This is a genomic window from Pseudomonas sp. S2_H10, assembly GCF_054668285.1.
On sequence record NZ_CP162754.1, the window covers coordinates 2,265,021 to 2,322,691 of the forward strand.

At 60.8% G+C, this 57,671-nt stretch carries 50 protein-coding genes and 1 pseudogene (1 of these 51 only partly in view); 29 read left to right on the forward strand and 22 right to left on the reverse strand.

Annotated elements, in window-relative coordinates:
• The first annotated feature begins 329 nt into the window (after positions 1 to 329).
• A complete protein-coding gene (locus tag AB4O16_RS09965) occupies positions 330 to 749 on the forward strand; it encodes a GNAT family N-acetyltransferase (protein ID WP_460157632.1) in 420 nt (139 codons plus the stop codon).
• A 28-nt stretch (positions 750 to 777) separates the two neighbouring features.
• On the opposite strand, the gene def is transcribed toward AB4O16_RS09965, so the two are convergent.
• The 3 genes from def to AB4O16_RS09980 all read right to left on the reverse strand — a co-directional run bounded on the left by def (position 778) and on the right by AB4O16_RS09980 (position 2,645).
• Positions 778 to 1,317 carry a peptide deformylase gene (def, locus tag AB4O16_RS09970; protein ID WP_460157633.1) on the reverse strand — a complete coding sequence of 180 codons (540 nt, stop codon included), beginning with the start codon at positions 1,315 to 1,317 and terminating at the stop codon, positions 778 to 780.
• A gap of 2 nt (positions 1,318 to 1,319) precedes the next feature.
• A complete protein-coding gene (locus AB4O16_RS09975; RefSeq protein WP_160389767.1) occupies positions 1,320 to 2,279 on the reverse strand; it encodes a YihY/virulence factor BrkB family protein in 960 nt (319 codons plus the stop codon).
• Positions 2,280 to 2,453: 174 nt separating this feature from the next.
• Positions 2,454 to 2,645 carry a CsbD family protein gene (locus AB4O16_RS09980; RefSeq protein ID WP_253559147.1) on the reverse strand — a complete coding sequence of 64 codons (192 nt, stop codon included), beginning with the start codon at positions 2,643 to 2,645 and terminating at the stop codon, positions 2,454 to 2,456.
• Positions 2,646 to 2,847: 202 nt separating this feature from the next.
• On the opposite strand from AB4O16_RS09980, the gene AB4O16_RS09985 reads away from it, so the two are divergent.
• A complete protein-coding gene (locus AB4O16_RS09985) occupies positions 2,848 to 3,225 on the forward strand; it encodes a hypothetical protein (protein WP_160389769.1) in 378 nt (125 codons plus the stop codon).
• 143 nt (positions 3,226 to 3,368) lie between these two features.
• On the opposite strand, the gene fadD1 is transcribed toward AB4O16_RS09985, so the two are convergent.
• Both fadD1 and fadD2 read right to left on the reverse strand, forming a co-directional pair.
• On the reverse strand, positions 3,369 to 5,069 hold the full coding sequence (gene fadD1, locus AB4O16_RS09990) for a long-chain-fatty-acid--CoA ligase FadD1 (protein WP_160389770.1): 1,701 nt from the start codon (positions 5,067 to 5,069) through the stop codon (positions 3,369 to 3,371).
• A 395-nt stretch (positions 5,070 to 5,464) separates the two neighbouring features.
• Positions 5,465 to 7,153 (reverse strand): long-chain-fatty-acid--CoA ligase FadD2, encoded by a 1,689-nt coding sequence (gene fadD2, locus AB4O16_RS09995; RefSeq protein WP_460157634.1) that lies wholly within the window; start codon positions 7,151 to 7,153, stop codon positions 5,465 to 5,467.
• A 245-nt stretch (positions 7,154 to 7,398) separates the two neighbouring features.
• Here fadD2 and AB4O16_RS10000 point away from each other — a divergent pair, with 245 nt between their 5' ends.
• Positions 7,399 to 8,343 carry an alpha/beta hydrolase gene (locus tag AB4O16_RS10000; protein WP_160389772.1) on the forward strand — a complete coding sequence of 315 codons (945 nt, stop codon included), beginning with the start codon at positions 7,399 to 7,401 and terminating at the stop codon, positions 8,341 to 8,343.
• A gap of 41 nt (positions 8,344 to 8,384) precedes the next feature.
• On the forward strand, positions 8,385 to 8,855 hold the full coding sequence (locus AB4O16_RS10005) for a MaoC family dehydratase (protein ID WP_096509380.1): 471 nt from the start codon (positions 8,385 to 8,387) through the stop codon (positions 8,853 to 8,855).
• A 126-nt stretch (positions 8,856 to 8,981) separates the two neighbouring features.
• On the opposite strand, the gene AB4O16_RS10010 is transcribed toward AB4O16_RS10005, so the two are convergent.
• Entirely contained in the window at positions 8,982 to 9,449 is a 468-nt protein-coding gene (locus AB4O16_RS10010; protein ID WP_160389773.1) for a ferritin-like domain-containing protein, read from the reverse strand.
• Positions 9,450 to 9,651: 202 nt separating this feature from the next.
• On the opposite strand from AB4O16_RS10010, the gene AB4O16_RS10015 reads away from it, so the two are divergent.
• Positions 9,652 to 9,888, forward strand: a complete 237-nt coding sequence (locus AB4O16_RS10015; protein ID WP_003227425.1) for a DUF3820 family protein — start codon at positions 9,652 to 9,654, stop codon at positions 9,886 to 9,888.
• An 18-nt stretch (positions 9,889 to 9,906) separates the two neighbouring features.
• On the forward strand, positions 9,907 to 11,106 hold the full coding sequence (locus tag AB4O16_RS10020) for an aminotransferase class V-fold PLP-dependent enzyme (RefSeq protein WP_460157635.1): 1,200 nt from the start codon (positions 9,907 to 9,909) through the stop codon (positions 11,104 to 11,106).
• A 726-nt stretch (positions 11,107 to 11,832) separates the two neighbouring features.
• Here AB4O16_RS10020 and AB4O16_RS10025 read toward each other — a convergent pair.
• From AB4O16_RS10025 to zwf, 3 genes are read right to left on the reverse strand one after another with little or no spacing between them, the layout of a single operon-like run.
• The gene (locus tag AB4O16_RS10025; protein ID WP_160389173.1) at positions 11,833 to 12,498 is read right to left on the reverse strand and encodes a bifunctional 4-hydroxy-2-oxoglutarate aldolase/2-dehydro-3-deoxy-phosphogluconate aldolase; all 666 of its coding nucleotides are present in this window, start codon (positions 12,496 to 12,498) and stop codon (positions 11,833 to 11,835) included.
• 17 nt (positions 12,499 to 12,515) lie between these two features.
• Entirely contained in the window at positions 12,516 to 13,229 is a 714-nt protein-coding gene (gene pgl, locus AB4O16_RS10030; protein WP_160389174.1) for a 6-phosphogluconolactonase, read from the reverse strand.
• Positions 13,216 to 14,685 (reverse strand): glucose-6-phosphate dehydrogenase, encoded by a 1,470-nt coding sequence (zwf, locus tag AB4O16_RS10035; RefSeq protein ID WP_110661931.1) that lies wholly within the window; start codon positions 14,683 to 14,685, stop codon positions 13,216 to 13,218. Before zwf ends, pgl begins: the two co-directional genes overlap by 14 nt.
• 228 nt (positions 14,686 to 14,913) lie before the next feature.
• On the opposite strand from zwf, the gene AB4O16_RS10040 reads away from it, so the two are divergent.
• On the forward strand, positions 14,914 to 15,774 hold the full coding sequence (locus AB4O16_RS10040; RefSeq protein ID WP_460158049.1) for a MurR/RpiR family transcriptional regulator: 861 nt from the start codon (positions 14,914 to 14,916) through the stop codon (positions 15,772 to 15,774).
• A gap of 144 nt (positions 15,775 to 15,918) precedes the next feature.
• Here the strand turns inward: AB4O16_RS10040 and AB4O16_RS10045 are convergent, their stop codons facing one another.
• From AB4O16_RS10045 to edd, 11 genes are all read right to left on the reverse strand, one after another.
• Positions 15,919 to 16,773, reverse strand: a complete 855-nt coding sequence (locus AB4O16_RS10045) for a D-hexose-6-phosphate mutarotase (protein WP_460157636.1) — start codon at positions 16,771 to 16,773, stop codon at positions 15,919 to 15,921.
• Positions 16,774 to 16,924: 151 nt separating this feature from the next.
• Positions 16,925 to 18,271, reverse strand: coding sequence for a carbohydrate porin (locus AB4O16_RS10050; protein ID WP_160389176.1), 1,347 nt, complete (start codon positions 18,269 to 18,271; stop codon positions 16,925 to 16,927).
• A 204-nt stretch (positions 18,272 to 18,475) separates the two neighbouring features.
• The gene (locus AB4O16_RS10055; RefSeq protein ID WP_160389177.1) at positions 18,476 to 19,636 is read right to left on the reverse strand and encodes an ABC transporter ATP-binding protein; all 1,161 of its coding nucleotides are present in this window, start codon (positions 19,634 to 19,636) and stop codon (positions 18,476 to 18,478) included.
• A gap of 4 nt (positions 19,637 to 19,640) precedes the next feature.
• A complete protein-coding gene (locus AB4O16_RS10060) occupies positions 19,641 to 20,486 on the reverse strand; it encodes a carbohydrate ABC transporter permease (RefSeq protein ID WP_460157637.1) in 846 nt (281 codons plus the stop codon).
• On the reverse strand, positions 20,479 to 21,387 hold the full coding sequence (locus AB4O16_RS10065; RefSeq protein WP_008032969.1) for a carbohydrate ABC transporter permease: 909 nt from the start codon (positions 21,385 to 21,387) through the stop codon (positions 20,479 to 20,481). Before AB4O16_RS10065 ends, AB4O16_RS10060 begins: the two co-directional genes overlap by 8 nt.
• 166 nt (positions 21,388 to 21,553) lie before the next feature.
• Positions 21,554 to 22,852 carry an ABC transporter substrate-binding protein gene (locus AB4O16_RS10070; RefSeq protein ID WP_160389179.1) on the reverse strand — a complete coding sequence of 433 codons (1,299 nt, stop codon included), beginning with the start codon at positions 22,850 to 22,852 and terminating at the stop codon, positions 21,554 to 21,556.
• A gap of 117 nt (positions 22,853 to 22,969) precedes the next feature.
• The gene (locus AB4O16_RS10075) at positions 22,970 to 24,229 is read right to left on the reverse strand and encodes a D-mannose isomerase (protein WP_460157638.1); all 1,260 of its coding nucleotides are present in this window, start codon (positions 24,227 to 24,229) and stop codon (positions 22,970 to 22,972) included.
• Between the two features lie 242 nt (positions 24,230 to 24,471).
• Complete coding sequence (locus tag AB4O16_RS10080; RefSeq protein ID WP_218575240.1) at positions 24,472 to 25,899, reverse strand: ATP-binding protein; 1,428 nt, start codon at positions 25,897 to 25,899, stop codon at positions 24,472 to 24,474.
• A gap of 31 nt (positions 25,900 to 25,930) precedes the next feature.
• A complete protein-coding gene (locus tag AB4O16_RS10085) occupies positions 25,931 to 26,662 on the reverse strand; it encodes a response regulator (RefSeq protein ID WP_460157639.1) in 732 nt (243 codons plus the stop codon).
• Between the two features lie 157 nt (positions 26,663 to 26,819).
• Positions 26,820 to 27,770 carry a glucokinase gene (locus tag AB4O16_RS10090; RefSeq protein ID WP_460157640.1) on the reverse strand — a complete coding sequence of 317 codons (951 nt, stop codon included), beginning with the start codon at positions 27,768 to 27,770 and terminating at the stop codon, positions 26,820 to 26,822.
• Entirely contained in the window at positions 27,767 to 29,593 is a 1,827-nt protein-coding gene (gene edd / locus AB4O16_RS10095; RefSeq protein WP_160389184.1) for a phosphogluconate dehydratase, read from the reverse strand. The genes AB4O16_RS10090 and edd overlap by 4 nt, the downstream gene beginning before the upstream one ends.
• Positions 29,594 to 29,813: 220 nt before the next feature.
• Between edd and gap the strand changes: the two genes are divergently transcribed.
• The 10 genes and pseudogenes from gap to AB4O16_RS10145 all read left to right on the forward strand — a co-directional run bounded on the left by gap (position 29,814) and on the right by AB4O16_RS10145 (position 40,881).
• Positions 29,814 to 30,815 carry a type I glyceraldehyde-3-phosphate dehydrogenase gene (gap, locus tag AB4O16_RS10100; protein ID WP_160389185.1) on the forward strand — a complete coding sequence of 334 codons (1,002 nt, stop codon included), beginning with the start codon at positions 29,814 to 29,816 and terminating at the stop codon, positions 30,813 to 30,815.
• A gap of 127 nt (positions 30,816 to 30,942) precedes the next feature.
• Complete coding sequence (locus AB4O16_RS10105; RefSeq protein ID WP_160389186.1) at positions 30,943 to 31,407, forward strand: methylglyoxal synthase; 465 nt, start codon at positions 30,943 to 30,945, stop codon at positions 31,405 to 31,407.
• Between the two features lie 77 nt (positions 31,408 to 31,484).
• Complete coding sequence (locus AB4O16_RS10110) at positions 31,485 to 32,003, forward strand: RNA polymerase sigma factor (RefSeq protein WP_460157641.1); 519 nt, start codon at positions 31,485 to 31,487, stop codon at positions 32,001 to 32,003.
• A gap of 122 nt (positions 32,004 to 32,125) precedes the next feature.
• Complete coding sequence (locus AB4O16_RS10115) at positions 32,126 to 33,091, forward strand: FecR family protein (protein ID WP_460157642.1); 966 nt, start codon at positions 32,126 to 32,128, stop codon at positions 33,089 to 33,091.
• Positions 33,092 to 33,213: 122 nt separating this feature from the next.
• Positions 33,214 to 35,781: a TonB-dependent receptor gene (locus AB4O16_RS10120; RefSeq protein WP_460157643.1), complete on the forward strand. Its 2,568-nt coding sequence runs from the start codon at positions 33,214 to 33,216 to the stop codon at positions 35,779 to 35,781.
• A gap of 115 nt (positions 35,782 to 35,896) precedes the next feature.
• Positions 35,897 to 36,499 carry a biliverdin-producing heme oxygenase gene (locus AB4O16_RS10125; RefSeq protein WP_460157644.1) on the forward strand — a complete coding sequence of 201 codons (603 nt, stop codon included), beginning with the start codon at positions 35,897 to 35,899 and terminating at the stop codon, positions 36,497 to 36,499.
• Between the two features lie 157 nt (positions 36,500 to 36,656).
• The gene (locus AB4O16_RS10130) at positions 36,657 to 37,046 is read left to right on the forward strand and encodes a YbaN family protein (RefSeq protein WP_460157645.1); all 390 of its coding nucleotides are present in this window, start codon (positions 36,657 to 36,659) and stop codon (positions 37,044 to 37,046) included.
• A 491-nt stretch (positions 37,047 to 37,537) separates the two neighbouring features.
• Positions 37,538 to 38,527 (forward strand): annotated as a pseudogene (locus AB4O16_RS10135) (methyl-accepting chemotaxis protein); the annotation flags it as partial.
• A 102-nt stretch (positions 38,528 to 38,629) separates the two neighbouring features.
• Positions 38,630 to 39,385 carry a methyl-accepting chemotaxis protein gene (locus tag AB4O16_RS10140; protein ID WP_371926002.1) on the forward strand — a complete coding sequence of 252 codons (756 nt, stop codon included), beginning with the start codon at positions 38,630 to 38,632 and terminating at the stop codon, positions 39,383 to 39,385.
• Positions 39,386 to 39,534: 149 nt separating this feature from the next.
• Positions 39,535 to 40,881, forward strand: a complete 1,347-nt coding sequence (locus AB4O16_RS10145) for a CoA transferase (RefSeq protein ID WP_460157646.1) — start codon at positions 39,535 to 39,537, stop codon at positions 40,879 to 40,881.
• 113 nt (positions 40,882 to 40,994) lie between these two features.
• Here the strand turns inward: AB4O16_RS10145 and AB4O16_RS10150 are convergent, their stop codons facing one another.
• The gene (locus tag AB4O16_RS10150) at positions 40,995 to 41,858 is read right to left on the reverse strand and encodes a DNA-3-methyladenine glycosylase family protein (protein ID WP_460157647.1); all 864 of its coding nucleotides are present in this window, start codon (positions 41,856 to 41,858) and stop codon (positions 40,995 to 40,997) included.
• On the reverse strand, positions 41,855 to 43,282 hold the full coding sequence (arcD, locus tag AB4O16_RS10155) for an arginine-ornithine antiporter (RefSeq protein WP_160389201.1): 1,428 nt from the start codon (positions 43,280 to 43,282) through the stop codon (positions 41,855 to 41,857). Before arcD (AB4O16_RS10155) ends, AB4O16_RS10150 begins: the two co-directional genes overlap by 4 nt.
• A 437-nt stretch (positions 43,283 to 43,719) precedes the next feature.
• On the opposite strand from arcD (AB4O16_RS10155), the gene arcD (AB4O16_RS10160) reads away from it, so the two are divergent.
• The 12 genes from arcD (AB4O16_RS10160) to AB4O16_RS10215 all read left to right on the forward strand — a co-directional run.
• Entirely contained in the window at positions 43,720 to 45,147 is a 1,428-nt protein-coding gene (arcD, locus tag AB4O16_RS10160; RefSeq protein WP_160389195.1) for an arginine-ornithine antiporter, read from the forward strand.
• Positions 45,148 to 45,178: 31 nt separating this feature from the next.
• Positions 45,179 to 46,435: an arginine deiminase gene (arcA, locus tag AB4O16_RS10165; protein WP_160389196.1), complete on the forward strand. Its 1,257-nt coding sequence runs from the start codon at positions 45,179 to 45,181 to the stop codon at positions 46,433 to 46,435.
• A gap of 24 nt (positions 46,436 to 46,459) precedes the next feature.
• A complete protein-coding gene (locus AB4O16_RS10170; protein WP_160389197.1) occupies positions 46,460 to 47,470 on the forward strand; it encodes an ornithine carbamoyltransferase in 1,011 nt (336 codons plus the stop codon).
• A 150-nt stretch (positions 47,471 to 47,620) separates the two neighbouring features.
• Positions 47,621 to 48,550, forward strand: a complete 930-nt coding sequence (gene arcC / locus AB4O16_RS10175) for a carbamate kinase (protein WP_460157648.1) — start codon at positions 47,621 to 47,623, stop codon at positions 48,548 to 48,550.
• A gap of 12 nt (positions 48,551 to 48,562) precedes the next feature.
• A complete protein-coding gene (locus AB4O16_RS10180; RefSeq protein WP_460157649.1) occupies positions 48,563 to 48,925 on the forward strand; it encodes a DUF5064 family protein in 363 nt (120 codons plus the stop codon).
• A gap of 177 nt (positions 48,926 to 49,102) precedes the next feature.
• On the forward strand, positions 49,103 to 50,611 hold the full coding sequence (locus tag AB4O16_RS10185) for a sigma-54-dependent transcriptional regulator (protein WP_150717247.1): 1,509 nt from the start codon (positions 49,103 to 49,105) through the stop codon (positions 50,609 to 50,611).
• 415 nt (positions 50,612 to 51,026) lie between these two features.
• Positions 51,027 to 51,410, forward strand: coding sequence for a glycine cleavage system protein GcvH (gcvH, locus tag AB4O16_RS10190; protein WP_008047373.1), 384 nt, complete (start codon positions 51,027 to 51,029; stop codon positions 51,408 to 51,410).
• An 11-nt stretch (positions 51,411 to 51,421) separates the two neighbouring features.
• Complete coding sequence (gcvP, locus tag AB4O16_RS10195; RefSeq protein ID WP_460157650.1) at positions 51,422 to 54,274, forward strand: aminomethyl-transferring glycine dehydrogenase; 2,853 nt, start codon at positions 51,422 to 51,424, stop codon at positions 54,272 to 54,274.
• A 142-nt stretch (positions 54,275 to 54,416) separates the two neighbouring features.
• A complete protein-coding gene (locus tag AB4O16_RS10200) occupies positions 54,417 to 55,793 on the forward strand; it encodes an L-serine ammonia-lyase (protein WP_460157651.1) in 1,377 nt (458 codons plus the stop codon).
• Between the two features lie 36 nt (positions 55,794 to 55,829).
• Positions 55,830 to 56,954 carry a glycine cleavage system aminomethyltransferase GcvT gene (gene gcvT, locus AB4O16_RS10205; protein WP_460157652.1) on the forward strand — a complete coding sequence of 375 codons (1,125 nt, stop codon included), beginning with the start codon at positions 55,830 to 55,832 and terminating at the stop codon, positions 56,952 to 56,954.
• Between the two features lie 403 nt (positions 56,955 to 57,357).
• Positions 57,358 to 57,570: a cold-shock protein gene (locus AB4O16_RS10210; RefSeq protein ID WP_007977299.1), complete on the forward strand. Its 213-nt coding sequence runs from the start codon at positions 57,358 to 57,360 to the stop codon at positions 57,568 to 57,570.
• Positions 57,571 to 57,664: 94 nt separating this feature from the next.
• Positions 57,665 to 57,671, forward strand: partial view of an RDD family protein gene (locus AB4O16_RS10215; RefSeq protein WP_160389300.1) — the 5' portion only. It continues 482 nt past the right edge of the window; the window shows 7 of its 489 coding nt (coding positions 1-7); it begins with the start codon at positions 57,665 to 57,667; the stop codon falls past the right edge of the window.

Genomic DNA, 57,671 nt, shown 5'->3' on the forward strand with positions numbered 1-57,671 from the left:
GGCGTTGCTCAGATCGGGGACCAATCCCCTTCTGTGCAATGGCCGTGGGAAATCTTGCAGATTATTTTCAGGAGGATCGCTCCCATGTTGCATGGGAGCGATCGATCATCGCGGGATCAGTGACCGAACACGCCGACCTTCTTGGCCTTCTTGTCCGCACGTTTTTCAATGGCGGTTTTCGTCGGTTTCTTTTTCGCCGCTTTCTTTGAATCCATACCTTTGGACATGATGCGTACTCCTCTCAGGGGGATGTGAGATCAGGTATACACCTATCCCGGCGCGCGCGTTCTTTTATAATCGCCGGCTTTGCACACCGACAGTCCGAGACCATGCCCGACATCCAGTACACCCTGCTCGACGAGCCGTTATGGCCCTTGATGAACAAGTTCTACCGCGCTCACCAATCGTCGATGAAAGCCGTGCGCGACGCGCAGCTGTGGGTGGCCCGGCGTGACGGGATTGTTGCCGCTTTGTGTTTGCGCCCGGTGTCCGGCGGGCATTGGCTGACCGGGTTGTTTGTCGATCCGCAGTGCCGGGAGCAAGGAATCGCCGCCGGGTTGATTGCGGCCGCGGTGAAGGATTGCGAACTGCCGGTGTGGTTGTTCTGTCATCCGAACCTGCGCGGGTTTTATGAGCGACACGGGTTTACGTTCGATCCGCCGATGCCTTACGCGATGGTTGAGCGATTGAGCCGGTATGCGCGCAGCAAGCCGATGATTGCGATGGGGTTGGAGCCTGCTCAAGCCTGATGAAGATCTAATGTGGTTTGTGGTGTGCTTAATCGTCCGCGTTGGGATCCAGGTCCGGAAACATCACCTCGGTGAAGCCGAACTTGCTGAAGTCGGTGATGCGCGATGGGTACAGGCGGCCGATCAGGTGATCGCACTCGTGCTGCACCACCCGTGCGTGGAACCCTGAAGCAAAACGCACGATCGGCTCGCCCTTGGGGTCGAGGCCTTCGTAGCGAATCTGTTGGTAACGCTGCACCGCGCCGCGCAGGCCCGGTACGGACAAACAGCCTTCGAAGCCCTCTTCCAGCACCGGGCTCATCGGTGTGATCAACGGGTTGATCAGGATCGTCTGCGGCACGGCGTCGGCATCCGGATAACGCTCGCTGTGCTCGAAACCGAAGATCACCAGTTGCAGGTCGACGCCAATCTGCGGAGCCGCCAGGCCCACGCCTCCCACACTTTCCATGGTCTGGAACATGTCATCGATCAGTTGCCACAGCTCGGGGCTGTCGAACATTTCGGCCGGCACCGGCGGGGCAATGCGCAGCAGGCGCTCATCGCCCATTTTCAGAATTTCACGAATCATGATCAGGTTTCATCAATGGTTGGTTTGGGTTGTGAATGATCACGGCCCAGTCCCGAAACGTGGTGTTTTTCCTCATGGACGGGACCATGCTCGCCGGCAACTTTTTCGCCCGGGTCCTTACCCTCCCGCGACATGTGCTCGATCACCGCATTCATCTCCGCGCCCAGCAACAGCACCGCGGCGGAAATGTAGAAGTACAGCAACAGCACGATGATCGCGCCGATACTGCCATACATGGCGTTGTAGTTGGCGAACTCCTTGACGTACAAACCGAAGCCCAGGGAGGCGATGATCCACACCACCACCGCCAGCACCGAGCCCGGGGTGATGAAGCGGAATTCCTGTTTGACGTCGGGCATGACGTAGTAGATCAACGCCACCGCGACCATCAGCAGAATCACGATCACCGGCCAGCGCACGATGGTCCATAGGGTCACGATGAAATCCTCAAGCCCGACCTGCGCGGCGATCCAGCCCATCACTTGCGGACCGAGCACCATCAGCGCCGCCGCAATCAGCAACATGCCGGCAATGCCCACGGTGTAGATGACCGACAACGGAAAGCGTTTCCACAGCGGGCGCCCTTCAACCACGTCGTAGGCCGCGTTCATCGCGCTCATCATCAGCCGCACACCCGCCGAGGCGGTGTACAGCGCAATCACGATACCCACCGAGAGCAAACCACCCTTGGACTGCTGCAGCTGGTCGATCACCGGGTTGACCTGTTCCAGCGCCTGGGGCGGCAATACGAGTTCCGATTGCAGGCGCAGCCAGGAGAAGAAATCCGGCAGGTGCAGGAAGCCGATCAGGGCAATCAGGAACAGGATGAACGGAAACAGCGAAAACAGCATCTGATAGGCCAGCGCCGAGGCATAGGTCGACATCTCGTCGTCGACGAACTCGGTGACCGTGCGCATCATCACACGGTGCAGGGGCAGGCCTCTCATGTCCGGAAAAATCATTCGCGTCTCCATTCGCCGCTTACGGATTGGGGTTGGAGTCTGGCGACTCAGGGGCCGTTTTCTATCATCAAGGTAGCCCAGTTGGCGACTTTGAAACAATTTCCGGGTGCAAGTTCAGGCTGACACAAAAACGGCCATCCGAGATGGCCGCGTTTGTTTTCATTAAAGGCCGGATCAGGCGTCATCGATACCTTTTTTGAGCGCATCCTTGGCCTTGCCGACTGCTTGCTGGGCCTCGCCTTTCTTTTCCTGCATCACGCCCTCGGCACGCATCTTGTCGTTACCGGTGGCCTTGCCGACGCCTTGCTTGACGTTGCCGGCGGCTTCATTGGCCATGCCTTTGACTTTATCGCTTGTGCTGCCCATGGTGATTCTCCTGTGAGCATTTCAATAGACGGAAAAATCGCTACACAAGGTTGACCGGGGGCCTTTGCAGGGAGTTTCATTTATTTTCTCCGCGACATTTCATCGTCCGGTGCAGGTTGCGCTTTATGTTTGCCGGCCAACCCCCGAGAATGCGCAACACATTCAGGCCATGGCGCTGAAGATCCAATCCCGTAGGAATGTTATGAAACTTGATAAAAAGCAGGCCATTGCCCGCAGAAACCAGGAACTTGGCGGTGCTGTGCTTGGCGTCAACAACTGCCACTTCGCCGAATTGAACCGCAATCGCAACATCTGGTGGTTCGACCTCCCGGTGACGCGCCTGGCCGTCGGTCAGTACGAGTGGATTCACCTGCTGATGCACACGCCAGCCACCGACGAGCTGCTGCACCTGAAAGTGCCGACCGTGTTCCTGCGCGAGAAACTCGAAGGCCTGGTGGTGCGCAATGAAGGCAAGCGCAAGGCGGCATTGAGCCTGGAGCTGAGCGCCGACAAGGACTCCTTCCTGCAGGACATGCGCCCGACGGGCACCAACGTCAACTTCGCGCCGTTCCGCTTGTAGGAGCCGGCTTGCTGGCGATTGCGGTATATCCGACGCATCAATGTTGACTGATACTCCGCCATCGCCAGCAAGCCGGCTCCTACAGGTCGTCTACCTGTGTCCGGCGTCAACAAAAAAGCCCCGCATCTGCGGGGCTTCTTGTTTTACGCGGTGGCTTTCTTCGCGTTGATCTTCTTCAGTTCTTCATCGCGCAATTCACGACGCAGGATCTTGCCGACGTTGGTGGTCGGCAGTGCATCGCGGAATTCCACGGAACGCGGGACCTTGTAGCCGGTGACGTTGGCGCGCATGTGCTCCATCACCTGTTCCTTGGTCAACGTCACGCCCGGCTTGGCGACGATGAAGATCTTGATCGCCTCGCCCGACTTCTCGTCCGGTATGCCGATGGCCGCGCATTGCAGCACGCCCGGCAAGGTGGCCAGCACGTCTTCGAGTTCGTTGGGGTATACGTTGAAACCGGACACCAGGATCATGTCTTTCTTGCGATCGACAATGCGCATGTAGCCGTCAGGCTGGATCAGCGCGATGTCACCGGTCTTCAACCAGCCTTCGCTGTCGAGCATTTCATCGGTGGCTTCCTGGCGCTGCCAGTAACCCTTCATGACTTGCGGCCCTTTCACGCACAGTTCGCCGATTTCGCCCAGCGGCTGCTCGACACCGGCATCGTTGATGACTTTGCACAGGGTCGATGGTACCGGAATGCCGATGGTGCCGATCTGGATGTTCTGGATCGGGTTGACCGTGGCCACCGGGCTGGTTTCGGTCATGCCGTAGCCTTCGCAGATGGCGCAACCGGTGACCGCCTTCCAGCGTTCGGCCGCGGCCAGTTGCAGGGCCATGCCGCCCGACAGGGTGACTTTCAGCGCGGAGAAGTCCAGCTTGCGGAAACCTTCGTTGTTGCACAGGGCCACGAACAGTGTGTTCAGGCCGACGAAGCCGCTGAACTTCCACTTCGACAGTTCCTTGACCATCGCCGGCAGGTCGCGCGGGTTGCTGATCAGGATGTTGTGGTTGCCGATCAGCATCATCGCCATGCAGTGAAAGGTGAACGCATAGATGTGATACAGCGGCAGCGGGGTGATCAGGATCTCGCAACCTTCATTGAGGTTGGAACCCATCAGCGCCTTGCACTGCAGCATGTTCGCCACCAGGTTGCGATGGGTCAGCATCGCGCCCTTGGCCACGCCGGTGGTGCCGCCGGTGTATTGCAGCACCGCGACGTCGCCGCTGGCCGGATTGGCTTCCGCCACTGGCTGGCCCTGGCCTTTGCTCAGCACGTCGTTGAACTTGACGGCTTTTGGCAAGTGATAGGCCGGCACCATCTTCTTCACGTACTTGATGACGCTGTTGATCAGCAAGCGCTTGAGTGGCGGCAGCAGGTCGGCGACTTCGGTGACGATCACGTGCTTTACGCCGGTTTTCGGCACCACGGTCTCAGCCAGGTGCGCCATGTTGGCCAGGCAGACCAGGGCCTTGGCACCGGAGTCGTTGAATTGGTGTTCCATTTCCCGCGCGGTGTACAGCGGGTTGGTGTTGACCACGATCAGCCCGGCGCGGATGGCCCCGAAGACGGCGACCGGGTACTGCAACACGTTGGGCAGTTGCACGGCAATTCGATCGCCGGGCTGCAAATCGGTATGCTGTTGCAGATACGCGGCAAACGCACCGGACAATTCGTACAGCTCACCGTAGGTGAGTGTCTTGCCCAGGTTGCTGAATGCCGGCTTGTTGGCGAAGCGTTGGCAGGATTGCTTCAACACTGCCTGAATATTCGGATACTCGTCTGGATTGATGTCGGCAGCAATCCCGGCAGGGTACTTATCCTTCCAAAAGTCTTCGATCATGGAAGCCCACTCCTCAGCAACGCGAATTCAGCACCGCATTTGATGCGATTATTATTGGTGTTTGGTCATTGGTGAATCTGGGCTTTTACACAGGCCAAGAAGCACAAAGCGCGCCGAGAGTAGCAGCTTTGCCAAGGGTCGACTAGAGCCAAAAGCGGCCTCTACGGTCACATTTGTGACTCAAGACTTACAAGCAGTCATTTTAGAGCAAAAAATCTATTAATCTCTGAAACCCACGTAAACCGGGGCTTTAGCGTCTGCCAAAAAACATAATCGGAACGCCGCCCGGGGCAAGCCCGCTCCCACAAAGTTCGCGTCGTACACAAGGTTTGTGCACAACAATGAACCTGTGGGAGCGGGCTTGCCCGCGATGCGCGAAGCGCGCTCTCTAACGATTACGCGATATCACGCAACTCCCGCCGCAAAATCTTGCCCACCGGCGTCATCGGCAGCGACTCGCGCAGCACGATGTGCTTGGGTACCTTGTACGCCGTGAAGTTCTCCTTGCAGTAAGCCTTCAGTTCTTCAAGGCTGACCCCCGCTTCACGGGCCACCACGAACAGCTTCACCGCCTCCCCCGACCGCTCGTCGGGCACACCGATGACCGCACAGTTGGCGACATTCGGGTGAGCCATCACCACGTCTTCGATCTCGTTCGGGTACACGTTGAAACCCGAGACGATGATCATGTCCTTCTTGCGGTCGACGATGCGCACGAAACCGTCCGGGTCGATCACCGCGATGTCACCGGACTTGAACCAGCCCTCGGCATCCAGCACCTCGGCCGTGGCATCGGGTTTGTGCCAGTAGCCCTTCATGATCTGCGGGCCTTTGATGCAGAGCTCGCCGCGCTCACCCAGCGGTTGTTCGACGCCGTCATCGCTGATGACTTTCAGCGTGGTGCCCGGCACAGGCATGCCGACCGTGCCGATCCGCGACTTGTCGCCATAGGGGTTGGTACAGGCCACCGGCGAAGTTTCGGTCAGGCCGTAACCTTCGGTGATGCGGCAACCGGTCAGTTGCTCCCAACGCTCGGCGGTCGCCTTGACCAGCGCGGTGCCGCCGGAGTTGGTGAGCTTGAGGCTGGAGAAGTCCAGGGTCTTGAAGTCCGGGTGATCCATCAGCGCGACGAACAGCGTGTTGAGACCCAGCAACGCCGAGAACCGCCAGTTCTTCAGCTCCTTGATGAAACCGCCGATGTCACGCGGGTTGGTGATCAACACGTTGTGGTTACCGGTCACCATCATGCACATGCAGTTCGCGGTGAAGGCATAGATATGGTACAGCGGCAGCGGCGCGATCATGACCTCCTGGCCTTCGCGCAACAACGGCTGACCGTCGCTGCCGAACTGTCCAAGACAGGCCCGCGCCTGCTGCATGTTCGCCACCAGGTTGCCGTGGGTCAGCATCGCGCCCTTGGCCAGGCCTGTGGTGCCACCGGTGTATTGCAGCACGGCGATGTCGTCGAGACCGACGGTCAGCGGCTTGATGCCCAGGCCACGGCCCATGCGCAACGCGCTCTTGAAGGAAACGGCCTGGGGCAAGGAATAGTCCGGGACCATCTTCTTGACCTTGCTCACCACGGTGTTGACCAGCCAGCCCCTGGCGGTGGGCATCAGGTCGCCCATCTTCGCTTCGATCAGGAACTGGATGTCGGTGTCGGGGAGCACTTCCTGGACTTTCTGGCCGAACATGTTCAGGTACACCAGCGCCCGGGCACCGGAGTCCTTGAACTGGTGACGCATTTCCCGTGCGGTGTACAAGGGGTTGGTGTTGACCACGATCAACCCGGCGCGCAAGGCACCGAACACGGCAATAGGATATTGCAGGACGTTGGGCATCTGCACCGCGATGCGGTCACCCGGTACCAGGTCGGTGTGGGCTTGCAGGTAACCGGCGAAGGCAGCGCTCTGGCGTTCCAGTTCGGCGTACGTCAGGGTCACGCCCATGTTGCTGAACGCGGGGCGGTCAGCAAACTTCTTGCAAGAACGCTCGAACACCTCGATCACCGACTTGAAGGCTCCCAGATCGATATCCAGGGGGACGCCGGCCGGGCGTTTGTCATTCCAGAAATCAGGTTGCATTGTTCTTGTCCTCTTTACCTGAATCTATCCGGGGCCACTGTTCTGTCATTTCTCAAGAAAAATGCAAAAAGCGGAGCTTCACGGACACTAGCAGTTATGACGTAGCAGGCAAATATGCCAACCGCCGTCATTGATCGCATGAATCTTTCTGCCGTGGCGTAGCCTGATCAGACGCCCATTCAAGGATGCGCTATAAACTGCAACGAGCTGTTTCCAACCAGGCAGCCCCATGCAAAGGAACCGCCATGATCCACGACACTTTCTGGCTGACCACGAGCGACCACAGCCGGCTCTTCGTCAACCAGTGGCTCCCCGACGGCAGCCTCAAGGCAATGATTCTGCTGGCCCACGGTATGGCCGAGCACAGCGGTCGCTATGGCCCCCTCGCGGAAAAACTCTGTGATCAGGGTTATGGCGTGTGCGCGCCTGACCTGCGTGGACATGGCAAAACTGCCGAAAACGGGACACTCGGGCATTTCGCTGATAACGACGGTTGGTGCAAGGTCGTGAGCGACCTGGCCAGCCTCAACCAACACATCGGCCAGCAACACCCCGGCGTACCGATCGTACTGCTCGGGCACAGCATGGGCAGTTACATTGCCCAGGCTTATCTGCTGCACCACAGTGCCAGCCTGCACGGGGCAATCCTCAGCGGCTCGAATTTCCAACCCGTAGCGCTTTATCGCGCGGCACGGCAGATCGCCCGTCTCGAACGCCTGCGCCAGGGCGGCAAAGGGCGCAGCGCCTTGATCGAATGGCTGTCCTTCGGCTCGTTCAACAAAAAATTCAAACCGGCACGCACATCGTTCGACTGGCTCAGCCGTGATCCGGCGCAGGTCGATCTGTACGTCAACGACCCGCTTTGCGGCTTCCGTTGCACCAATCAACTGTGGATCGACTTGCTCGGTGGCTTGCAGCAAATCAGCAAAGCGTCCAATCTCGCGCAGATCGACCCGGGCCTGCCGCTGCTGGTGATTGGCGGAGAATGTGATCCGGTGAGCGAAGGTAAACGTCTCAAGGATCTGGCCGACGCGTTGCGGGCTAACGGCAGCCAGCACCTGCAACTGACCGTTTACCCCCAGGCACGGCACGAACTGTTCAACGAGAGCAACCGCGATGAAATCATCGCCGATGTGCTGAACTGGATCGCACAGGCCTTGAGCACTCCTCGGCCACACCGATCCGAATAGTTTTTTGTGAATTTTTTAATTCGTCACAGGAATTGAGACAGATGACCCAGGTTACCAACACCCCTTACGAAGCCCTCGAAATCGGCCAGACCGCCAGCTTCAGCAAGACCGTCGAAGAGCGCGACATCCAGTTGTTCGCCGCGATGTCCGGCGACCACAACCCGGTGCACCTGGATGCCGAATACGCCGCCAGCACCATGTTCAAGGAGCGCATCGCCCACGGCATGTTCAGCGGCGCGCTGATCAGTGCCGCGGTCGCCTGCGAACTGCCTGGACCGGGCACCATCTACATTGGCCAGCAAATGAGCTTCCAGAAACCGGTGAAGATCGGCGACACCCTGACCGTGCGCCTGGAAATCCTCGAAAAACTGCCGAAGTTCCGCGTGCGCATTGCCACCCGCGTGTTCAACCAGCGCGATGAACTGGTGGTGGATGGTGAAGCGGAGATCCTTGCGCCACGCAAGCAGCAGAGCGTGACGTTGACGGAGTTGCCGGCGATCAGCATTGGCTGATTAACCTAGCAAAAACAAACACTGTGGGAGCGAGCTTGCTCGCGATAGCGTCAGATCATTCAACATCACTGTTGAATGTCAGACCCTCATCGCGAGCAAGCTCGCTCCCACAGTTTTTAGCGTGATTTACGAACGTGCACGCGCCTGGTTACGCAGGGCTTTTACCTGATCGTGATTGCGTTGCACGCCGTGGTACTGACGCTCAACCAGGTCACGAATGCCCACCAGGTTGTGCTTGTTGATTTTCTCCATGGCGTCGCGATAAGCCTTCAACGCATGGTCCTCACCGCGCTCGGCCTCATTGAGAACGGCTTCCTCGCCCTTGCCGGTGAACATCGACTTCACGTCGACCCAGCGACGGTGCAAGTCACCGCTGACACTGGTGGAGGTTTCCGGATCGCCACCCATCGCACGCACGGCAGACTGCAATTCCGCAGCGGCCGTACCACAATCGGCCGAGCGATTGATGAACAGGGTCTTGAGTTCAGGGTGCTTGATGTCTTCAGCGCAAGTCTTGAACCCGGCCTGACCGTCCTTGCTGGTTTCAATCAGGTCATTGAGTACAGAAATCGCTTCTTTATTCATGTCGGTCATTTTCAATTCCTCGCGGTTGATGAAAGATGCAATGAGTAGTGCACCGTGCATGCCAGCTTGGAACCGCCTACTTATTCGTTATTTTTCAATTAGTTATCGAATAACTGAAAATCTGTATCCGTTTTATTTGCATGATCTGTCATTTGGCCTGCATGCAGAATGCCTGTATTTTCCAGACTGACTGAATCAAGACGACCGATCGATGAATCCTGAAAAGCTCGAATTGCTGATCACCCGCGAAATGCCCTTCGGCAAGTACAAGGGGCGAATCATTGCCGACCTGCCCGGCCCTTACCTGAACTGGTTCGCCCGGGAGGGTTTCCCCCATGGCGAGTTGGGCGGCCTGCTGGCCCTGATGCAGGAAATCGATCACAACGGATTGTCGGACTTGCTCGAACCCCTGCGCGCCAAACACGGCAAACCGGCCCCGCGCCACTGAACATCTACCGAGTAGCCCATGCCCGACAACACCCGCCGCGCCCGTGATGAAGCCTTCTGGCAAACCTTTGCCGACCGCTACGATGTCGAACCCGGCCCGATCAACCTGGAGAACGGTTACTTCGGGCGCATGTCGCGCACGGTGGTCGAGGAATACCAGCGCAACATCGAACTCATCAACCGCAGCAATTCGGTCTACGTGCGCCAGCGCTTCGAACAGGGCGACAGCCTGAAGATCCGTGCACAACTGGCCCGGTTGATTGGCGCACCCGCCGACAGCATCGCCCTGACCCGCAACGCGTCGGAAGGCTTGCAGTCGCTGATCCGCAACTACAACCCGCTGCAGCCCGGCGATCAGGTACTGGTTTGCGATCTGGAATACGACACGGTCAAGGGTGCCATGCGCTGGCTGGCACACAATCGTGGGGTCGAAGTGATCGAGATCGAGCACGCACACCCGGCGACCTTCGACAGCCTGCTTGATACCTATCGGGAAACCTTCGCCCGGTATCCGCGGCTGAAGCTGATGGCCCTGACCCACGTCACCCATCGCACGGGGCTGGTGATGCCGGTGCAGGCGATTGCAGCCGCTGCGAAGGAACATGGCATCGACGTCATCCTCGACGGCGCCCATGCCCTCGGCCAGCTGGAGTTCGACCTCACCGAACTCGGTATCGCTTTCGCCGGTTTCAACCTGCACAAGTGGATCGGCGCACCGTTGACGCTCGGCTTTATCTATATCGCCCCCGAACGCCTGGCCGACATCGACCCGGACATGGGCGAGATGCATTTTCCACCGACTGACATCCGTGCCCGTACCTCGTACAGCACCCCCAACATCCCGGCGTTGATGACCCTGCCGCTGGTGCTTGAAGAGCATCACGCCATGGGTGGCGCTGGCGCCAAGGGCGCGCGCCTCAATTACCTGCGTAACCTGTGGGTGCGCGAAGTTCGCGAACTTGCGGGCATCGAGGTGTTGACCCCGGATGATCCACGGCTGTATTGCGGCATTACTTCGATGCGCTTTACCCAACAGGCCGATCAACAGGTGATGGTCGAAAGGCTGCTCAACGACTACAACCTGTTCACCGTGGTGCGCAGTGGCGCGGCTTGCGGGCCGTGCATCCGCGTGACACCGGGATTGACCAGCACTGCCGAGCATATGCAGCAGTTGATCAGCGCGCTGAAGGAACTGCGCGTCGTGAACGATAACGGGTAAATCCTGATGGCCAGCGTCGCTCTCGGGTTTTTCGCGAGCAGGCTCGCTCTTACAAGGGTTAGTGGATGTACGCAAAATCTGCAGCCAACCAAAATCATTGTGGGAGCGAGCTTGCTCGCGATGGTCGTGAACGATAACGGGTGAAACCTGATGCCCAGTGGCGCTCTCGGGTTTTTCGCGAGCAGGCTCGCTCCTACAAGGGTTAGTGGATGTACGCAAAATCTGCAGGCAACCAAAATCATTGTGGGAGCGAGCTTGCTCGCGATGGTCGTGAACGATAACGCGTGAAACCTGATGCCCAGTGGCGCTCTCGGGTTTTTTGCGAACAGGCTCGCTCCTACAAGGGTTAGTGGATGTACGCAAAATCTGCAGGCAACCAAAATCATTGTGGGAGCGAGCTTGCTCGCGATGGTCGTGAACGATAACGCGTGAAACCTGATGCCCAGTGGCGCTCTCGGGTTTTCGCGAGCAGGCTCGCTCCTACAAGGGTTAGTGGATGTACGCAAAATCTGCAGGCAACCAAAATCATTGTGGGAGCGAGCTTGCTCGCGATGGTCGTGAACGATAACGGGTGAAACCTGATGGTCAGTGGCGCTCTCGGGTTTTTCGCGAGCGAGCTCGCTCCTACAAGGGTTAGCGCAGTTTTCTATGGGCAAAAAAAAACGGTGCACCGACCAAGCGCACCGTAAAGCCGTAGAACACACAACGAAGTGTCGGGTGAAGCGATCAGTCCAGCAGCGCCAGGGCCTCGGCGGTGCATTCCTGAATGCGGGCCCAGTCGCCGTTCTTGATCCACTCCGGATCAAGCATCCAGCTACCGCCCACACACATGACGTTTTTCAACGCCATGTAGCTCTTGATATTGGCAGGTCCCACGCCGCCGGTCGGGCAGAATTTCACTTCGCCGAACGGGCCGCCCAGCGCCTTGATGGCTGCAACACCACCGCTGACTTCCGCCGGGAACAGCTTGAAGCGGCGATAGCCCAGACCATAACCTTCCATGATGCCCGAGGCATTGCTGATGCCCGGCAACAGTGGAATCGGACTGGCCACGCTGGCTTCCAGCAGGTCGCGGGTGATGCCCGGCGTGACGATGAATTGCGAACCCGCCGCTTCCGCCGCCGCGAGCATCTGGCGATCGAGCACGGTGCCTGCACCGGTCACCAGCTCCGGACGCTGCTCGCGCAGAATCTGGATGGCCTTGAGGCCGAACTGCGAACGCAGAGTCACTTCCAGCGCTGTAAGGCCGCCGGCCGCGAGGGCGTCGGCCAACGGCAGAACGTCCTGCTCGCGGGCGATGGTGATCACCGGCAGGATCCGCGCTTGCGCGCAGAGGCTGTCGATCAGGGCAACTTTATCCGCCATGGAAACGGTCGGGGATGGGTTTTTCATAGCGGCTGTTCCTTGGCTCATGGGCACCAGTAAATCTCTAACGTAGGTTGCAGAAATGCGCGCACCGGCATTTCGGCGACATCGTCACCGGCCAGCGCGAAACTCAGGGTGGTCAGCTTGGACTGACCGGAAATCGACAGAACTTTATGCTTGGCCGAGGCCAGCAGCGCGCGGCTCATGGTCAGGCGCTGATGCGGCACGGTCGGCGCCAGCATCGGCCAGCAGCGACGGGTGCCATCGACCTGCAATGCCTCGGTCAGGTTCGGGCTGTTGGGGAACAGTGACGCGGTGTGGCCGTCATCGCCCATGCCGAGGATCAATACGTCGATCACCGGCAGCTCGGACAGCAAACGGTCGGCCTGCTCGGCCGCCTGCTCCAGGTTGGCGCTGGCGCTGTACAGGCTGAGGAACTGCGCCTTGGCCGCCGGACCTTGCAACAGGTAACGCTTGATCAGGCCGGCGTTGCTGTCGGCGTGTTCCACCGGCACCCAACGCTCGTCGGCCAGGCTGATCACCACGTTGGACCAATCCAGCGCCTGCTTGGCCAGGTGCTGGAAAAACGCCACCGGACTGCGGCCACCGGACACCACCAGGGTCGCGGTGCCCTGGGCGTCGATCGCATCGCTCAGTTGTTTCGCCACGTTCAGTGCCAGGCTTTCAGCCAGCAGCACCGGGCTCTTGAACGCATGGGCGCTGACGCCCTGCGGCAGATTCAGTTTAGATATCGCCATACCACGACCTCCCGTCCCGCGTGATCAGAGCAATGGAGCTCATCGGCCCCCAGGACCCGGCCGCGTACGGCTTGGGCGCATCACCGGATTTTTTCCACCCGGCGATCAACTGGTCACACCACTTCCACGCGGCTTCGATTTCATCTTTACGGACAAACAGGTTCTGATTGCCGCGCATCACTTCCAGCAACAACCGCTCGTAGGCATCGGGAATCCGTGCGCTGCTCCAGGTGTCGGAAAAATTCAGCTGCAACGGACCGCTGCGCAGCTGCATGCCCTTGTCCAGGCCTTGATCCTTGGTCATCACGCGCAAGGAAATGCCTTCGTCCGGCTGCAGGCGGATAATCAGCTTGTTGCTGATTTGCAGGCGCTGCTCGGGAGCGAAGATGTAGTGCGACGGTTCCTTGAAGTGGATGACGATCTGCGACAGCTTCTGCGGCATGCGCTTGCCGGTACGCAGGTAAAACGGCACGCCGGCCCAGCGCCAGTTGCGGATGTCGGCACGCAGGGCGACGAAGGTTTCGGTGTCGCTCTGGGTATTGGAATTCGGTTCTTCCAGGTAGCCTGGCACCGCTTTGCCTTCGCTGTAGCCGGCGATGTACTGGCCGCGCACTACCTGGGTGGTCAGGCCTTCCGGGCTGATCGGCGCCAGGGCCTTGAGCACCTTGACCTTCTCGTCACGGATGCTGTCGGCGGACAGGTCGGCCGGCGGGTCCATGGCGATCAGGCAGAGCAGTTGCAGCAGGTGGTTCTGGATCATGTCGCGCAACTGGCCGGCCTTGTCGAAGTAACCCCAGCGGCCTTCGATACCGACCTTCTCGGCCACGGTGATTTCCACGTGGGAGATGTAGTTCTGGTTCCACTGGGTTTCGAACAGGCTGTTGGCGAAACGCAGGGCGATCAGGTTCTGGACAGTCTCTTTGCCCAGGTAGTGGTCGATGCGATAGGTGCGGTTCTCCGGGAAGAACTGCGCCACGGCGTCGTTGACCTTGCGCGAGGATTCCAGGTCCGAACCGATGGGTTTTTCCAGCACCACACGTGTGTTTTCCGCCAGGCCGACCTTGGCCAGGTTTTCACAGATCGCACCGTAGACGGCGGCCGGCGTGGCGAAGTAGGCAATGACCCGCTGCGTGGTGCCGGCGACTTCGGCCAGGGCCACATAATCTTCGGATTTGAGGAAGTCGACGTGCAGGTAGCTCAGGCGTGCCAGGAAACGCTCGACCACGGCTTCGTCCAGCTCTTTGGCACCGACGTAGCGGCGCAGTTCGGAGGCGATGAACGTCAGGTGTTCCTGCTCGCTCCCAGCCTCACGGGCCAGCGCGATGATGCGCGTATCCTCGTGCAACAGGCCCGCGCCGTCGAGTTGGTAAAGGGCAGGAAACAGCTTGCGCAAGGCCAGATCGCCCAGGGCGCCGAACAAGGCAAAGGTGCACGGTTCAACCGTAATCGAGAGCATGATGTTTGTTCTTTTATCAAGTTAAGCTACAAATACCTTTTTTCAAGGCATCACTCAAGGGAAAATGTAGTAATAACCACAACATTTTCGCAAAATACAGATTCCGAGTGGTGGTCGGTCGGAGCCATCAGTAGGATAGGCCACCGTTACGGGCCTCACCAAAGGCCCTTTTTGCATTAGCCGCGCGCTTATCGGTGCCGGTGAATCAAGGATACTTATATGGACCGCGTGCGAAATTTACTGGAGCAAATCCAGAATCGCCTTGATGAGCTGAACAAGGCCGAACGCAAAGTCGCCGAGGTGATCCTGCTCAACCCGCAGCAGGCCACCCGCTTCAGCATCGCCGCCCTCGCCCAGGCCGCTTCGGTCAGCGAGCCGACGGTCAACCGTTTCTGCCGCTCGTTCGGCGTCAGCGGCTATCCCGAACTCAAGTTGCAACTGGCCCAGAGCCTGGCCAGCGGCGCCGCCTATGTCAGTCGTGCGGTGGAAGCCGACGATAATCCGGAGGCCTATACCAAGAAGATTTTCGGCAGCGCCATTGCGTCCCTGGACAGTGCCTTGCAGGCGTTGGACCCGAACCTGATCAGTCGCGCCGTCGACCTGTTGATCCAGGCCCGGCAGATCCACTTCTTCGGCCTCGGCGCCTCGGCACCGGTGGCACTGGATGCGCAACACAAGTTCTTCCGCTTCAACCTCGCCGTCACTGCTCACGCGGACGTGCTGATGCAGCGCATGATTGCCTCGGTGGCCCACACCGGCGAGCTGTTCGTGATCATTTCCTACACCGGTCGCACCCGTGAACTGGTGGAAGTGGCGCGCATCGCCCGAGAAAACGGCGCCTCGGTACTGGGCCTGACCGCCGAGAACTCGCCACTGGCCAAGGCCAGCACCCTGAGCCTGAACATTCCGCTGCCGGAAGACACCGACATCTACATGCCGATGACTTCGCGGATCATTCAGTTGACCGTGCTCGATGTGCTCGCCACCGGCATGACCTTGCGTCGCGGGGTGGATTTCCAGCCGCATTTGCGCAAGATCAAGGAGAGCCTGAATGCCAGCCGGTATCCGGTGGGTGATGAGTTCAATTGATCCGGAATCTCGGCTGACCGGTCCGGCCTCATCGCTGGCAAGCCAGCTCCCACAGTGTCCGCGCCGATCCTAAAATTCGCGAACGCCAATGAAACCTGTGGGAGCTGGCTTGCCAGCGATGGAGCCAGCAGCAACAGCACAAATCTAAGCCCCCACCCGCGCCTGCAAACTCAAATGCGCCCGCTCCCCCGGCTTCAGGCACAGGCTGTCGGTGCCACCACTCGCCGCTTCCACACAGACGAATTCGGATATCTCGTTCCAGGTCACCCCAAGCAACGGCCGCGAGCCGGGATGCCACACCACCGTATCGGCCGTATCCCCGGTATCGATGCACAACGCCCGATCCCAGGCATGGTCGTTGAGCTGCAATTCGCCGTCGTGCTGGAACACCCGCTGGCATCCGCCGTCCACGCGCAGTTCGCCTTCCTGCTGACAGACCTGCCGGCTCAACTGGTCGTAACCCTGCGCGCCTTCGAGCCCAGACAGCGCTATCTCACTGACATCGCCAATACGCCAGTAAGCATGTAAAGCCTGGCTCAACTGGCACGGCATGTCGTCCTGATGCTCGGTGCTCAGGCGCAGCTCCATGCGTTCACCCAGGTGCGCGTGCAGATCGACCTGCCAGTCGCATAGCTTCAGTTGCCAGTGCAAACGCACGCCATCGTCGTCGCTACTGCTGTCGATCAGCTTCCAATCCAGCAGGCGTGCCCAACCATGGGACGGCCAGGCGTTTTCGCTCGGATGCCGGCCATACCACGGCCAGCACACCGGCACGCCACCACGAATGGCGCCGACCTGTGGCCACTTCGCCGCGCACCACAACCAGGGTTTCTGGCCCTTGGGCTGGAAGTGCAGCAACTGCGCGCCCTGCCGACTGAACACCGCCTGACAAAGCGGATGATCGATCACCAGCACATCGCGCATCTGATAGCGCTCCCACGCAAACACCGGACGTTCGCGCAAGGATTTGAAGAAGCGTTGTAGCGGATGCTCAAGCATGTGCCACGGTCCTGAAAAACATGGGTGAACTCATACGGTTGTGCACAGTTGCGTTCGACACAACATGTCTTGTTAGCCCTCGCAAAAAAAAGCGGACAGCCATGGCTGTCCGCAAATATGCGCACATGGAGAGAAGCTTATCGCAGACGCGTCAGAACACCGACTGAATTTTCAGGCCGGCCACCAGCGCGTTATCGACTTCATCCACACCACCGGGGTGCGTGATGTATTGCAGGTTGGGACGTACGGTCAGCCAGTTGGTCACGTGGAAGCCGTAGTTGATCTCGTAGTTGTATTCGGTTTCGCGAATCGGCGAGAACACCGGATTGTCGTAATCCGAAACTCCGTTGGAGGCATTGACCAACTCGGCGTTTTTCTTCACGTCATCGTTGACATGGATACGGGCGAAACCGATGCCCACGTCATCCTTCGGACGCGCGTCGAACGGGCCTTTGTAGACAAACATCAGCGACTGGTAGTTGTCGATGAAGTTGGTGTCCTTGTCGTGGAAAGTGGCGTTGGCGGCGATGTTCAGACCGCGGGAAGCGTCGCCGTTGTGGCTGGTCAGCTGCTGCTGCGCGACGAACCAGTAGCCGTGCTTGCTGTCGTGGACACGATAAGGGTTGCCGCTGGTCGCTGCGTTCTGGCCGTTGTCGTCCTCGAGAACGTCGTCGGCATTGGCGGTACTTTTGTAGTAACCGACACGGTATTCGCCCGGCAGGCTGTTGACCTTCGGCGACCACACCAGCTCGACCGGCAACACGGTGCCCTCGGTGCCGCTGCCGCTGAGCTTGAAGCCGTTACCGTGTTCCAGTTGCGTCGGGTTCTGGTTGTACGCACCGATCTGAGCGTAGAGCTCGTCATTGATGTTGTACTTCACGCGGATCGCCGCCTGGCTGACCGGCCAGTTGTACCAGATGTTGGTGGCCCAGTTACCCACCTGCGAGCCGCAGAACGCCAGGTTCTGGAATTCGCACGGGAAGGTGTTGAAGTCTTCGCCTTCACCGAAGTAACCGGCCTTGACGTCGAGTTTGTTGTCGAAGAACTGGTGCTGAATCCACAACTGGGTCAGACGCACCATGTGGCCACGACCGTAGACTTCCTGGGAGGAGCTCAGGGTGCCGGCACGCGGGTCGCCGATACGGTCGTTGGAGATGTTTTCACCATTACGGTTGGTGAGCTGGATCTTGGCCTGGGTGTTATCCCAGCCGAACAGTTTCTCCAGGTCGAGCGCTGCGCCCAGGCCAAACTGGTCGGCGTAGCGCGCGGTCTTGTCATCGTTGAAACCGCCGTTGAGGTTGCCGCCGACTTCGCCGACGTAATCCATCTTGATGTCGATGCCTTGCTCGATCAGCTTGGTACGCTCGCCACCCCAGTCGCCCGTCATCCATTTGGAGTCGGAGCTGAACGCCTCATCGGCCATCGCATTGCCGGCCAGAACCAGTGCTGCCGCTGCTGAAACCTGGCAGATCAACCGGGCCTTGTTCTTCATCTTCATCCCTACTTCCTCGTTTTATTGTTATTAACTTTTCTTCTTTAACGCGGTTACATCAGTTGCGACGGATAACAATCCATCCGCCACATGTCCCCCTGTAGGAGCGAGCCTGCTCGCGAGAAACCTGAGAACACCGTGGGGTATCAGGTTTCCAGTGTCATCGTTGACGTCCATCGCGAGCAGGCTCGCTCCCACATTTCTTGATCTTCAGCGGCCTTTGAATTGGGCGACGTTGGCAGCGTGTGATTCGGTTTTCGCTACACCAGCGACCCCCAGTCGCTCACCCGTTTTCGCATCGAACAGCAGCACTTTCGCCGGATCGAATTGCAGGGTCAGGGTCTCGCCCACCGCCGGCGCCACGTCCGGTGCCAGGCGGCAGCAGACCTTGGTGTCGTTGAGGTTGACGAAAACCAGAGTGTCGGGACCTGTCGGTTCAGTGACCTGGACTTCGGCACGAATGGTCGGCAAACCGTTCGCTTCGCCGTTGGCCAGGATGATCTGCTCCGGGCGCATACCGAGGATCACTTCGCGGTCTTCAAGACCGGCGTCCTGCATGCCCAGCGGCAGTTCGCAGCGAGCCTGGCCGCTGTCGAGCAGCGCCAGCAGGCGACCGTCCTTGCGCTGCAGGCGCAGCGGGATGAAGTTCATCGGCGGCGAACCGATGAAGCTCGCCACGAACAGGTTGGCCGGGTTGTTGTAGATGTCTTTCGGCGTGCCGAACTGCTGGATGATCCCGTCCTTCATCACCGCCACCTTGTCGCCCAGGGTCATGGCTTCGATCTGGTCGTGGGTCACGTAGACCGTGGTGGTTTTCAGGCGCTGGTGCATCAGTTTCATTTCGGTGCGCATCTCGACCCGCAGCTTGGCGTCGAGGTTGGACAGTGGTTCGTCGAACAGGTAAATCTTCGGCCGCCGCGCCAGGGCACGGCCCATCGCCACACGCTGCTGCTGGCCGCCGGAGAGCTGGCCGGGCTTGCGGCTGAGCAGGTGTTCGATCTGCAACAGCTTGGAAACCCGAGCGACCTCTTCGTCGATTTCGGCGGTCGGCATTTTGCGGATCTTCAGGCCGAAGGCGATGTTGTCGCGCACGCTCATGGTCGGGTACAGCGCGTAGGACTGGAACACCATGGCGATGTCGCGATCCTTGGGGCTCATGCCGCTGATGTCGGCGTCATCCACCAGGATCGCGCCGCCGCTGATGGTTTCCAGGCCGGCGATGCAGTTCATCAGCGTGGATTTACCACAGCCCGACGGGCCGACCAGGATCAGGAACTCACCGTCATCGATTTTCAGTTCGATGTTTTTCAGGGTGTCCGGCAGGCCCGGGCCGTAAGTCTTGTTGACGTTGCGTAATTCGAGAGTTGCCATGTTTCTACCCCTTGACCGCGCCGGACGTCAGCCCACGCAGGAAATACTTGCCAGCGAATATGTAGACCAGCAGTGTCGGCAGCCCGGCGATCATCGCGGCAGCCATATCAACGTTGTATTCCTTGGCCCCGGTGCTGGTGTTGACCAGGTTGTTCAGGGCCACGGTTATCGGCTGGGCATCGCCACTGGCGAACACCACGCCGAACAGGAAGTCGTTCCAGATCTGGGTGAACTGCCAGATCAGGCAGACCATCACGATCGGGATCGACATCGGCAGCAGGATCTTCAGGAAGATCGTGAAGAAGCCCGCGCCATCGAGCCGTGCGGCCTTGACCAGCGCATCCGGAATGCTCACGTAGTAGTTGCGGAAGAACAGCGTGGTGAACGCCAGGCCGTAGACCACATGCACCAGCACCAGGCCCGTGGTGGTGTTGGCCAGGCCGATCTTGCCGAGAGTGAACGAGGCTGGCAGCAGCACGGTCTGGAACGGCAGGAAGCAGCCGAACAGCAGCAGACCGAAGAACAGCTGCGAACCGCGGAAGCGCCACATCGACAGCACATAGCCGTTCATGGCACCGATGAACGTGGAGATCAAAACCGCCGGCACGGTGATTTTCACCGAGTTCCAGAAGTAGCTGCCAACACTGTCCCAGGCCTTGATCCAGCCGATGCTGTCGATCACGGTCGGCCAGCTCAGCAGGTTGCCGGTGCGGATGTCTTCCGGGGATTTGAAGCTGGTCAGCAGCATCACGATCAACGGGATCAGGTACACCGCCGCTGCCAGCAGCAGGGTGGCGTAGATGGCGATGCGGCTGAAACTCAGGGATGGTTTTCCGAGTTGATTAGTCATGGCGTTTGCCTCGCAGCTCGGAGTACAGGTACGGCACGAGGATGGTCAGCACGGCGCCGAGCATCAGCATGGCGCTGGCCGAACCGATGCCCATTTGGCCTCGGCTGAAGGTGAAGGAGTACATGAACATCGCCGGCAGGTCGGACGAGTAGCCCGGACCGCCCGCGGTCATCGCCGCGACCAGGTCGAAGCTCTTGATCGCGATGTGCGCGAGGATCATGAAGGCACTGAAGAACACCGGGCGCAGGCTCGGCAAAACGATCTTCAGGTAGATGGTCGGCAGGCTCGCACCATCGACTTGCGCGGCACGGATGATCGATTGATCGACACCGCGCAGGCCGGCGAGGAACATCGCCATGACAAACCCGGAGGCTTGCCACACGGCGGCGATCACCAGGCAGTAGACGACGCGATCCTGATCCACCAGCCAATCGAGACGGAAGCCTTCCCAGCCCCAGTCACGCAGCATCTTGTCCAGGCCCAGGCCTGGGTTGAGCAGCCATTTCCACGCGGTACCGGTGACGATCATCGACAGCGCCATCGGGTACAGGTAGACAGTGCGGATGAAGCCTTCCTTGCGAATGCGCTGGTCCAGCAGCACGGCGAGGAACACGCCCAGCACCAGGCTGATGCCGATGAACATGCCGCCGAACAGCGCGAGGTTCTTGCTCGCGACCCACCAGCGGTCGTTGTCCATCAGGCGCATGTATTGCTGCAGGCCGACCCACTTGTAGCTCGGCATGAAGCTGGAGTTGGTAAAGGACAGAATGAACGTCCAGATGATGTAACCGTAGAAACCAACCAACACGATCAGCATGCTCGGCGCGAGTACCAACTTGGGTAGCCAGCGTTGCAGCGCATCGAACGGTGAGGCTTTGCTGAAAACCGCCACAGAGCTCATCGGGATAATCCAGTGTTAGAAATGAAGATCAAACCTGTAGGAGCCGGCTTGCTGGCGAAACCGGCGACACGGTGTGTCAGGTACACCGCTATCGCCAGCAAGCCGGCTCCTACAATTGGCAGATCATCGATAATTGCCGCAGGGCGGGCCCGCGGCGACCTTGAGATTACTGGGCAGCTTTGACAGCCGAAGCCAGTTGGGCGCTGGCCTTGGCCGGGTCTGCGTCCTTGTCGTTCATGAAGTTGGTGACCACGTCGAAGATCGCGCCCTGCACGGCCAGGGAAGTGGCCATGTTGTGCGCCATGCTCGGTTGCAGGCCGCCGGTCTTGTCGTCCGCGATGAAGTCCTTCGCCGCCTTCTGCGCGCACTCGTCGAAGCCGAGCTTGTCCATTTCATTGAGCATGTCGTTACGCACAGGGATCGAACCCTTGTTCATGCTGAAGACTTTCTGGAAGTCGGTGCCCAATGCGACCTTGGCCAGGTCTTGCTGGGCAGCGATGTCACCCTTGCGATCGGCCTTGAGCTTGAACACCGCCAGGGAGTCGATGTTGTAGGTGAAGGCTTTTTCGGTGCCCGGGAACGGCACGCACTGGTAGTCCTTGCCGGCGACTTTCTTCGCCGCGGTCCACTCGCTCTTCGCCCAGTCGCCCATCATCTGCATGCCGGCCTTGCCGTTGATGACGTCGGCGGCAGCGATGTTCCAGTCACGACCGGCGCGGTTCGGGTCCATGTAGCCGGTGATCTTTTTCAGCTCGGCGAACGACTTGGTCATCTCCGCGCCGGACAGGGTTTTCTGGTCCAGGTCGACCAGGGCTTTCTTGTAGCCGTCAGCGCCCATGACCGAGAGCACCACGTCTTCGAACACGGTGCTGTCCTGCCAAGGCTGGCCACCGTGGGCGAGCGCGATGAAGCCGGCGGCCTTGAGCTTGTCGCCGGCGGCGTAGAATTCTTCGAGGGTGGTCGGGGCTTTTTCGATCCCGGCTTTCTTGAACACTTCCGGATTGATCCACAGCCAGTTGACGCGGTGGATGTTCACCGGCACGGCCACGTAGTCGCCTTCGTACTTGACGGTGTCGGAGACTTTCTTCGACAGCAGGCCATCCCAGTTTTCCGACTTGGAGACTTCTTTCAGCGCGTCGGTGCTGAGCAGGCCGGTGCTGCCCCACTCCTGGATGTCCGGGCCTTTGATCTGGGCAACGCCCGGCGGGTTGCCGGCTACGGCGCGACTCTTGAGTACGGTCATGGCCGTGGAACCACCGCCACCGGCGACTGCGCCGTCCTTCCAGGTGAAGCCGTCTTTTTCGACTTGAGCCTTCAGGACATCGACCGCTGCCTTTTCACCACCGGAAGTCCACCAGTGAACGACTTCAACGGAACCTTTGGATTCGGCGGCCAGGACACTGAGAGGGAGTGCAGACAGGGAAGCGAGAGAAATGACAGTAGCGAGGCGAGAAATCGCATTCATCTAGGAGCACCTTTCTTGTTGTTATGCATGCAAGTCTGTTGCTTGCGCTGCATGGGATTCTAAACAGGGGTCATCCCCTCGCAGGTAACGAAGGGATGCGCGAATGTCACCGCATGGTTACATAGAACCGCTCTGGGACAACTGCGCCAGCGCTGTTGCCATGCTCGGTGCCAGCGCCAGGCGCGGAATCAGCACGGCTTGCCAGGCGTGGTAAAGGTCCGGTTTGCCGGGCCAGATATCGGCACTCGGGCGGTTTTGCGGATCGAGTTCGTGATACCAGCTGCCATCGCAACGGTCGATGAAATGACTGTCACAGAATTCCCAGAACAGTCGGTACCAGTGTTCGTATTGCTCTTCACCGGTACGCTTGAGCAAGGCACTGGCGGCGGCGCTGGCTTCGCAATGGGTCCAGTGCAGGCGATGGCGGACCACCGCTTTGTTGTCCCAGTCCAGGGTGTAGACGATCCCCGGCGCGCCATCGATGTTCCAGCCGTGGCGGCAATTGTGCTCGAAGAGTTTTTGCGCGTCGGTGATCAGCCAGCCCGGCGTGAGCATCCCCGCTCTCACCCGTGAAGCTTCGAGGTGCAGCAACAGCCGCGCCCATTCGAAACCGTGGCCCGGGGTGGTGCCGTAGGGGCGGAAACCGTCCGCCGGGTTGTCATGGTTGTAGTCGCGCAGCGGCTGCCAGTTGCGGTCGAAATGCTCGATGACCAGGTAGTCGTTGGCAGCGGCGTGACCATGGATCACTCGCTCGACAATCCGCTGGGCTCGGCTCAGCCAGCGGCTGTCGTCGGTGACATCGGCAAGGGCGAGGAAGGCTTCGGTGGCGTGCATGTTGCTGTTGGCGCCGCGATAGGCTTCCTCCTCGCTCCAGTCGCGATTGAAGGATTCGCGCAGGGTGCCCTCCTCCTCGCTCCAGAAGTAGGTGTCGATGATGTCGATTGCGTCTTCGAGCAAGGCTTGCGCACCGGCACGCTGTGCGACCAGCGCCGAACTGGCGGCCAGCGCGACGAAGGCATGCAGGTAGGCGTTCTTGCCGGTGTTGCCATCGCGGTGTTCGGCAGTGGCGAACCAGCCGCCGTGGACCGCATCGCGCAACGGACCGCGCAGGGCGGCAACGCCGTGATCGACCAGTTCGGCAAAACCCGGCAAGCCTTGAATGTGAGCCATGGCGAAGCTGTGGGTCATGCGCGCGGTGTTCATGGTCTGGGCTTGCGCATCAGGCGGCAGATGGCCGCGTTCGTCGAGATTACCGAAACCTTCAGGCAGCTTCGAAGCCTTGGCAAACGCCAGCAGGCGCAAGCCTTCGGCGGCGAGCCATTGCTGATGGGCAGGTGCGTTCAGCCAACTGCTGAAGGCGGGTTGGAAGGTGTCCATGGCGTACCTTTTTTTGTTGTTATGACTGAGGGGCAGCATAAACAACGGACGAAGGCGGGCTTGTAACGAAGGGGGTGGGTTATGTCACCGAGCTGTGACATTTGTCGAAGGGATAGGGTGAATGATCTGACGCCATCGCGGGCAAGCCCGCTCCCACAGGTTTTGAGTCGATCACAATATATCGGTCGACACAAAACCTTGTGGGAGCGGGCTTGCCCGCGATGAACGATAACGCGCAATACCTATTCAACACTGCGGGGAAGCTGCAGGGTCACCCGCAACCCGCCCTCACGCAAATTTTGCAAGCTGACCTCACCCCCATGGCTATGAGCAATGTTGCGGGCAATCCCCAGCCCCAACCCATAACCCTGCTGCTGACCGGCCAGGCGGAAGTGCGGTTCGAACACTTGCTCCAGGCGCTGCTCCGGCACACCCGGCCCTTCATCATCGACATGCAGGATGAACGCGCTTTCGTCGTCATCGATGTGCAGGTGCGCGTTCTGCCCGTACTTCAGTGCATTGTCGATCAGGTTGCCGATGCAGCGCTTGAGCGCCAGCGGTTTGCCCGGGTACGCCGCCAGTGCCCGCCCTCGCTGGGTCACGCGACCGTTGCCGTGGGGCGCAAGGTACGGTTCCACCAGGCAGTCGAGCACATGATTGAGATCCACCGGCTCGATGTTCTCGTGGATGTCGGTGTCCTTCACGCATTGCAGCGCACCCTTGACCAGCAATTCGAGCTCGTCCAGATCGCGGCCGAACTTGGTTTGCAGTGTTTCGTCTTCAAGCAGTTCGACCCGCAGGCGCAAACGGGTGATCGGCGTGCGCAAGTCATGGGAAATCGCGCTGAACAATTGGCTGCGCTCGGTGAGGTAACGGCTGATGCGCTCGCGCATGGTGTTGAAAGCGCGCCCGACCTCGACCACTTCGCTGCCGCCGCCTTCGGCCACCGGCTCCACGTCAGCCCCCAGCGACAGATCCCGCGCGGCCCGCGCCAGGCGCTTGAGCGGACGACTCTGCCAGTGCACCAGCAGGCCGATGAACAACAGCAAAAAGCCGCTGGTGAGGACGATGAACCACACCTGCTGTGCCGGCAGGCCCTGCTCTTCGAGACTGGTGTAGGGCTCGGGCAGCAGCGAGGCGATGTACAGCCATTCGCCCGGCGCCATCTGGATCTGCGTGACCAATACCGGCGGGTTCACCGGCTCCAGCGTCAGCGCGTAGTGCGCCCAGGAGCGCGGCAACTCATCGAGCTTCAGGCCGCCATTGAAGATGCGCAGGTCTTCCGGGCTGACGAAGGTCACCGAGATGTCCGTGTCCTGGCCGAGGGACTGGCGCAGCACTTCGTCCACCGCTTTGAGCACCGCTTCTTTGCGCGGGGTGATGGGCAGCACTTCCATGCCCAGGGGTTTGTCGTTGAGCGTCACCACGAACCGGGTGCCGCCCATGCTGCGCAACTGGTCGAGCACCAGGGGCCGAAACGCCACCGGCAAGGAACGGAAATAACTGACGCTGGCCGTCATCGAATGAGCCAGGCTGCGGGCACTGGTGACCAGGCCTTCGAGCTGCGTGGCGCGCAGCTGCGACACCCAGATCACACTCGACAACGCCTGGGCGAACAGCACGGCCAGCAAGGTCAACAGCAACATCCGCCCGAGCAGCGAACGCGGCATTGGCACCCTGGCGGCGAGCTTGCGCAAAGACTCAGTGACCATTGCCGGCAACCACATTGGCTGCCAGTTGGTAGCCGCTGCCGCGCACGGTACGAATCAGCCGTGGCGGTTTTTCCGTGTCGCGCAGGCGCTGGCGCAAACGACTGACCGCCATATCGACAATGCGGTCGAGCGGCATCAAGTCCCGCCCTCGGGTGGCGTTGCCAATGGTGTCGCGGTCGAGGATTTCCTGCGGGTGATCGAGGAACAGTTTCAGCAGGGCGAAGTCGGCGCCCGAGAGAATCACTTCTTCGCCGTCGATGTGGAACAGCCGATGGCTGACCATGTCCAGGCGCCAGTCATCGAAGGCCAGCACCTCACCGCCGTTACGTTCCTGGCCGAACTGCGCGCGTCGCAGCAACGCCTTGATCCGTGCCTGCAACTCTCGCGGGCTGAACGGCTTGCCGAGGTAATCGTCGGCACCCAACTCCAGGCCGATGACACGATCGGCTTCGTCGGAACTGGCGGTGAGCATGATGATCGGCACTTGCGCCTGGCGTGGATGCTGGCGAATCCAGCGGCACAGGCTGAAGCCGTCTTCGTCGGGCAGCATCACGTCAAGGATCACCAGGTCGGCCGACACCTCGTTCAGCGCCTGGCGAAAGCCGGCGCCATCGGCGGTGGCACGCACCTGAAACCCGGCGCGGGTCAGGTAGGTGTCCAGCAACTCGCGTATCTCTTGATCGTCATCGACCAACAAAATCGACTTGTTGACTGAGCTCACGGGGCGGCGTCCTTGTTGTTGGAATTGGGGCCGATTATGCCTGATGAACCTTGGATAGTTGTTGCCTGTTCCGGCCCCATCGCTGGCAAGCCAGCTCCCACAGAGAACACCGCAAACCTGTGGGAGCTGGCTTGCCAGCGATGAAGGCGACTCGATCTCAAGCCTGTTCGAGCGCCACACCCGCACCCATCAATCCGGAATACGGCGCCGTCACCAGCCACACCGGAATCCCCTTGAAGTAATCGCTCATGCAGCCCTTGTCGGCAAAGCAGCGAGCGAAACCGCTTTCGAGGAAGAAATCGGCAAAGCGTGGAATCACCCCGCCAACGATGTACACGCCCCCGCGCCCACCGCTGGTCAGCACGTTGTTGCCGGCCACGCGGCCGAGCCAGCAGCAGAACTGCTCAAGCACTTCCACGGCGATCGGGTCGCCCGCCAGCCCGGCAGCGGTGATGGCTTCCGGTGTGTCGAGCACCGGTGCGTGCCCGTCCACCGCGCAGATCGCCCGGTAGACACGCGGCAAGCCGCCGCCGCTCAGGGCGGTTTCGGCGCTGACATGACCGATCTCGTTGAAGATGTGTTGCCACAGTTGAGTTTCCCGCGGGCTGCTCAACGGCAAATCGACGTGACCGCCCTCCCCCGGCAACGCGGCAAACCGGCCCTCGCCCAGATCGAGCAAAGTACCGACACCCAGGCCTGTGCCCGGGCCAATCACCACCGCCGGGCGCAACGGCTCCGGCGTGCCCTCGCAGACCACGCGAAATTCGCCGGGCTGCAAACGGGTCATGCCCAGGGCCATGGCCGAGAAGTCGTTGACCAGCAATAGCTGATCGACCTGCAAGGTCTGGCAAAAGCCCTTGCGACTCAGGCGCCAATGATTGTTGGTGAACTTGAATTCATCACCGCTGACGGGACCGGCCACCGACAGGCACACCGAACCGATCGAACCTGGCGCCAGACCGAGCCCGTTCAGGTAGAGGCTGATCGCCTCCTCCGGGCTGGCATGGTCGGCCGTCGCCAGCACCTGGACGCTTTCCAGTTGCTGGTTTTTCCACAACGCGAAACGTGCGTTGGTCCCACCGATGTCACCGACCAAAGCCAGTTTCAATTAAGCGTCTCCAGGGCAGAAGTGAAGGCGCTGGCGCCCTGCTCCGCCGAGCTGAAGGCCATGCGCATGAAACCGAACAGCTCGCGACCGGTGCCGATGTTGTTACCCAACAGGCCTTTGGCCGGTGTGCGCGCTGCGAATTCTTCGGCGTCCACCTTAAGCTCCAGGGTGCCTTTGACGCCATCGACGCGGATGATATCGCCCTCTTGCACCCGTGCCAAAGCGCCACCGACATAAGCTTCGGGGCTGACGTGGATGGCCGCCGGGATTTTCCCCGACGCGCCGGACATGCGTCCGTCGGTCACCAGCGCCACCTTGAAGCCGCGATCCTGCAGCACGCCGAGGAACGGCGTCATCTTGTGCAGTTCCGGCATGCCGTTGGAGCGCGGGCCCTGGAAGCGCATCACCGCGACAAAATCCTTCTCCAGCAAACCGGCCTTGAACGCATCGGCCAGGTCCTGCTGATCCTGGAACACCATGGCCGGTGCTTCGACGACCTGGTTTTCCAGTGCCACGGCCGAAACCTTCATCACGCCGCGACCGAGGTTGCCTTCCATCACCCGCAGGCCACCCTCTGCCGAGAACGCACGGGCGACTGGGCGCAGGATGCTTTCATCGAGGCTGTCGGTCACGCCTTCGCGCCAGACCAACTGGCCATTGTCGAGGAACGGCTCCTGGGTGTAGCGGCTCAGGCCGTGGCCCATCACCGTGTTGACGTTTTCGTGGAGCAATCCGGCTTCCAGCAGTTCGCGGATCAGGAACGACATGCCGCCCGCCGCCTGGAAGTGGTTGATGTCGGCTTTGCCGTTCGGGTAGACGTGGCTCAGGGTCGGCACGACTTCGGAGAGGTCGGCCATGTCCTGCCAGGTCAACTGAATGCCCGCCGCCATGGCGATGGCCGGCATGTGCAGGGTGTGGTTGGTCGAGCCACCGGTGGCGTGCAGCGCGACAATCGAGTTGACCAGCGAACGCTCGTCGACGATTTCACCGATCGGGATGTAGTCACCGTTCTGCTTGGTCAAACGCGTGACCTGATGTGCAGCTTCGCGGGTAAGGGCGTCACGCAGCGGAGTGTTCGGGTTGACGAAGGAAGCGCCCGGCAGGTGCAGGCCCATGACTTCCATCAGCAACTGGTTGGTGTTGGCGGTGCCGTAGAAGGTGCAGGTGCCAGGGCTGTGGTAGGACTTCATTTCCGATTCCAGCAGCTCTTCGCGGGTCGCCTTGCCTTCGGCGTACTTCTGCCGCACATCGGCTTTCTGCTTGTTGGAAATGCCCGAGACCATCGGCCCGCCCGGCACGAAGATCATCGGCAGATGGCCGAAGCGCAGTGCGCCCATCATCAGGCCCGGCACGATCTTGTCGCAGATGCCGAGCATCAGCGCGCCGTCGAACATGTTGTGGGACAGCGCCACGGCCGTGGACAAGGCAATCACTTCGCGGCTCGGCAGGCTCAGTTCCATGCCTGGCTCGCCCTGGGTCACGCCATCGCACATGGCCGGTGTGCCGCCGGCGAACTGACCGACGGAGCCGATCTCGCGCAGGGCCTTCTTGATCAGCTCCGGGAAGACTTCGTACGGCTGGTGCGCCGAGAGCATGTCGTTATATGACGAAACTATCGCGATGTTCGCGGAATTCATCATCCGCAGGCTGTGCTTGTCGTCGCTGCCGCAACCGGCCACGCCATGGGCGAAGTTGGCGCATTGCAGCTGGCCGCGCATCGGACCGTCGCTGGCTGCACCGCGAATCAATGCAAGGTAAGCCTCACGCGTGGCGCGGCTGCGGGCGATAAGCCGTTCGGTGACCTCAAGGACGCGGGGATGCATGTGTAGAACTCCAGGCTAACGGATGTGGCGACCTGATTGTCTATGCTGATCAGAGGCCGGTGTCGATGGGATGACAGACGGTTTTCTTGATCGGTTGGACCAGTTGATTCAGGTCACTCGTTGTAGATTGAACAAAATATTGCCATTAAAAAGGCTTGTTTTCTATTTTTTTGCGAATAATCTTGTAATTCCAACAACAAAACGACGGTAGCGCAGACATATGACTCTTCGAATCGCAATCAATGGCTTTGGCCGCATCGGCCGTAATGTTCTGCGCGCACTCTATACCCAGGGTTACCGTCAGGATCTGCAGATCGTCGCCATCAACGACCTGGGCGACAGCGCGATCAATGCTCATCTACTCAAGTACGACACCGTTCATGGCACGTTCGATGCCGATGTTCAGCACGACCAGGAGAGCCTGACGGTCAACGGCGACCGCATTTCGGTCAGTGCCATTCGCAACCCGGCCGACCTGCCCTGGGCCGCGGAAAAGATTGATGTGGTGTTCGAATGCACCGGTCTGTTCACCGACCGGGCCAAGGCCGCCGCGCATATTACGGCGGGCGCGCGCAAAGTGATCATCTCGGCCCCGGCCAAAGGCGCCGACGCCACCGTGGTTTACGGGGTGAACCACGACATTCTGCGCCAATCGCACCAGATCATCTCCAATGCGTCGTGCACCACCAACTGCCTGGCCCCGGTGGCCCAGGTGCTGCATCGCGAACTGGGCATCGAAAGCGGCCTGATGACCACCATTCACGCCTACACCAACGACCAGAACCTGACCGACGTCTACCACAGCGACCCGTACCGTGCCCGCTCGGCCACCCAGAACATGATCCCGAGCAAGACCGGTGCCGCCGAAGCCGTCGGCCTGGTGCTGCCGGAACTGGCGGGCAAGCTGACCGGCATGGCCGTACGCGTACCGGTGATCAACGTGTCGCTGGTGGACCTGACCGTGCAGCTGAAAAAAGAAGCCAGCGCAGAGGAAGTCAATGCGCTGATGAAAGCCGCCAGCCAGCACTCGAAGATCCTTGGCTACAACACCCTGCCGCTGGTCTCCAGCGACTTCAACCACAACCCGCTGTCGTCGATCTTCGACGCCAACCACACCAAATCCAGCGGCAAGCTGCTCAAGGTCCTGGCCTGGTATGACAACGAGTGGGGCTTCTCCAACCGCATGCTCGATAACTGCCTGGCGCTGTGCAACGCCGAGTAATTCTGCGTCTGCAAAATCGCCATCGCCGGCAAGCCGGCTCCTACAGAAATCGTCAACCTTGTAGGAGCCGGCTTGCTGGCGATGGCGTCCTCGCAATCACCCGCGCAAATCGCCTGTGGAACAACCCATGATCGGCATCAGCTTTACGCAAAAGACCCTGGCGGCGCGCAAGCGTATCGCCCTGGTTGCCCATGACCACTGCAAGGTGTTCCTGCTGGACTGGGCCGAACGGCAAAAAGACAAACTGGCCCGGCATGATCTGGTCGCCACCGGCACCACGGGGTTGTTGTTGCAACAACGCCTCGACCTGCCCGTGCAGAGCATGATCAGTGGTCCGCTGGGCGGCGACCAACAGCTCGGTGCGCAGATCGCCGAGCAACGGGTCGACATGCTGGTGTTTTTCTGGGACCCGTTCGAACCCCAGCCCCACGACCCGGATATCAAGGCGTTGCTGCGGGTCGCGGCGGTCTGGAACATCCCGGTGGCGTGCAACGAATGCAGCGCCGACTACCTCATCAGCAGCCCGTTGATGGACCAGGCGCACAGCCATCGGATTCCCGATTACGCGAGCTATTTGCAGGGACGCGCTTAAACCTTCACAAATCAATACTTGACCACTCGGGTGGATGATAAGCATTATCATTCGCTCGAAATGGATCAGGTCCTCCCGTGAGTCAGTCGCGCTTCAATCACGTTTTCCTCACCCAGCGCACCTCCCTGCTGCGTACGCTGGAACGGATGGTCAACAATCACAGTACCGCTGAAGACCTCCTGCAGGAAACCTACCTGCGGGTGACCCGTGCATTGAGCGAACGGGCCATCGATCATCTCGAGCCCTTTGTTTTCCAGACGGCGCGCAACCTGGCGCTGGACCATCTGCGCGCGCGGCGCATCCACTCGCGCACCATGGTCGACGACGTGCCGCAGGAGGTGGTGCACAGCATCGCCGCCCCCACCAGCAGCGCCGAAGACGCCGCCCATGCCGAACAATTGCTGGAGCGCCTGAACGTGAGCCTCAGTGAACTCAGCGACCGCCAACAGCGGATTTTCATCCTCAGCCGCCTGCACGGACACAGCTACCAGGAAATCGCCGACGAGTTGAGTGTGTCCCTCAGTACCGTGCAGAAAGAACTCAAATTGATCATGTCGATCTGCATCGGGGTTGCCGAACGCCTGAACGCCAATTGAGCGCCAGGATCTTGCGCTGACCTTGACCGACTGCGCTGGTCATCGGGCTTTGCTACCCTTGGCCCACTTTTTACGTTTCACTAAAAAAAACAGCCGTGCACAGACACTGCCGAGGAAACACCGTGACGGACAACCACCGCTCCCCTGAGCCTTCATCGGCGCAGGACTCCGCTAGCGCGATGGACCAGGCCCTGGACTGGCTGATCGTGCTCGGCAGTCCCGACGAGGAGCAGACCCGCCAATTCCATGTCTGGCTCGATGCCGACCCGCTCAATGCCCAGGCCTTCGCCAAGGCCCAGGCGATCTGGGACGGCCCGCAAGTGGCGAAATGCGCGCAAAGCCTGGCTGCCCGTCCCGCGAAAATCACCGTCCTCACTCGCCTGCGCCCGCACTGGAAACCGCTGGCCACTGCCGCCGTGCTGCTGCTCGGCCTGTTCAGTTTCAGCAACTTGCCGATGCGCCTGCAGGCCGATCACCTGACCGTGGTCGGCGAGCGCCAGCGCCTGCAACTGGAGGACGGTTCCGGGGTCCTGCTCAATACCAATTCGGCGTTCTCGAGCACCATCAACGATCAACAACGTGTTGCCCGCCTGTATCAGGGCGAAGCGTTTTTCGAAGTGCAGGCCAATCGCGGCCAGCCATTGGAAATCGACGCCGGCCCGGTCACGGCCACCGTTCGCGATACCGCGTTTGCCGTGCGCTACCTCGATGGCGTGGCGCAAGTGCGGGTGCAACGCGGGGATGTCGACTTGCGGGCCACCCGTGACGATGCGCGGGTGCGCCTGTCCGCCGGGGAAAGCATTCGCATCGGCCCCAACGGCTTCGACCGCCCGGCCAAGCTGGATGCCGCCACCGAGCTGGCGTGGGTCCAGGGGCGCCTGGTTTTCGAGAACTGCCCGTTGAACCAGGTGCTGGCCGAACTGCGCCGCTACTACCCGGGCTGGATCATCAACAACAACGAACAACTGGCCGACGTCACCGTGACCGGCAACTATCGCCTCGATCAGCCGCTGGACGTGGTTCGCTCCCTGGCCCACATTACCTCGGCCCGGCTGCAGGAATTCCCGGCGCTGGTCATCTTGAACTGAATGAGAATTATTTTTACTCGATAGGCAAATCCCGTACGTCTCGTTATAGCCAATGCAATTGATTCGCATCTCAGGATGCCAATCAGCACCTATAAAGATTCGTGCGACACGGAGCGCTATCGATGTCCTCTCGCCTCACCCGCCCAGCCCCTTCACCTTCCCGCGTGCTGTCGCTGCTGACCGCTGCCATCCTGATGGCCGGCACCGCACCGCTGATGGCCGCCACCGCCGCCGAACCGTCGACCCGCAAAATGGGCGACTACGCGTTCGCCATTCCCCAGCAGTCACTGGTGTCGGCACTCAATGCCTTTACCGCCGTGACGGGCTGGCAGGTCGGTGTGTCGTCGGAGCTGGCGCAGGGTGTGGCCTCGCCGGGCGTACGCGGTTCCCTGTCGCCGGAAAAAGCCCTGGATCGCCTGTTGGTGGGGACCAACCTGAGCTATCGCAAACTGGGCAATAACAGCATCGTGCTGGAAAAGCGCAGTGTCGGCAGCGCCCTCAATCTGGATCAGGTGACCATCAGCGCCACCCGTAACGAACAGTCCGTGAGCAGCGTGCCGAGCACGGTCTCTGTCTACTCGCGAGAAGATCTGGACCGCAACAACGTCAATACCATCAAGGAACTGGTGCGCTACGAACCCGGTGTATCGGTAGGTGGCGCAGGCCAGCGCGCCGGCATCACTGGTTACAACATTCGCGGCATCGATGGCGACCGCGTGCTGACCCAGGTCGATGGCGTGCAGGTGCCCGACGGTTTCTTCAACGGCCCCTATGCCCAAACCAACCGCAACTATGTCGACCCGGAAATCGTCAAGCGTGTGGAAATCCTCCGCGGCCCGGCCTCCGTTCTCTACGGCAGCAATGCCATTGGCGGCGCCGTCAGCTACTACACGCTGGACGCCGACGACATCATCAAACCGGGCAAGGATGTTGGCGCACGCCTGAAAACCGGCTACAGCTCCGCCGACGAAAGCTGGCTGACGTCCGGCACCGTCGCCGGTCGCACCGGCGAGTTCGATGGCCTGTTGCACTTCAGTCAGCGCAACGGTCATGAAACAGATTCCTATGGCGAAACCGGCGGTACCGGATTGAACCGTACCGAGGCCAACCCCCAGGACGCTCGCACCACCAGCGTGCTGGCCAAGCTGGGCTGGGATTACGCCGACGACGCGCGCCTGGGCCTGACCTACGAGCATTACAAGGACGACCGCGACACCAATCAATTGAGCGCAGTGGGCGGCCCGTTCAATGCCGGACGCGGTTTCGGCTACTACAAGTCCCGTACCGGTAACGACACGATCACCCGCGAACGCTTTGGCCTGGAACACAGCTTCGGCCTGGACAGCGCACTGGCTGACAACATCAAGTGGACGCTGAACTACCAGATCGCCAAGACCGACCAGAGCACCGAGGAAATCTACGCGCCGCCGTCACGAACCGTGCTGCGTAACCGCGATACCAACTACAAGGATCGCCAATGGGTATTCGATGCCCAGGCTGACAAGTCGTTTGCCATCGCCGACACCGAGCACCTCGTCACCTATGGCACCACCATCAAGCAGGACAAAATCACCGGCCTGCGTACCGGTTCCGGCACCTGCCTGACCGTAGCCGGATCCTGCCGGGTCATTGGTGCCCCTAGCGCCACCGACACACTGACACCCGCCAGTGATTTCCCAGACCCGACCATCAATAGCTACAGCCTGTTCGCCCAGGACCAGATCAGTTGGGGCAACTGGACCTTCCTGCCCGGTGCGCGCTACGACTACACCGAGCTCAAACCGCACATCACCGAAGAGTTCCTGGCCACCGCCGACCAGAGCCGCAACGGCAGCGTGAGTGACGAGACCAAGACCTGGCATCGCCTGTCGCCGAAGTTCGGCACCACCTATAGCTTCAACGACCACTACACCTGGTACGGCCAGTACGCCGAAGGCTTCCGCACCCCGACCGCCAAGGCGTTGTACGGTCGTTTCGAAAACATCGCTGGCGGCTATAAGGTCGCGCCTAATCCGGACCTCGAACCGGAAAAGAGCAAAAGCTACGAGACAGGTTTGCGCGGCAACTTCGAGCAGGGCTCGTTTGACGTAGCCGTGTTCTACAACAAATACCGAGACTTCATCGACGAGAACGCCATCACTCCGGGCTACACCGAGACCACGTTCCAGAGCAACAACATCAAACACGCCACCATCAAGGGTGCCGAGGTCAAGGGTCGCCTGAACCTCGACGTCTTCGGTGCGCCGCAAGGTCTCTACACCCAGGGTTCGGTGGCCTATGCCTACGGTCGCAACGACGACTCGGGCGAGCCGCTCAACAGCGTCAACCCGCTGACCGGCGTGTTCGGCCTCGGCTACGACCAGGACACCTACGGTGGCTTGCTCAGCTGGACGCTGGTGAAGAAGAAGGACCGCGTCGACAGCAGCACCTTCAAGACCCCGGACGGCACCAGCACCCAGTTCAAGACCCCGGGCTTCGGCATCCTGGACCTGAGCGCGTTCTACAAGGTGACCGACGATGTGACCGTCAGCGGCGGCGTCTACAACCTGACCGACAAAAAGTACTGGCTGTGGGATGACGTGCGCGGCTACGACAGCGTCGGCGAAGCCTCGGTGACCCAGCCGGCCAACCTCGACCGCCTGACCCAGCCGGGTCGCAACTTCGCGGTCAACCTGATCTGGGATATCTGATCCGGCCATCCCGCCGGGCGGTGAATTGAAACCGTCCGGCGAGGATTTTTTACTGTCCGGCGCCTTCTTGTTCGTCTCGTTACCAAGCGCCTCTTCTTCCCCCCAAGGAATTGCCATGACCACCCAGGACACCGCACAACGCTCCAGCCTGCGTTCCCAGCGTTTGAACCAGATCACCAACGAGCCGCACACCAAGCTCGATGCCTTGGTCAAGGCCCACTCCCCCTTTGAAACCCAGGCCAACTTCGCCCGCTTCGTGGTGGCGCAGTACCTGTTCCAGTCGGAACTGGTCTCGCTGTACAACGATGCCGAACTGACCGCCATCGTCCCGGACCTGCCGGCCCGCTGCCGTGCCGACGCGGCCAAGGCCGACCTGGCGGACCTGGACACCGACGTACCGGCGCCGGTCGCCGGTGCACTGAAGAACCCGACCAAGGCCCAGGCCCTGGGCTGGATCTTCGTCTCCGAAGGCTCCAAGCTCGGCGCCGCCTTCCTGATCAAGCGCGCCGTCGGCCTCGGCCTGAGCGAAACCTTTGGCGCCCGTCACCTCGGCGAACCGGCCGGCGGCCGCGCGGAAGGCTGGAAGAGCTTCGTCAAGACCCTGGACGGCCTTGAGTTCAGCGCCCAGGAAGAAGCCGAAGTGGAAAAAGGCGCCGTCGACGCGTTCAACCGTTTTACCGTGTTGCTGGAGCAGGCTTACGCTACCGAAGCTGCCTGACACACCACTGCCCCTGTGGGAGCGAGCTTGCTCGCGATGGCGGAGTATCAGTCGACAGGTTTTTTGAAAGTCAGTCCGCTATCGCGAGCAAGCTCGCTCCCACAGGTGACTTCGTAAGCCTGCAAGATTTCGATTCCTCACGTGCCGCCTTGAGCCCATGCCCGCATCCTCAAAACTCTCCCGCCTCCTCTTCGGCCTGCTCGCCTACGTCAGCCTGGGCATCGGCCTGATCGCGATCGTCATTCCCGGTCTGCCAACCACCGAGTTCATCCTGCTGGCCGCCTGGGCCGCCACCCGCAGCTCGCCGCGCCTGAGTGCCTGGCTGGAAAACCACCGGCTGTTCGGCCCCATCCTCCATAACTGGCGCAACGGCAAGATCATCGCGCGTAGGGCAAAAATCAGCGCCACGGTCAGCATGCTGTTGTGTGCCGGTCTGATGCTGGTGATGCTCGATCACGGCTGGCCGATTTACCTGGCGATTGCCGGGATGGGGCTGGGCAACCTGTGGATCTGGTCGAGGCCGGAATCACTGCCGCAAGCCACCTGAATAACTCCGCGATTTTTCCTCGTTTTAAAGCACTTTCCGGCACATTTTTCTGCGCAAACGTTCAACCACTACCGTTCGTCGGGTTGCCCCTCATGTAACCTCAACGCCACGCCGATGTGCATTGATCGGCGCTAAATGGATTTAGCGAGTGAGCCGCAACGGCCCACAGCCAACACTTCATCCATTCGCGAGTTCGCCCTATGTTCGACTCACTGTCCATCCGCCTGAAAATCGTCCTGCTGTCCGGTCTGTGCCTGCTGGGCGTAGTCGCCTTGATAGTGGGCATGAACATTTACCAGACCAATCAGAACGATGACCTGGTCAACGATTCCAGCAGCAGGATGCTCACCGCCAGTGTGCAGGACCTGCTTCAGGCCAAGGCCGCCGAGCAAGCGGTGCGGGTGCAGAAGACGTTCGGCGAAACCCTGACGGTGGTGACCGCCCTGGCCGACCAGATCAAGGACATGCGCACCATGGCCACCCAGCGCGAGATGGCGCCCGGTGCGTTGCGTGAAGAGTTGAACCAGAGCCTGAAAACCGCCTTCGAGCGCAACGGCAAAGTGCTGGGCATCTGGCTGGCGTTCGAGCCCAACGGCCTGGATGGCAAGGACAGCGAGTTCGTCGATGACGCCGCGCGTCAGTCCAACGAAATCGGTCGTTTCGCCACCTACTTCAGCCGTGCCGGTGGCGAAACGCTGAACACGATCATGGTCGAAGAGGACATGACCAAGACCACCCTGAACCTCAGCGGCACGCCGTACAACGTCTGGTACACCTGCCCGCGGGACAGCAAGCGCACCTGCCTGCTCGACCCGTACGCCGATACCGTCGGCAACAAGGAAGTGTTGATGACCACCATTTCCGTTCCGCTGCTGGTGGACGGCAAGTCCATCGGCGTGGTCGGTATCGACATCGCCCTCGACGCCCTGCAAGCGGCGGCGGTCGACTCCCAGCGCGACCTGTTCAACAGTGCCGGGCACATGCTCATCGTTTCCGGCACTGGCGTGCTCGCCGCCTACAGTGTCGATGCTGGCAAAGTCGGCAAGAGCATCGGCGACACCCTGGGTGCGGATGGCAAGGACATCCTGCAATTGCTCGGCAGCGGTGCACCGAAGATTCTCCAGCAAGGCGACCTGATCCGTGCGGTGTACCCGGTCAGCCCGATCGCCGATGCCAAGGCCTGGGCCGTGGTGATCGACCTGCCCAAGCAAGTGCTGCTGGCCGACTCGGTGAAGCTGCAGGCGGTGCTCGACGATGCCCAGCAAATTGGCACGATCAAGGCCTTGTCGGTGGCGGTGATCGCCGGTGTGCTCGGTCTGCTGCTGATGTGGCTCACCGCGTCGGGCGTGACCCGTCCGATCAACAGCGTGGCCGACATGCTCAAGGCGATTGCCAGTGGCGACGGCGACCTGACCCAGCGTCTGCACTACAGCAAGAAGGACGAACTGGGCGAACTGGTGAGCTGGTTCAACCGCTTCCTCGACAAGCTGCAACCGACCATCGCGCAGATCAAGCAAAGCATCACCGATGCCCGTGGCACGGCCGATCAGTCGTCGGAAATCGCCCGCCAGACCAGCGAAGGCATGCAAGTGCAGTTCCGCGAAATCGACCAGGTCGCCACCGCGTCCAACGAAATGAGCGCCACCGCCCACGATGTCGCCAACAGCGCATCCAACGCGGCGAGTGCAGCCAAAGGCGCCGACCAGTCGGCCCGCGATGGCATGCAGATCATCGAGCGCAGCACCCGCGATATCAATCAACTGGCCGACGAAGTCAGCAAGGCCGTGACCGAAGTCGAAGCCCTGGCGGTCAACAGCGAGCAGATCGGCTCGGTGCTGGAGGTGATCCGCAGCATCGCCGAACAAACCAACCTGCTGGCCCTCAACGCAGCGATCGAAGCGGCCCGCGCCGGTGAAAGCGGTCGTGGCTTTGCGGTGGTCGCCGATGAAGTGCGCAACCTGGCCAAGCGTACCCAGGACTCGGTGGAAGAAATTCGCCTGGTGATCGAACGCATCCAGTCCGGCACCCGTGGCGTGGTCGCCACCATGCATTCAAGCCAGACCCAGGCCCACAGCAACGCCGGGCAGATCCAGCAGGCGGTCCAGGCCTTGGGCAAGATCAGCGACGCGGTCACCGTGATCAGCGACATGAACCTGCAAATCGCCAGCGCCGCCGAGCAGCAAAGCGCGGTGGCCGAAGAGGTCAACCGCAACGTCTCGGCGATCCGCACCGTCACCGAAACCCTGACCGGCCAGGCCACCGAGTCGGCGCAGATCAGCAGCCAGCTCAACGCCCTGACCACCCACCAGATGAAGTTGATGGATCAGTTCCGCGTATAACCCCGCCGCCCCTTGTAGGAGCTGGCTTGCCAGCGATAGCGGTCTTTCAGCCAGTCCGCCATCGCTGACAGCCAGCTCCTACAAAGGAATCCATCTGGACTGCGGTTTTTTTGGTCTATGCTCGGCCTCTCGCTCCGGAGAGCCCTTCGATGACTGATCTGCTCACGTCCATTCAAGCCGCACTCGGTTTGCCTCACACCCCGATTCCATTCACCTCCAGCGGCGCCCTGCCCTCGGCGTTTGCCGTCACGGACCTGGCCTGCGCCAGCATCGCTGCCGCCGGCCAGGCCGCCAGCGAACTGCTGCACCAGCAAACCGGGCACCTGCCCGACCTTGAAGTTGACCGGCGCCTGGCATCGTTCTGGTTCGCCACCTCGATTCGTCCGCTCGGCTGGAGCGTTCCACCACTGTGGGATCCGGTGGCCGGTGACTACGCCACCCGCGATGGCTGGATTCGCCTGCACACCAACGCGCCCCATCACCGCGCCGCTGCCGAACGCGTGCTCGGTGCCTGTACCGACCGCGCAGCGATGGCCGGCAAAGTGGCGTTATGGGCGAAAAGCGAGCTGGAACAAGCGGTGGTCGATGCCGGTGGTTGCGCCGCCGAAATGCGCACTTGGGATCAATGGCAGACCCATCCTCAGGGCCAGGCGGTAAATGCCGAGCCCTTGGTTCAATTTGCCAGCCACTCAAGCCAAAGCCGCACACCGTGGACAGGCTCGATCGCTCGGCCACTGGCCGGCATCAAGGTGCTGGACTTGACCCGGGTGCTCGCCGGCCCTGTCGCCAGCCGCTTTCTGGCGGGCCTCGGCGCCGATGTCCTGCGCATCGATCCGCCGACCTGGAACGAGCCGGGGGTGGTGCCGGAAGTCACCTTGGGAAAACGCTGCGCGCGTCTTGATCTGCACGACAAGACCGACCGCGGCGTATTCGAATGCCTGCTCAAGGATGCCGACATTCTGCTGCATGGCTATCGTGCCGATGCCCTTGAGCGACTTGGCTTCGGCGTGAATGAGCGCCGGTCCATGAACCCGAACTTGATTGATATTTGCCTCAATGCCTACGGCTGGAGCGGCCCCTGGCACAACCGTCGGGGCTTCGACAGCCTGGTGCAGATGAGCAGCGGCATCGCCGAAGCCGGCATGCGCTGCAAAGGTGCCGACAAGCCGACACCACTGCCCGTGCAGGCCCTCGATCACGCCACCGGGTATTTGATGGCGGCCAGTGCGATCCGGTTGCTGGCGCAGCGGTTGAACGACGGTGCTGGAGGCTCGGCGCGATTGTCGTTGGCGCGCACGGCGAAGTTGTTGATCGAGTCTGGACCGGGGCCGGATGAGGCTTTGCGCGGGGAAGATGCGCAGGATCAGGGTTTGATCGTGGAGCAGACGCCGTGGGGGCCGGCGCATCGCTTGCATGCGCCGCTCAAGATGACGGGAACACCTTTGCAATGGACATTGCCAGCAACTGATTTGGGTTCACATCGCGCGCAGTGGTGACCGTCAGATCGTCATCGCTGGCAAGCCAGCTCCTACAGGGATCTGCGCAAAACCTGTGGGAGCGGGCTTGCCCGCGATGGCGCCAGGACTGCCAGTACACATTCCGGATCAGCTCAATCCACCCGACTCAACGAAGTCGACAATAACTGCGCCGCATACCCACGAAAAGGCCGCCAGGTTTCGGCTCGCGCCAATAGCTGCCTGGCCGTCACCGGCCCACCCTCCAGCGCCGCCAACGCATTGATCAGCCCGACATCGCCATTGGGAAATCCATCCATCTCCCGCAACTGCCGCAGCGCGATGTACTGCGCCGTCCAGTCACCAATCCCGTGCAACGCCAGCAACCGCGCTACGCCACCCTCCCGACCGGGCTCAAACAATCGAGGATCGTCGAGCAATGCCTGAGCCACGCCCGACAACGTCCGGCCCCGGCTTTTCGGCATGCCCAACGCGGCAAGATCCGCACCCGCCAGAACCCCGGCCTCGGGAAACACATGGGTCACCCCCGGCAATCGTGAATGAAACGGCGTGCCGTACTGCACGACCAGTTTGCCCGCCAGCCTGATTGCCGCCACCACCGTAATCTGCTGCCCCAACACCGCGCGGATCGCTAGTTCCAGGCCATCCCACGCCCCCGGCACACGCAGCCCGGGGCGCTCGGCAATCAGCCGCGCCAGCAGCGGATCAACCGCCAGGTGCCGATGCATCGTGGACAGGTCGGCGTCCAGATCAAACATTCGCCGCACACTTGCGACGACTGCAGGTACGGCGCCCGGCTCTGGAAAGTCCAGGGTCAACTCAAGGGCATCGGCGGTGGCCGGCTGGATCGAGAACGTACCGCAGGCACCGTTCAAACCGATGCTGCGCGAATACACGCCGTCGACCACGGTTTCCAGCCCGGTAATCGCCCGCGCCGACAAGAACCCCAGCATCGCCGGCCAGTCATAGGGTGGTTGATACGCCAGCAACACCTTCACAGATTCAGCAACCCGCTATACAACCCATAAGCCGCCAGCCCGGCGCCGCTGATGACAGCGGTGAAAATACCTTTCTCGATAGCCGTGAATAGCGGCATGCCCTGCTCATGACGCGCCTTGGCAAACAGGATCACGCCCGGCGCATACAGCAACGCCGACAACAGCAGATACTTCAGGCCGCCGGCATACAGCAACCACACCGCGTAGACCAGGGCGATGCCACCAATCAGCAGATCCTTGGTGCGCTCGACGGGCGCCTGTTGGTAGGTTTCGCCCCGTGCGCACAACAACACCGCATAGGCCGCCGACCACAGGTACGGCACCAGAATCATCGAAGAGGCCAGATAAATCAGGCTGGTGTAGGTGCCGGCGGAAAACAGCGTGATCAGCAGGAACAACTGGATCATCGAGTTGGTCAGCCACATCGCATTGACCGGCACATGGTTGGCGTTTTCCTTGGTCAGGAAGGCCGGCATGGTCTTGTCTTTCGCCGTGGCAAAGAGGATTTCGGCGCACAGCAGCGCCCAGGACAACAAGGCCCCCAACAACGAAATCGCCAGGCCGACGCTGATCAGCAACGCGCCCCAGGGGCCGACGATGTGTTCCAGCACCGCCGCCAACGAGGGGTTCTGCAGTTTCGCCAGTTCCGGTTGGGACATGATCCCCAGCGACAGCACGTTCACCAGCACCAGCAGCGCCAACACCCCAACGAACCCGATCACCGTCGCCCGGCCCACGTCGGACCGTTTCTCTGCCCGGGCCGAATAGACACTGGCGCCTTCGATGCCGATGAACACGAACACGGTGACCAGCATCATGTGCCGGACCTGGTCCATCACGCTGCCGAATTCCGGGTTGTTGCGCCCCCAGATATCGAGGGTAAAGATGTCCGCCTTGAATGCCACGGCGGCAATCACGATGAACATGATCAGCGGCACGATCTTGGCCACCGTGGTCACCTGGTTGATGAACGCGGCCTCCTTGATCCCGCGCATCACCACAAAATGCACGGTCCACAGCAACACCGAAGCGCAGGCGATGGCAATCGGTGTGTTGCCTTCGCCGAAGACCGGAAAGAAATAGCCGAGGGTACTGAACAGCAAGATGAAGTAGCCGACGTTGCCCAGCCAGGCACTGATCCAGTAGCCCCAGGCGGATGAAAACCCCATGTAGTCGCCAAACCCGGCCTTGGCGTAGGCGTACACGCCGGAGTTCAGCTCCGGCTTGCGGTTGGCCAGGGTCTGGAACACGAAGGCCAGCGTCAGCATGCCCACCGCGGTGATCGCCCAGCCGATCAGGATCGCACCGGCGTCAGCCTGGACCGCCATGTTCTGCGGCAGGGAAAAGATCCCGCCACCGATCATCGAACCCACCACCAACGCGATCAACGCGCTCAGGCGAAGCTTGTTCGGTGATTGCGACATCATTGCATCTCCATTTTCCGGGGCGGCACTGCCGCGAGATCGTCACATATCGGGCGTCAACTAAACGGTTGAAGAGTAATAACGTTTATTGGATAACGCCAACTGACGTCTTTTTACTTGCACAAAACGGCTATCGCAACGCGGATATATTCGTTTGTTTTATACATACTTTTAATACATCAAATCTGTCCAAAAAATGCATGAATAAAACTTGCAGATTTTGAAAAACAAACTAGCGTCATAATTCGAAACAAATATTGAAAAGACCTTGAAAAACCAGCAAAGGCCTCTATATCAGGCATTACAGACATAAGACTTATAAGTGATGGCACTCCGCCAAAAAACCGGGAGCGCTCTCATTTAGTGATCTAAGTCAGCTGATCGGATAGCCAACAGAATAATCTGTTGCCTCTCTTCTCCTGCATTGGAGTCATGCAATGTCTGAAGCCCCCGGAAAACTCAAACTCGGTGCACTGGTTGCATTAGTCGTCGGCTCGATGATTGGTGGCGGGATCTTTTCCCTGCCACAGAACATGGCCGCCAGTGCCGATGTCGGCGCCGTACTGATCGGTTGGGCGATTACCGCCGTCGGCATGCTCACCCTGGCCTTCGTGTTCCAGACCCTGGCCAACCGCAAGCCCGACCTGGACGGCGGGGTCTACGCCTACGCCAAGGCCGGATTCGGCGACTACATGGGTTTTTCGTCCGCCTGGGGGTACTGGATCAGCGCCTGGCTGGGCAACGTCGGTTACTTCGTCCTGCTGTTCAGCACGCTTGGTTACTTCTTTCCGCTATTTGGCGAGGGCAATACGGTCGCCGCCGTGATCGGCGCCTCGGTGCTGCTCTGGGCCGTACATTTCCTCGTGCTGCGAGGCATCAAGGAAGCCGCGTTCATCAACCTGGTGACCACGGTCGCCAAGATCGTGCCGCTGCTGCTGTTCATGTTGATTGCGCTGTTCGCCTTCAAACTGGACATCTTCACCGCCGACATCTGGGGCCTGAAGAACCCGGACCTGGGCAGCGTGATGGACCAGGTGCGCAAAATGATGCTGGTCACCGTATGGGTGTTCATCGGCATAGAAGGCGCGAGCATCTTTTCGGCCCGGGCGGAAAAACGCAGCGACGTGGGCAAGGCCACGGTGATCGGCTTCGTCACCGTGCTGCTGTTCCTGGTACTGGTCAACGTGCTGTCGCTGGGGATCATGACCCAGCCGGAACTGGCCAAGCTGCAGAACCCGTCCATGGCCGCCGTGCTGGAACACGTGGTCGGTCACTGGGGCGCGGTGCTGATCAGCGTCGGTTTGATCATCTCGCTGCTGGGGGCATTGCTGTCGTGGGTGCTGCTGTGCGCGGAGATCATGTTCGCCGCCGCCAAGGACCACACAATGCCGGCGTTTTTGCGCAAGGAAAACGCCAACCACGTGCCGGTCAACGCCCTGTGGCTGACCAATGCCATGGTGCAGATTTTCCTGGTCATCACGCTGTTCTCGGCCAGCACCTACCTGTCGCTGATCTACCTCGCCACCTCGATGATCCTGGTGCCCTACCTGTGGTCGGCGGCCTATGCACTGCTGCTGGCGGTGCGTGGTGAAAGCTACGAAGGCGCGCCCGGCGAGCGGCGCAAGGATCTGATCATCGGCGCCGTGGCCCTGATCTATGCGATCTGGCTGCTGTACGCCGGCGGCACCAAATACCTGTTGCTCTCGGCCCTGCTCTACGCCCCCGGCGTGATCCTGTTCGCCAAGGCCAAGCGGGAGATCGACAAACCGGTTTTCACCAACGTCGAGAAGCTGGTTTTCGCTGCGGTGGTCGTCGGTGCCGTGGTGGCGGCCTACGGCCTCTATGACGGCTTCCTGACCCTGTAATAGCTCTGTTTCTATCTGGAGGATCACTGAAATGACCACGGAAAAAGTCAAGTACGGCGTCCATTCCGAAGCCGGCAAACTGCGCAAAGTCATGGTTTGCTCCCCGGGACTTGCCCATCAGCGACTGACCCCGAACAACTGCGATGAACTGCTGTTCGATGATGTGCTGTGGGTGGCCCAGGCCAAGCGCGACCACTTCGACTTCGTCACCAAGATGCGTGAACGCAACATCGATGTGCTGGAAATGCACAACCTGCTGACCGACATCGTCGCCATTCCCGAAGCCCTGGACTGGATTCTGGAACGCAAGATCACCGCCAACTCGGTGGGCCTGGGCCTGATCAACGAAACCGCCTCGTGGCTGCGCAGCCTGGAGCCGCGCAAGATCGCCGAGTTCCTGATCGGCGGCGTATCGGGTGATGACTTGCCCACCAGTTTCGGCGGCAAGGTCATCGAGATGTTCCGCGACTTCCTCGGCAACTCCAGTTTCATCCTGCCGCCGCTACCCAACACCCAGTTTACCCGCGACACCACTTGCTGGATCTACGGTGGCGTCACCCTCAATCCGATGTACTGGCCGGCACGCCGCCAGGAAACCCTGCTGGCCACCGCCATCTACAAATTCCACCCCGAGTTCACCAATGCCGACTTCGAGATCTGGTACGGCGATCCGGACCAAGAGCATGGCAACGCCACCCTCGAGGGCGGTGACGTGATGCCCATCGGCAATGGCGTGGTGTTGATCGGCATGGGCGAGCGCTCGTCGCGCCAGGCCATTGCGCAACTGGCGGTGAACCTGTTCAAGAACAAGGCCGTCGAGAAAGTCATTGTTGCCGGCCTGCCGAAGTCCCGCGCGGCGATGCACCTGGACACCGTGTTCAGCTTCTGCGATCGCGACCTCGTCACGATCTTCCCGGAAGTGGTGAACCAGATCGTCGCCTTCACCCTGCGTCCCGATGAGAGCAAGGCGGGCGGCATCGACATCCGCCGCGAAGACACCAGCTTCCTCGACACCGTGGCCCAGGCCCTCAACCTCAAGGCCCTGCGCGTGGTCGAGACCGGCGGCAACAGCTTCGCCGCCGAACGCGAGCAATGGGACGACGGCAACAACGTGGTGGCCGTGGAACCGGGCGTGGTCATCGGCTACGACCGCAATACCTACACCAATACCCTGCTGCGCAAGGCCGGCGTGGAAGTCATCACCATCAGCGCCGGCGAACTCGGCCGGGGACGGGGCGGCGGCCACTGCATGACCTGCCCGATCATCCGCGACCCGATTGACTACTAACCTGTTCACCTTGGGAGATACAAAATGGCGTTCAATATCCATAACCGCAATCTGCTGAGCCTGGAACACCACACCCCTCGCGAATTGCGCTACCTGCTCGACCTGTCCCGCGACCTCAAGCGTGCCAAGTACACCGGCACCGAACAGCAGCACCTCAAGGGCAACAACATCGCGCTGATCTTCGAAAAAACCTCGACACGCACCCGCTGTGCGTTCGAAGTAGCCGCCTATGACCAGGGCGCCAACGTCACCTACATCGACCCGAACTCCTCGCAGATCGGCCACAAGGAAAGCATGAAGGACACCGCCCGCGTGCTCGGGCGCATGTACGACGCCATCGAATACCGTGGCTTCAAGCAGGAAATCGTCGAGGAACTGGCCAAGTTCGCCGGCGTCCCGGTGTTCAACGGCCTGACCGACGAATACCACCCGACGCAAATGATCGCCGACGTGCTGACCATGCGTGAACACGCCGACAAGCCGATCCACGAAATCAGCTACGCCTACCTCGGCGATGCGCGCAACAACATGGGTAACTCCTTGCTGCTGATCGGCGCCAAGCTCGGCATGGACGTGCGCATCTGCGCGCCCAAAGCCCTGTGGCCGGCGGACGACCTGGTCGCCCGTTGCAAACAGTACGGCGAAGAAAGCGGCGCACGCATCACCCTCACCGAAGACCCGAAAGCAGCGGTCAAGGGCGTGGACTTCATCCACACCGATGTCTGGGTGTCGATGGGCGAACCGGTCGAAGCCTGGGCCGAGCGCATCCAGCAACTGCTGCCGTATCAGGTCAACGCCGAACTGATGAAAGCCACCGGCAACCCGCGCACCAAGTTCATGCACTGCCTGCCGGCGTTCCATAACTGCGATACCAAGATCGGCAAGCAGATCGCCGAGCAGTACCCGCACCTGAGCAACGGCATCGAAGTGACCGATGACGTGTTCGAGTCGCCGGCCTGTATCGCCTTCGAGCAAGCGGAAAACCGCATGCACACGATCAAGGCGATTCTGGTGTCGACGCTGGCTGACCTATAACGGCTGACTCGGCTCCTTGTGGGAGCTGGCTTGCCAGCGATGGCCGCGCCTCGGTGTTTCAGAGAGACCGCGGTGATCCCATCGCTGGCAAGCCAGCTCCTACAGGGGATCGAGTTGTTTGCCTTTCCTCTGTTCAGAAGGACTAGCACCATGCGTATCGTTGTTGCTCTGGGCGGTAATGCCCTGCTCCGCCGGGGCGAACCGATGACCGCTGACAACCAGCGCGCCAACATCCGGATCGCCACCGAACAGATCGCCGGGATCCATCCCGGCAACCAACTGGTCATCGCCCATGGCAATGGCCCGCAGGTCGGCCTGCTGTCGTTGCAGGCGGCGGCCTATACCTCTGTCACCCCTTACCCGCTAGACGTGCTAGGCGCCGAAACCGAAGGCATGATCGGCTACATCATCGAACAGGAACTGGGCAACCTGCTGGACTTCGAAGTGCCCTTCGCGACTTTGCTGACCCAGGTCGAAGTCGACGCCAACGACCCGGCCTTCAAGAACCCGACCAAACCCATCGGCCCGATCTACAGCAAGGCCGATGCGGAAAAACTCGCCGCCGAAAAAGGCTGGGCAATTGCCCCGGACGGCGACAAATACCGCCGCGTGGTCGCCAGCCCGAAACCCAAGCGCATCTTCGAAATCCGTCCGATCAAATGGCTGCTGGAAAAAGGCAGCATCGTGATCTGCGCCGGTGGCGGCGGCATTCCGACGATGTACACCTCGCCCGGCAAACTCGAAGGCGTCGAAGCGGTCATCGACAAGGACCTGTGCTCGGCGCTGCTGGCCGAACAGCTGGAAGCCGATCTGCTGGTGATCGCCACCGACGTCAACGCCGCCTTCATCGACTTTGGCAAACCCACGCAGAAAGCCATCGCCCAGGCCCACCCCGATGAAATGGAAAAGCTCGGTTTCGCCGCCGGCTCCATGGGACCGAAGGTGCAGGCGGCCTGCGAATTCGCGCGTCATACTGGAAAAGTGGCGGTAATCGGTTCGCTCGCGGACATTGAAGCTATCGTTCAAGGTACGGCCGGCACTCGTATCAGCACCGCGACGCCTGGCATTACTTACTCATGAGGAGAGACGTCTATGGCAATGTTTGAGCCAGGCCACTTGCATATCGAACGTCATGCGCTGAACGCGGATGATGTCAGCTACAACGTGCACGTCGACTATGAAGTCAGCAAAAACGACAAGGGCGAAAAAGGCATCCAGTTCACCATGCACGGCAGCATTGAGGGCAAGGACCTGAAGGAGCCCTTCTTCCTGCCCAAGGAGGAGGCCTACAACTTCGCCAGCAACGTGACGAAAATCGCCGAGAAATACGGCATTCCCAAAGAGAAGATCGCCATTGGTTCGTCTCACGAGCATTACGACCTGATGTTCGAAGACATCCGCCAGCAACTGAATATGAAATCCGGCGACCCGATAGATCTCGAGAAATTCGAATAACCCGGCATTCCTGTAGGAGCGAGCCTGCTCGCGAAGGTGTATCAGCCACCACGGGGCGGCTGACACACCATCGCCAGCAGGCTGGCTCCTACAGTGGGCGCTCCACCAGGTTTCGCCTTCCGCCCCGCACCAAGGCATAATCGCCACCCTCCGCACTGCAGACCTCAAAACCGCCCCATGCGTATCCACGTCAGCTTCATCGACCGCGTCGGTATCACCCAGGAAGTCCTGGCCCTGCTCGGCGGGCGCAATCTGAACCTGGATGCGGTGGAAATGGTCCCGCCCAATGTCTATATCGACGCCCCGACCCTGAGCCCGCAAGTGCTCGAGGAACTGCGCGATGCCCTGTTCAGCGTGCGTGGCGTGCAAGCGGTGACGGTGGTCGACATCCTGCCCGGCCAGCGCCGGCACTTGCAGCTCGACGCATTGCTGGCGGCCATGACCGACCCGGTGCTGGCACTGGACAGCGACGGCAAGGTGCTGCTGGCCAATCCGGCCTTGATCGCCCTCTATGGCCGTGAGCCGGCCGGTGAAAGCGTCGCCGACCTGTTTGCCGACCCGGCCTTGCTCGACGCCCTGCTCGAACACGGCTTTCGTCTGCCGCTGCGGGAAATCTCCGTCAACGGCCAGACCTTCCTGCTCGACGCTACACCGATCACCGACGCCGGCGCCCTGCTGACGCTGTATCAACCGAACCGCATCGGCGAGCGCCTTTCCGCGCTGCACCATGACCACGCCGAAGGTTTCGATGCACTGCTCGGCGAGTCCCCGGTGATCCGCACCCTCAAGGCGCGCGCCCAGCGGGTGGCGGCCCTCGACGCGCCGCTGCTGATCCAGGGTGAAACCGGCACCGGCAAGGAACTGGTGGCCCGTGCCTGCCACGCCATCAGCGCCCGACACAGTTCACCGTTCCTGGCGTTGAACTGCGCGGCATTGCCGGAGAACCTCGCCGAAAGTGAGCTGTTCGGCTACGCCCCCGGTGCTTTCACCGGCGCCCAACGCGGCGGCAAGCCCGGGCTGATGGAACTGGCCAACCAGGGCACGGTGTTTCTCGATGAAATCGGCGAGATGTCGCCGTACCTGCAGGCCAAGTTGCTGCGTTTCCTCAACGACGGCAGTTTTCGCCGGGTCGGCGGTGACCGTGAGGTCAAGGTCAACGTGCGAATCCTCAGCGCCACCCACCGCGACCTGGAAAAAATGGTCAGCGAAGGCCTGTTCCGCGAAGACCTGTTCTATCGCCTCAACGTCCTCAACGTTGAAGTACCGCCCCTGCGCGAGCGCGGCCAGGACATCCTGTTGCTGGCCCGCTACTTCATGCAACAGGCCTGTGCGCAGATCCAGCGCCCGATCTGTCGTCTGGCGCCGGGCACCTACCCGGCGCTGCTGGGCAACCGCTGGCCGGGCAACGTGCGGCAATTGCAGAACGTGATCTTCCGCGCCGCGGCGATTTGCGAAAGCAGCCTGGTGGACATCGGCGACCTCGACATCGCCGGTACCTCGGTGGCCCGTCAGAGCGACCATGACGTCGACAGCCTGGAACAGGCCATGGACGAGTTCGAGAAAACCCTGCTGGAAAAACTCTACGTCAGCTATCCCTCGACCCGGCAACTGGCGACCCGCCTGCAAACCTCCCACACGGCGATTGCCCATCGGTTGCGCAAGTACGGGATTCCGGGCAAGGCCTGAAAACGCGGATGAACACCGATCTGTAGGAGCCGGCTTGCTGGCGATGGCGTCCGCAAAATCGCCATCGCCAGCAAGCCGGCTCCTACAGTCGTGAATGTTCATGCATCGGCAAATCACGTCTGAAAACGACCTCCACCTGTACTGAAAGCGCTACAGCGGAACGATATCGCTACACCCCTCTGCGATCACGGCTGTGCAAGGCTTTGATCCACCTCGGCTTTTATCCTCGACATATCACGTATCGATTTCGCTACAGCGAATGAATTTCAACCTTTGTCAGAACCACCTAAATCATTGATCAACAACGAGAAAACCAAGGTTGGCCGCGTTCTTGCTATGTACTCCTGCATAACCAGGGCATTGCCCAAGCATTCAATCGCGTCCACCAGACGAGTCTGGCCCCTTAGGAGTTTCCATGAGCGAGTTGCGTTTTACTGAAGATCACGAATGGCTGCGCACCGAAGCTGACGGCAGCGTCACGGTCGGCATCACCGCTTTCGCACAGAACGCCCTGGGCGACGTGGTTTTCGTTCAACTGCCTGAGCTGCAGTCCTACGACAAGGGCGCCGAAGCCGCCACCGTGGAATCGGTCAAGGCTGCCAGCGGCGTGTACATGCCGCTCGACGGCGAAGTGCTGGAAGTGAACCCGGCCCTGGACAGCAGCCCTGAACTGGTCAACGAAGATCCGCTGGGCGAAGGCTGGTTCTTCCGCTTCCAGCCAAGCGACGCCTCGGCTGTCGCCCAACTGCTGGACCAGGACGCCTACGACCGCCTGATCAAAGCCCAAGCCGAAGCCTGAGGAGCACTGACATGACCCAGATCAATCTGACTACCGCCAACGAATTCATCGCCCGTCACATCGGCCCGCGCGCCGGTGACGAGCAAGCCATGCTCAACAGCCTCGGTTTCGACTCCCTGGAAGCCCTGAGCGCCAGCGTGATTCCCGACAGCATCAAGGGCACCAGCGTGCTTGGCCTTGAAGACGGCCTGAGCGAAGCCGATGCCCTGGCCTTGATCAAGTCGATCGCGACTAAAAACCAGCTGTTCAAGACCTACATCGGCCAGGGCTACTACGGCACCCACACGCCGTCGCCGATCCTGCGCAACCTCCTGGAAAACCCGGCCTGGTACACCGCTTACACCCCGTACCAGCCAGAAATCTCCCAGGGCCGTCTCGAAGCGCTGCTGAACTTCCAGACCCTGATCAGCGACCTCACCGGCCTGCCGATCGCCAACGCCTCCCTGCTCGACGAAGCCACCGCCGCTGCCGAAGCCATGACCTTCTGCAAACGCCTGAGCAAGAACAAGGGCAGCCACCAGTTCTTCGCCTCCGTGCATTGCCACCCGCAGACCCTCGACGTACTGCGCACCCGTGCCGAGCCTCTGGGCATCGACGTAGTGGTTGGCGACGAGCTCGAACTGACCGACGTGACGCCGTTCTTCGGCGCCCTGCTGCAATACCCTGCCAGCAACGGTGACGTGTTCGATTACCGCGAACTGACCGAACGCTTCCACGCCGCCAACGCCCTCGTTGCCGTGGCGGCCGACCTGCTGGCCCTGACCGTGCTGAGCGCGCCAGGCGAATTCGGCGCCGACGTGGCCATCGGCAGCGCACAGCGCTTCGGCGTGCCGCTGGGCTTCGGTGGCCCGCACGCCGCTTACTTCTCCACCAAGGACGCGTTCAAGCGTGACATGCCGGGCCGTCTGGTCGGTGTTTCCGTAGACCGTTTCGGCAACCCGGCCCTGCGCCTGGCCATGCAGACCCGCGAGCAACACATCCGTCGCGAGAAAGCCACTTCGAACATCTGCACCGCGCAAGTGCTGCTGGCCAACATCGCCAGCATGTACGCCGTGTACCACGGTCCGAAAGGCCTGACACAGATCGCCAATCGCGTGCATCACCTGACCGCGATCCTGGCCAAAGGCTTGAGCGCATTGGGCCTGAACGTCGAGCAAGCGAGCTTCTTCGACACCCTGACCGTGAAGACCGGCGCGCAAACCGCCGCCCTGCACGACAAGGCGCACGCCCAACGCATCAACCTGCGCGTGGTCGATGGCGAGCGTCTGGGCCTGTCCCTGGACGAAACCACCACCCAGGCCGACGTTGAAGCCCTGTGGAGCCTGCTGTCCGACGGCAAGACCCTGCCGGACTTCGCTGCCCTCGCTGCCTCGGTCACCAGCACCATCCCGGCCGCGCTGGTACGTCAGTCGCCGATCCTCAGCCACCCGGTGTTCAACCGCTATCACTCGGAAACCGAGCTGATGCGCTACCTGCGCAAACTGGCGGACAAAGACCTGGCGCTGGACCGCACCATGATCCCGCTGGGTTCGTGCACCATGAAACTCAACGCCGCCAGCGAAATGATCCCGGTGACCTGGGCCGAATTCGGCGCCCTGCACCCGTTCGCCCCGGCCGAGCAAAGCGCCGGCTACCAGCAACTGACCGACGAACTGGAAGCGATGCTCTGCGCTGCCACCGGCTACGACTCCGTTTCGCTGCAACCGAACGCTGGTTCGCAAGGTGAATACGCCGGTCTGCTGGCGATTCGCGCCTACCACCAGAGCCGTGGCGAAGACCGTCGCGACATCTGCCTGATCCCGTCTTCGGCCCACGGCACCAACCCGGCCACCGCACAAATGGCCGGCATGCGCGTAGTCGTGACCGCTTGCGATGCCCGCGGCAACGTCGACATCGAAGACCTGCGCGCCAAGGCCATCGAGCACCGCGAACACCTCGCCGCGCTGATGATCACCTACCCGTCGACCCACGGCGTGTTCGAAGAAGGCATCCGCGAAATCTGCGGCATCATTCATGACAACGGCGGCCAGGTGTACATCGACGGCGCCAACATGAACGCCATGGTCGGCCTGTGCGCACCGGGCAAGTTCGGCGGCGACGTGTCGCACCTGAACCTGCACAAGACCTTCTGCATCCCCCACGGCGGTGGCGGCCCGGGCGTCGGCCCGATCGGTGTGAAATCGCACCTGGCGCCATTCCTGCCGGGCCACGCCCACATGGAGCGCAAGGAAGGCGCCGTGTGCGCGGCACCGTTCGGCAGCGCGAGCATTCTGCCGATCACCTGGATGTACATTCGTATGATGGGTGGCGCGGGTCTCAAGCGTGCTTCGCAGCTGGCGATCCTCAACGCCAACTACATCTCCCGTCGCCTCGAAGAGCACTACCCGGTGCTGTACACCGGCAGCAACGGCCTGGTGGCGCACGAGTGCATCCTTGACCTGCGCCCTCTGAAAGACAGCAGCGGCATCAGCGTCGATGACGTCGCCAAGCGCCTGATCGACTTCGGCTTCCACGCCCCGACCATGTCGTTCCCGGTGGCCGGCACGCTGATGATCGAGCCGACCGAGAGCGAATCCAAGGAAGAACTGGACCGTTTCTGCGACGCCATGATCCGCATCCGCGAAGAAATCCGCGCAGTGGAAAACGGCACCCTGGACAAGGACGACAACCCGCTGAAAAACGCGCCGCACACCGCGAAGGAACTGGTGGGCGAGTGGTCGCACCCGTACAGCCGCGAGCAAGCGGTTTACCCGGTTGCCTCGCTGATCGAAGGCAAGTACTGGCCGCCGGTCGGTCGTGTCGACAACGTGTTCGGCGACCGCAACCTGGTCTGCGCCTGCCCGTCGATCGAAAGCTACGCTTAAACGAATGAGGGGGCGGGTTTTACTCGCCCCAATTTCAAGAACACCGCAAAGCCCTTGTAGGAGCTGGCTTGCCAGCTCCTACAAGGATCGCATCAAGCCTGAACTTCCGTGAATTCCTATAACAAGAAACCGGAGAACCACCATGTCGTTAAGCGTGTTCGACCTGTTCAAGATTGGCATCGGTCCCTCCAGTTCCCACACCGTCGGCCCGATGCGTGCCGCTGCGCGCTTCGTCGAAGGCCTGCGCCGTGAAGGGCTGCTGCCGGCAACCACCAGCGTCAGAGTCGAGCTGTATGGCTCGCTCGGTGCAACCGGCAAGGGCCACGGCAGTGACAAGGCTGTGCTGCTCGGCCTGGAAGGCGAACACCCGGACACCGTGGACACCGAAACCGTCGCCGCGCGCCTGCAAGAGATTCGCAGCAACGGCAGCTTGAACCTGCTCGGCGAACACAGCATTGCGTTCAACGAGAAAGAACACCTGGCGATGATTCGCAAACCGTTGGCCTATCACCCCAACGGCATGATTTTTCGCGCCTTCGACGCAGCAGGCCTGCAGATCCGCAGCCGCGAGTACTACTCGGTCGGTGGCGGCTTTGTGGTCGATGAAGACGCCGCCGGCGCCGACCGCATCGTCGAAGACGCCACGCCCCTGACCTTTCCCTTCAAAAGTGCCAAGGACCTGCTCGCCCACTGCGCCACCTACGGGCTGTCCATCAGCCAGGTGATGCTGACCAACGAAAGCGCCTGGCGCCCGGAAGCGGAAACCCGCGCCGGCCTGCTGAAAATCTGGCAAGTGATGCAGGACTGCGTCGCCGCCGGTTGCCGCAACGAAGGCATCTTGCCTGGCGGGCTGAAGGTCAAGCGCCGGGCTGCCGCGCTGCATCGACAATTGTGCAAGAACCCGGAATCCGCATTGCGCGATCCGCTGTCGGTGCTCGACTGGGTCAACCTCTACGCACTGGCGGTCAACGAGGAGAACGCCAACGGCGGGCGCGTCGTAACGGCCCCCACCAATGGTGCGGCGGGGATCATTCCAGCGGTGTTGCACTACTACATGCGTTTTATCCCGGGTTCCAATGACGACGGCGTGGTGCGATTCCTGCTCACTGCCGCCGCCATCGGCATTCTGTACAAGGAAAACGCCTCGATCTCCGGTGCCGAAGTCGGCTGCCAGGGTGAGGTCGGCGTCGCCTGTTCGATGGCCGCCGGTGCCTTGTGCGAAGTGCTGGGTGGCAGCGTGCAACAAGTCGAAAACGCCGCGGAGATCGGCATGGAACACAACCTCGGATTGACCTGCGACCCGATTGGCGGGCTGGTGCAAGTGCCTTGCATCGAGCGTAACGCCATGGGCTCGGTCAAGGCCATCAATGCCGTGCGCATGGCCATGCGCGGCGACGGGCAACACTTCGTCTCCCTCGACAAGGTCATCCGCACCATGCGCCAGACCGGCGCCGACATGAAAAGCAAATACAAGGAAACCGCCCGTGGCGGTTTGGCGGTCAACATTATCGAGTGCTGATGCGCGCTCATCTGCACCCTTCTTCAGGAGCTGAATATGTCCACCGAACAACTGTTGCAAACCCCGCTGCACGCATTGCACATCGAACTCGGCGCGCGCATGGTGCCGTTCGCCGGCTACGACATGCCGGTGCAATACCCGCTGGGCGTGATGAAAGAACACCAGCACACCCGCGATCAGGCCGGGCTGTTCGATGTCTCGCACATGGGCCAGATCCGCCTGACCGGCGCCAATGCCGCCAAGGCCCTGGAAACCCTGGTGCCGGTAGACATCATCGACCTGCCGGTGGGCATGCAGCGCTACGCGATGTTCACCAACGCGACGGGCGGCATCCTCGACGACCTGATGGTCGCCAACCTGGGCAACGACGAACTGTTCCTGGTGGTCAACGCCGCCTGCAAGGATCAGGACCTGGCCCACCTGCGCAAGCACATCGGTGAGCAGTGCACGATCGAGCCACTGTTCGAGGAACGCGCCCTGCTGGCCCTGCAAGGCCCGGCAGCAGTTACCGTGCTGGCACGCCTGGCCCCGGAAGTTGCGAAGATGACCTTCATGCAGTTCGCTCGCGTCAAGCTGCTGGGCGTGGACTGTTTTGTCAGCCGTTCGGGGTACACCGGTGAAGACGGTTTCGAAATTTCCGTACCTGCCGCCAACGCCGAAGCCCTGGCTCGCGCCCTGCTGGCCGAACCGGAAGTGGCTGCCATCGGCCTTGGCGCCCGCGATTCCCTGCGCCTGGAAGCGGGTCTGTGCCTGTATGGCCACGACATGAACACCGAGACCAGCCCGATCGAAGCCAGCCTGCTGTGGGCCATTTCCAAGCCACGTCGTGCCGATGGTGCACGTGCCGGCGGTTTCCCGGGTGCCGAAACCGTATTCGCCCACCAACAGGCTGGTGTCAGCCGCAAGCGCGTCGGCCTGTTACCGCAGGAACGCACACCGGTGCGCGAGGGTGCCGAGATCGTCAACGAAGCCGGTGACATCATCGGCAGCGTCTGCAGCGGCGGCTTCGGGCCGACCCTGGGCGGGCCGCTGGCCATGGGTTATGTCGACAGCGCCTACATCGCAATGGACACACCCGTTTGGGCGATTGTCCGTGGGAAAAAGGTGCCTTTGCTTGTAAGCAAAATGCCATTTGTTCCGCAACGCTACTATCGCGGCTGATTGAATGTTCCTATAAGTAACGCGGTTGCGTTAACAGTGCACTAATGTGTAACGCAACCGCCATAAAATAGTGCATTGTTTGGCTCTAAGCTTCGATTATGAACTTTGCTTATAACGATCGAAAACATTTGAACAACGTTAGCGTATAAGAACCCACTAGTGGCCTGACTTTGCCATCAACCTGAGGAAATACGGGGCCTTCACAGGGCTTGTTTTTTCTCCCGTAGTTGGCGTAGAGTTTGTTCACTGTGTTTGCATGGGTCGCTTGGAATCGTGACCTGGGCAGTAGCCTACAAGTTAGCTACATCCCGTTCGACGTCTTCTTACTCTCCTGCAACCAGCCCCAGTACTCTTTCATGAGAAGGAGACTGTCATTAATTTTTTGCGTCAAAGGAAATAAGAAATGTCCCAACGTCAGAGCGGTACCGTCAAGTGGTTTAACGACGAGAAAGGTTTTGGTTTTATCACTCCTGAAAGCGGTCCGGATCTGTTCGTGCATTTCCGCGCCATCCAGGGCAACGGCTTCAAGAGCCTGAAAGAAGGCCAGAAAGTGACTTTCATCGCCGTGCAGGGCCAGAAAGGCATGCAGGCTGACGAAGTACAAGCAGAAGCCTAATCTTCTGTAACGAAAAAGCCCCTGATGCTGACATCAGGGGCTTTTTTGTGCGCGTAAATCCGTAAAATGGCTTCTTTTTCGCCGAGAGCCTGTCATGTCGA

Bases quoted from the DNA above. Each gene is read 5' to 3' on its own strand.
- AB4O16_RS09965 (WP_460157632.1), top strand. From the start codon at position 330: ATGCCCGACATCCAGTACACCCTGCTCGACGAGCCGTTATGGCCCTTG.
- def (WP_460157633.1), bottom strand. From the start codon at position 1,317: ATGATTCGTGAAATTCTGAAAATGGGCGATGAGCGCCTGCTGCGCATT.
- AB4O16_RS09975 (WP_160389767.1), bottom strand. From the start codon at position 2,279: ATGATTTTTCCGGACATGAGAGGCCTGCCCCTGCACCGTGTGATGATG.
- AB4O16_RS09980 (WP_253559147.1), bottom strand. From the start codon at position 2,645: ATGGGCAGCACAAGCGATAAAGTCAAAGGCATGGCCAATGAAGCCGCC.
- AB4O16_RS09985 (WP_160389769.1), top strand. From the start codon at position 2,848: ATGAAACTTGATAAAAAGCAGGCCATTGCCCGCAGAAACCAGGAACTT.
- fadD1 (WP_160389770.1), bottom strand. From the start codon at position 5,069: ATGATCGAAGACTTTTGGAAGGATAAGTACCCTGCCGGGATTGCTGCC.
- fadD2 (WP_460157634.1), bottom strand. From the start codon at position 7,153: ATGCAACCTGATTTCTGGAATGACAAACGCCCGGCCGGCGTCCCCCTG.
- AB4O16_RS10000 (WP_160389772.1), top strand. From the start codon at position 7,399: ATGATCCACGACACTTTCTGGCTGACCACGAGCGACCACAGCCGGCTC.
- AB4O16_RS10005 (WP_096509380.1), top strand. From the start codon at position 8,385: ATGACCCAGGTTACCAACACCCCTTACGAAGCCCTCGAAATCGGCCAG.
- AB4O16_RS10010 (WP_160389773.1), bottom strand. From the start codon at position 9,449: ATGACCGACATGAATAAAGAAGCGATTTCTGTACTCAATGACCTGATT.
- AB4O16_RS10015 (WP_003227425.1), top strand. From the start codon at position 9,652: ATGAATCCTGAAAAGCTCGAATTGCTGATCACCCGCGAAATGCCCTTC.
- AB4O16_RS10020 (WP_460157635.1), top strand. From the start codon at position 9,907: ATGCCCGACAACACCCGCCGCGCCCGTGATGAAGCCTTCTGGCAAACC.
- AB4O16_RS10025 (WP_160389173.1), bottom strand. From the start codon at position 12,498: ATGAAAAACCCATCCCCGACCGTTTCCATGGCGGATAAAGTTGCCCTG.
- pgl (WP_160389174.1), bottom strand. From the start codon at position 13,229: ATGGCGATATCTAAACTGAATCTGCCGCAGGGCGTCAGCGCCCATGCG.
- zwf (WP_110661931.1), bottom strand. From the start codon at position 14,685: ATGCTCTCGATTACGGTTGAACCGTGCACCTTTGCCTTGTTCGGCGCC.
- AB4O16_RS10045 (WP_460157636.1), bottom strand. From the start codon at position 16,773: ATGCTTGAGCATCCGCTACAACGCTTCTTCAAATCCTTGCGCGAACGT.
- AB4O16_RS10050 (WP_160389176.1), bottom strand. From the start codon at position 18,271: ATGAAGATGAAGAACAAGGCCCGGTTGATCTGCCAGGTTTCAGCAGCG.
- AB4O16_RS10055 (WP_160389177.1), bottom strand. From the start codon at position 19,636: ATGGCAACTCTCGAATTACGCAACGTCAACAAGACTTACGGCCCGGGC.
- AB4O16_RS10060 (WP_460157637.1), bottom strand. From the start codon at position 20,486: ATGACTAATCAACTCGGAAAACCATCCCTGAGTTTCAGCCGCATCGCC.
- AB4O16_RS10065 (WP_008032969.1), bottom strand. From the start codon at position 21,387: ATGAGCTCTGTGGCGGTTTTCAGCAAAGCCTCACCGTTCGATGCGCTG.
- AB4O16_RS10070 (WP_160389179.1), bottom strand. From the start codon at position 22,852: ATGAATGCGATTTCTCGCCTCGCTACTGTCATTTCTCTCGCTTCCCTG.
- AB4O16_RS10075 (WP_460157638.1), bottom strand. From the start codon at position 24,229: ATGGACACCTTCCAACCCGCCTTCAGCAGTTGGCTGAACGCACCTGCC.
- AB4O16_RS10080 (WP_218575240.1), bottom strand. From the start codon at position 25,899: ATGCCGCGTTCGCTGCTCGGGCGGATGTTGCTGTTGACCTTGCTGGCC.
- edd (WP_160389184.1), bottom strand. From the start codon at position 29,593: ATGCATCCCCGCGTCCTTGAGGTCACCGAACGGCTTATCGCCCGCAGC.
- gap (WP_160389185.1), top strand. From the start codon at position 29,814: ATGACTCTTCGAATCGCAATCAATGGCTTTGGCCGCATCGGCCGTAAT.
- AB4O16_RS10105 (WP_160389186.1), top strand. From the start codon at position 30,943: ATGATCGGCATCAGCTTTACGCAAAAGACCCTGGCGGCGCGCAAGCGT.
- AB4O16_RS10120 (WP_460157643.1), top strand. From the start codon at position 33,214: ATGTCCTCTCGCCTCACCCGCCCAGCCCCTTCACCTTCCCGCGTGCTG.
- AB4O16_RS10125 (WP_460157644.1), top strand. From the start codon at position 35,897: ATGACCACCCAGGACACCGCACAACGCTCCAGCCTGCGTTCCCAGCGT.
- AB4O16_RS10130 (WP_460157645.1), top strand. From the start codon at position 36,657: ATGCCCGCATCCTCAAAACTCTCCCGCCTCCTCTTCGGCCTGCTCGCC.
- AB4O16_RS10140 (WP_371926002.1), top strand. From the start codon at position 38,630: ATGCAAGTGCAGTTCCGCGAAATCGACCAGGTCGCCACCGCGTCCAAC.
- AB4O16_RS10145 (WP_460157646.1), top strand. From the start codon at position 39,535: ATGACTGATCTGCTCACGTCCATTCAAGCCGCACTCGGTTTGCCTCAC.
- arcD (WP_160389201.1), bottom strand. From the start codon at position 43,282: ATGTCGCAATCACCGAACAAGCTTCGCCTGAGCGCGTTGATCGCGTTG.
- arcD (WP_160389195.1), top strand. From the start codon at position 43,720: ATGTCTGAAGCCCCCGGAAAACTCAAACTCGGTGCACTGGTTGCATTA.
- arcA (WP_160389196.1), top strand. From the start codon at position 45,179: ATGACCACGGAAAAAGTCAAGTACGGCGTCCATTCCGAAGCCGGCAAA.
- AB4O16_RS10170 (WP_160389197.1), top strand. From the start codon at position 46,460: ATGGCGTTCAATATCCATAACCGCAATCTGCTGAGCCTGGAACACCAC.
- arcC (WP_460157648.1), top strand. From the start codon at position 47,621: ATGCGTATCGTTGTTGCTCTGGGCGGTAATGCCCTGCTCCGCCGGGGC.
- AB4O16_RS10180 (WP_460157649.1), top strand. From the start codon at position 48,563: ATGGCAATGTTTGAGCCAGGCCACTTGCATATCGAACGTCATGCGCTG.
- AB4O16_RS10185 (WP_150717247.1), top strand. From the start codon at position 49,103: ATGCGTATCCACGTCAGCTTCATCGACCGCGTCGGTATCACCCAGGAA.
- gcvH (WP_008047373.1), top strand. From the start codon at position 51,027: ATGAGCGAGTTGCGTTTTACTGAAGATCACGAATGGCTGCGCACCGAA.
- gcvP (WP_460157650.1), top strand. From the start codon at position 51,422: ATGACCCAGATCAATCTGACTACCGCCAACGAATTCATCGCCCGTCAC.
- AB4O16_RS10200 (WP_460157651.1), top strand. From the start codon at position 54,417: ATGTCGTTAAGCGTGTTCGACCTGTTCAAGATTGGCATCGGTCCCTCC.
- gcvT (WP_460157652.1), top strand. From the start codon at position 55,830: ATGTCCACCGAACAACTGTTGCAAACCCCGCTGCACGCATTGCACATC.
- AB4O16_RS10210 (WP_007977299.1), top strand. From the start codon at position 57,358: ATGTCCCAACGTCAGAGCGGTACCGTCAAGTGGTTTAACGACGAGAAA.